This is a genomic window from Arcicella lustrica, from assembly GCF_034930985.1.
GTDB lineage: Bacteria > Bacteroidota > Bacteroidia > Cytophagales > Spirosomataceae > Arcicella > Arcicella lustrica.
In genome coordinates, this window is record NZ_JAYGIM010000002.1 from 57,672 (window position 1) to 103,836 (window position 46,165).

Here is a 46,165-nt window from a genome sequence, read left to right on the forward strand (position 1 = left end):
ATTGTTTTTAATTCATAAGGTTCATCAATATAATCACTAGGATCATATAATTCATTTGCTAATACTAAAAGAATGCAGGATTTTGAGAAAGAGTCCATAATATGCCAATCTTCGGGCTGAAGAATAATACATTGATTAGGTGAAAACAAGAAGTATTCTTGTTCGTGTTGTCCGTTATTTATATAAATTCTACAACTACCCGTCAAACAAGTAATTGCTTGCCACGTTTTTTTATGACGATGTCCACCCCTCACCTTTCCTTCTTCACAATGAATATAAAAAACTCTTTTTATACTTCCAGGAAGGTGTTTTTCAAAGACTGTTAGAGAACCTGATTCAGAATCAAAACATTGTAATTCAAGAAATTTACTCATTGAAAATTTTGTTTTTTCCATACGAAAGCCATGAAGCTTAAGTAGAATTAAGCTCAATAACATTGATGGTTTAATTAATAATACTCTGAATTGGATAAAAACGGAATGCTCATGAGCATCGTTTATTTAGATAAAGTAAACAGCTAAATCTGTCTAATTACTAAATAGTTTTTTAAGATTGTGCAAAGCTTAAATACTTTACACTTAAAAGTAGCTATTTCAAAGATAGGCTACATAATTCTATTTTCCAAAAGGTTTAGAAATTGGTATTTGATTTTACTCAAACCTAACACCTTTTAAACAAATAAGGCAGTAACTATTTTTAATAGAATACTGCCTAGCAATTGTAAGAGATATATTTAGAGATTAATATTCATTCGAGGGTATTTCCCAACAATTTTACGAATTGACGAGACTCTTATCATACTTTTTTTTCTTCTAGCAACAGGTGCAAATAAATTATTTTCAAGTACTATTTTACTTTCTTTACTAACATAATCCACTACATATTTAGGATTTATAATGTAAGATTTATGTACACGCAAAAAACCGTATTTTGCCAACTCTTCGTCAAAAGCATTAATACACCTTGCATACAAGCAACTATTTCCATCTTTTGTATGGATTAAAGTGTAGTTGCTTTCTGCTTCTAACATGATTATTTGTTCTATTATTAGTGATACACTTTTTTTTGAATCTACAATTAATTCAAAATTTGAACGAACTATCAATGATGACATATACTCAAAGTTTGTGGTTAGTGGTTATGCTAAAGCATCTGAAGTATTAGTCGTAAAATGAAAACTAAAGGGTAACAAAACTTTATCATTATTTTTAATTCTAAATACAGTTTTGCTTCAACCTTCGTTTAAAATGAATTAATCAAAAGATAAATACTAATTTTGTGTACCTGCGTAAAACATAAACACCTTTTGAGATTCTAATCACAATTGAAGTCAAGAGAAGGAAAATTCTTTAGAAATTAAATGAAAAATAAAAGCGTTCAGTTTATCATCATTTTTGTAGCAATACTGGGAGTAAATCTCTTGGCTAGTCGTTTATTTTTTAGACTAGATTTAACCCAAGAAAAACGTTATACAATCTCAGAAGCAAGTAAAAAGTTATTACAAAACCTTGATGATGAAGTATATGTAAAAGTATATCTCACAGGGAAAGGCATTCCTGCTGGTTTTAAACGTTTAGAAAATGCAGTGAAGGAAACACTTGATGAGTTCCAAATCTATGGTGGAACAAATATTAAATATACTTTTATCGACCTGAACGCTGAATATAAAGATGAAAAAACAAGAAATGAAAAAATAGCGAAAATCGCTCAGAAAGGCATCACTCCAACCAACGTCTATAATAATGAAGACGGCAAAAAAACGCAAAGTTTAATTTTACCCGGTGCCATTATTACCTATAAAGACAAAGAAATTGCCACTTTATTATTGAAAGGAAATAAATTATCGTCACCTCAAGAAATCCTAAATCAATCTTATGAAGGAGTAGAATACCAATTGGCTTCTGCCATTAAAAGAGTAACTGCTACAGAAAAAAAGAAGATTGGCTTTTTTATCAATTATACCAATTTGCCTGCTGTGAATCAATTGGATTTAATTGGAGCTTTAAAACCCAATTACGAACTTTATCCAGTTGATTTAAGAAATTCACCTACCTTAGATGGCTTAGATGCGATTTTTGTTTTGAAACCAGAACAAGTTTTTAATGATGAAGATAAGTACAAAATAGACCAATTTATCATGAATGGTGGCAAAGCAATTTTCTTTGTCGATGCTGTAAAAGTAGATTCTGTAGCTCGTGAAGGAAACATGGCGCAAGTTCAAAGTGTTGGGCTAGAAGATTTATTATTCAAATATGGTGTTCGCTTAAACCCAAATCTTATCAAGGATGCACAGATGAGTGCTGCGATTCCTTTAGACGTCGGAAATTTTGGAGATCGTTCTAACATTCAACTTACACAATGGCAATATTTTCCTTTGATAAATACTTTTGGAAAATCGCCAATTGTTAGAAATTTAGATGCTATTTATACAAAATATGTCGGTACTCTTGACACTGTACGTGCAAATGGAATCTCGAAAATTCCACTATTGATGACGTCGCAATATACGCAGATACTAAAGGCACCAGCAATTATGAGCTACAATTTTGCTAGTAAAGATTTAAACGCAAGCCAATATAATGCAGGAGTACAAACTGTAGGGCTGTTATTAGAGGGAAAATTTGAGTCTTTATACAAAAATAGAATTCTGCCAAGTGATTCACGTTTTGCTAGCTTTAAAGCTGATGGAAAGGCTTCCAAAATAATTGTTTGTTCAGACGGAGATATTCCTGCGAATGATTTTGACAAAAAAAACAATACTCCTCTCCCTCTTGGTTTTGATAAATATTCAGGTAATACATTTGCCAACAAGGATTTTGTACTGAACGCAATTGACTATTTATTGGATGATAACGGGGTAATTGTAGCCAGAAATAAAGAAATCAAATTAAGACCATTAGATAAAGCAGCTCTGCAAGATGATAGAACCTATTGGCAATCAATCAATTTAATTATTCCTGTAATTATTTTAGCGATTTTGGGAATAACTAGAAACTTCTGGAGACAAAGAAAATATACTCGCTGAGTATTTAATTCATTTTCTCATAATCGTTGAGTGAATAATATTAAGTTTCAAAAAAACTTTTTCTTACTGGCGAAATTTGCCTAAAAACAATTAAAAGTCAGGGCTTATTTGTACTTTTGTTGAACTTTTTAAAATACAGTGCTTTATATCAAAACTTAAATCGTTTTGGTAATTTAATAGTCATTCCCAACTAAAAATATTCTTTCAAGATAATGAAATTCGTCGTATCCTCATCAGTTTTATTGAAACAACTCTCGACAGTTAATGGCGTTATTGCCAACAACCCGATTGTACCTATTTTGGAAAATTTCTTGTTCCAAATTGATCAAACTCAACTGACAGTTACTGCCTCTGATTTACAGACTGTAATGATTACGACATTGGCAATAGAATCTTCAGACTCTGGAGCAATCGCTATTCCTGCTCGTTTATTATTGGATACTCTTAGAGGCTTGCCAGACCAACCAATTACTTTTAAAGTTGACAGAGATACTTTTGGGACTGAAATCATCACTGAAAATGGTCGTTATAAGCTTTCAGGTGAAAACCCAATTGATTTCCCTAAAGTACCACAAGTAACAAAAAGTTTATCAGTACAAATTTCTGCTGATATATTAGGGGCAGCAATTGCTAACACAATTTTTGCTGTTTCAAATGACGATTTACGTCCTGCGATGACAGGTGTTTATGTTCAATTGTCTCCTGAATATACCAATTTTGTCGCTACTGACGGACATAGATTGATTCGCTATAAAAGAAGTGATGTAAAATCAGAATATGATTCTACGATGATTATTCCTCGTAAAGCATTGAATTTATTGAAATCTTCATTGCCATCTGATGATACAACTGTTACTTCTGATTTCAGTTCTTCAAATGCGTTTTTCAGTTTCAATAACATCAGAATGATTTGCCGATTAATCGACGAACGTTTCCCTGATTACGAAAATGCTATTCCTCAAAACAATCCAAATGTTCTAACAATTAATCGTTCAGAATTTTTAGGTTCTTTGAAACGCATTTCTATTTATTCAAATAAAACGACTCATCAAATTCGTTTAAAATTATTGAAAAACGATTTAGTGATTTCAGCAGAAGATTTAGATTATTCTAACGAAGCGAATGAAAGATTAATGTGCGACTATGATGGAGATGAAATGGAAATTGGTTTCAATGCTAAATTCATGATTGAAATGTTGAGTAATCTTACATCAAACATGATTTCTTTAGAAATGTCTCAACCTAATCGTGCTGGTCTAATTATTCCTGCTGATAAAAAGGCTGACGAAGATATTTTAATGCTTGTAATGCCAGTAATGCTAAATACTTATGCGTAATTGACATTTAACATATCTATATTGGGGCGTAAGAGTATTTATTCTTACGCCTTTTTAATTTAAAGTGTTAATGATTGTTAATCTAAAACTTTAGTATTAGTTTAATCGTTTAAAATTTACTCGTCAATTAAACGTTTTGTATCAAACTTAATCAATCTTAGAAAATGTTAAAAACTAGAATTTTATCTGCTTTATTAATCCTTTTTACTATCAGTGTAAATGCTAAAACTGAACCTGCCAAAAATACAAACGCAACAGGCATTCAGTTTTTTAAAGGTACTTTTCAACAAGCTTTAGCAAAAGCTAAAAAAGAAAACAAAATGATAATGATGGATTGTTACACTACTTGGTGTGGTCCATGCAAAATCTTGAAAAATCAAGTATTCACAGATAAAGCCTTGGGAGATTACATGAACCAAAAATACGTTTGTGTAGCAATGGATTATGAAAACGGTGAAGGTCCTGCGGTAGCTCAAAAATATCCAGTAGATGCTTATCCATCAATTTACTTTATGGATAACAATGGTAAAGTAAAAACGATTATGGTTGGTGTTCCAAACCCTATTCCAAATGCGGCTAATGTTATTTTAGCACAAGCGAAAAAGTTTGTAAAGTAATTTTATTTTGTACAAAAAAGCCGTGAATTTGTTCAACACAAATTCACGGCTTTTTTACTTTCTATCAAACAAAAGCGAGTGCTTAAATCGCCTACTTCATAAATATTACTTAGCACTCTCTTGTTTAGTTCTCATTTTAATATTGAGTACTTCAACTAATAAAGAGAAGGCAATCGCAAAATATAAATAGCCTTTTGGTACTTCACCCACACCAGAACCAAAAAGAGAAACATGTGCGTCGTGTGCAGATTGTGCAATTAGCATAAAACCAATCATAATCAAGAATGCCATTCCTAGCATTTGAATAGAAGGGTGACGATTTACAAAATCGCCAACTGGTCCTGAAAAGCCCATCATAATCACAATCGACAATACAACTGAAATAATCATAATCGGTAAATTATGCGTTAAGCCAATCGCAGTAAGAATAGAATCAATCGAGAATACAATGTTAATCAACGCAATTTGAAGCACCACAGCCGTTAATTTATCAGCCGCTGAACCTTTAGGGACAGTAACTTCATGCTCGCCTCCAACCTCTAGTTTTTCATGAATTTCAGAGGTCGCTTTGTACAATAAGAATAAACCTCCGATAAATAAGATTAAACTCTGTCCAGAAATTCCCGCATTAAGCCATCCTAAATTAATATGAGTAAAAGGTTCTTGTAAAGAGATGATAAATGAAATACCAAACAGTAAAGTAATTCTAAAAACCATTGCTAATAGCAATCCTATGTTCCTTGCTTTTGCTTGATCTTTCTTGGCTAATTTATTGGCAGCAATTGAAATAAAAATGATGTTATCTATTCCAAGAACAATTTCTAAAAAGGTAAGAGTAAGTAAACTTATAATACCACCAGCTGTAAATAATTCTGACATTTTAATTTTGGTTTAAATATTTTGATTTCACAAATTTATCCAGTTTAACCAATAATCAAAACTTCAATTGTTATGAAAGGTTAAAAACATCTACAGTCATTCCAAAAATAGCATGAACGTTTTTGAAGTATTTTATCTTGAAATGCACCTTTCTTTTCATTCTTAATAATTATCAATACAGCGTGATAGATAGAATAAAAAACATCAAAAATTTATCACATTTTAACTTATTGATAATAAAACACTTATAATTTTATTTAAAAAAGATTCATTTTTTTCTTTGTTGATGTTTGGAGTGTAAGCAAATAAAGCGTAATTTTGCACCACCTTAAAAGAAAGGAATTTGGTTTCATAGCTCAGCTGGTTCAGAGCACCTGCCTTACAAGCAGGGGGTCCTAGGTTCGAATCCTAGTGGGACCACCAAATTACAACAACAATCTCGGTTTCATAGCTCAGCTGGTTCAGAGCACCTGCCTTACAAGCAGGGGGTCCTAGGTTCGAATCCTAGTGGGACCACCACCAAAGCCTTAACATTTCAAAATGTTAAGGCTTTTTTATTGGCTCTATATTCATATTAAATAAAAAGGGTTAAAAAGATAAAATCTTCTTAACCCTTTTTATTACTAAAGCTCAAAGCTCAGCGCTATTTACGCATCATATTTGCCATATTAGGCATTTTCATTTTACCGTCTTGAACATTGTTCATCATACGCATCATTTTACGCATTCCGTCGAACTGTTTCAATAGATTATTAATTTCTGTGACAGAAGTTCCCGAACCAGTTGCAATACGTTTCTTACGAGACATATCCAACAATTCAGGTTTTTGGCGTTCTTTCGGAGTCATCGACTGGATGATTGCTTCAATTGATTTGAAAGCATCGTCTGGAATATCTACATCTTTCACTGCTTGCGACATTCCCGGCACCATTCCCATCAAATCCTTCAAATTACCCATTTTCTTGATTTGCTGTAACTGCGAGTAGAAATCTTCAAAACTAAACTGGTTTTGGCGGATTTTCTTATTGATACGCTCTGATTCTTCTTCATCAAAAGCACTTTGTGCTCTTTCTACCAAAGAAAGTACGTCACCCATACCCAAAATACGGCTTGCCATACGGTCGGGATAGAATTGGTCAAGCGCATCCATTTTTTCGCCTGTTGAGATAAACTTAATTGGTTTATCTACAATATGACGAATAGAAAGTGCAGCACCACCACGAGCATCACCATCTAATTTAGTTAATACAACACCATCAAAATTCAAACGTTCGTTGAAAGTTTTAGCAGTATTTACAGCATCTTGTCCAGTCATCGAATCCACTACAAAAAGGATTTCTGAAGGTTTGATGGCATTTTTAACCGCTGCAATTTCGTTCATCATTGCCTCATCTACTGCCAAACGACCAGCAGTATCGACAATGATTACTCTTTTACCCATTTTACGACCGTAAGAAATCGCATTTTGTGCAATCTCAACAGCGTTTTTATTTTCAGGTTCAGCATAAACATCTACGCCTACTTGTTCACCCAAAACTTTCAATTGGTCGATAGCCGCAGGACGATAAATATCACAAGCAACCAACAACACATTTCTACCACTTTTTTTGAGGTATTGAGCTAATTTTCCAGAGAAAGTAGTTTTACCAGAACCTTGCAAACCTGCAATCAAAATAATTGCTGGGTCTGGTTTAAGGTTGATAGCTTGCACAGAAGAACCCATCAATTTTACAAGTTCTTCATGGACAATCTTCACCAACATTTGACCAGGGTCAACCGCAATAAGGATTTTTTGTCCCATCGCTTCTTCCTTGATGCGGTCAGTGATTTCTTTGGCAACTTTATAGTTAACATCGGCATCCATCAAAGCCTTACGGATTTCTTTGACAGTACTTGCTACATTGACATCCGTGATACGTCCTTTACCTTTCAGGGTACGCATTGCGGTGGTTATTTTACTGCTTAAATTCTCAAACATTTTTATCTATTGCTTCTAATTTTTCTTGTATAATTTTTAACGAAAATCAATTTTGCGAAGTTTAGCCATTATTGACTCTCTTGAACTTTTCTCAGTACGATTTATATTTTTCATCATCAAAACCAATCCAACATCAAAAGAAGTTTTTATTTCAGATTTATTATTGTGATAAGTCATTTCAGTACCTTTTTTCGTTTCAACACAAAGGTACAAAATTCTTAATAAACGTTTGTTGATGAGTTTGATATAATAAAATTTGAGTCAATGATCGTCTTCTTTATTTAAACCAAACGCCACAAGTATCTTAAATCCTTGTGGCGTTTGCATTGGGAATCTATCCAAATTATTTTCTAATCACTGCTCCGATTTCTTTTTCAAAAGCTGCCATTAGTTTTTCCATTGTTTTGTCGATTACTTTGTCCGTCAAGGTTTGTTCGTAATCTTGAAGAATGAAACTTACTGAATAAGACTTTTTATCTGCACCTAAGTTTTCACCTTGATACACATCAAAAACATTGATTTGACGCAACAAGTTTTTCTCGTAATTACGTGCCAATTTCTGAATTTGGTCGAAAGTAACGGTTTTGTCAATCACCAAAGAAAGGTCACGACGTACTTCTGGGAATTTCGGTAATTCTACAAAAGTAGCTTTGTCGTTATATTGTTTGAATAAGTAATCCCAATCAAAATCAGCAAAGAAAACGTGCTGTTTTACTTCTGCTTTTTTCGCCACATTTGGTTTTACTAAACCTACTTTGGCTACTTCTTTTTTGTTCAATACATAACTTATGCCATATTCAAAAGTTGCAGTTCCTTCTAAAGGTTTTGTATCAAGATTTTTGAAACCTAAACTTCCCAGTACTTTATTTACAGCACTTGCCAACGTATGGAAAGCTACTTTTTGTGATTTCAATTGCCACGTTTCATTTTCCGTATTTCCCGTCACATACAAAGCTAAATGGCGTTTTTCAACGTATTTATCATTGATTTTATGATATGTTTTACCAAAATCAAACATCTTCAAATCTTTCTGACGACGGTTGATATTGTGTGCCAATACTTCTAATCCAGAAAATACCATCGACTGACGCATTACGCCTAAATCTTCTGATAATTTATTTAAAATCTCAACGTCGTCGTTCGGCAAATCTGCTTTAATCAAAACGGAATAAGCTGGTTTTGTTAAAGAATTGGTAATAATTTCGTTGAAACCATTCGCCGCCAATACTTGTGAAATTTTTAATTGTAATTGTTCTCTGTCTTTCTGTGGGAAACCAGATAAAAATTCTGTTCCAAGGTTTTCAGACAATTCTACATTTTCAAAACCATAAATTCTAAGCACTTCTTCAATTACATCGGCTTCACGAGTAACGTCCACACGGTAAGGCGGCACGATTGCCGTAAAACCGTTTTCATCTTCGTTTTGAATCGTAATATCTAAAGATTCAAGAATTGATTTTACTAAAGCTTTATCCAAGGTTTTACCAATCAAACGATTGACGTTTTTGTATAAAACCGGAATGCTGAAATCTGAAATAGGATTCGGATAAAAATCTGATACTTCCGAAGCAATTACGCCACCTGCTAATTCTTGAATCAACAAAGCTGCATATTTCAAAGCGTATAATTTCGCATTTGGGTCTGTTCCACGCTCAAAACGGAAAGAAGCATCCGTTTTCAAGCCATGACGTTGAGCCGTTTTTCTTACAGAAGCAGGGTCGAAATAGGCTACTTCTAAATAGACACGAGTCGTTTCTGCTTTGATTCCCGATTTTGTTCCACCAAAAATCCCAGCGATTCCAATAGGTTCTTCGCCATTACAAACCATCAAATCTGTTTCGTCTAAAGTACGTTCTACTTCGTCGAGCGTAGTGAATTTCGTGCCTGCTGGCAAAGTTTTTACAATTACTTTCTGACCTGAAATGGCATTCCAGTCGTAAGCGTGCATTGGTTGCCCTAAACCGTGACAGATATAATTGGTAATATCAACAATGTTATTGATTGGACGCAAACCAATTGTTTCCAAAGATTTACGTAACCATTCTGGCGATTCTTTCACCGTTACGCCATCAACAGTTACGCCACAAAAACGTGGACAAGCTGTAGGATCTTCAACGATTAATTCAATCGGGAAATTATTATTATCAACTTTGAAAGCTTCAACCGAAGGCAAAGTAATAGCACGACCAGTTTTTGCTTTAACATCACGAGCTACTCCCCAATGCGAAGCAGCATCTGCACGGTTGGGTGTTAATCCGATTTCGATTAATAAATCTGCTTCTAAATTAAAGTACTGAGCCGCAGGGGTTCCGTTCGGCAAATCAGTATCCAACACCAAAATACCAGCGTGCGAAGTACCAAGACCGATTTCGTCTTCGGCACAAATCATTCCTTCCGAAAGATGTCCGTAAGTTTTTTTACTGGTGATTTTAAAAATCTCAACACCTTTTGCATGGTCGTAAAGCGTAGTTCCGACAGTAGCAACAATTACTTTTTGTCCGGCTTCAACGTTGGCAGCACCACAAACAATTTGTGAAGGCGTTTCTCCGCCCACATCAACAGTAGTTAAGCTCAACTGTTTTTCCTTGACCATAAATCGCTCACAAGTAAGTACTTCACCTACTACAAAACCTTGTAAACCGCCCAAAATTGCTTCGTGACGCTCGATGGATTCTACTTCTAAGCCCGTTCCAGTTAAGAGGTGGTCTAATGCTTGAGCCGACTCTGTTATTTCTACAAATTGTTTAAGCCAATTAAGGGAGATTTTCATTCTAAATGCAATGTAAGATTTCGTGATTGAGAAATTAATTCCTTTTAAAATTTCTCGGAAAGACAAAGTTAATCAAAAAATAGAAGACAAAAATAAACCCCACAAGATTGCTTGCATCTTGTAGGGTAAAGATTTTATTCTGTAAGCTTAAAACAACTTTACAATCTTACTTTTTAGGAAAATCATAAACGGTTAATTTCAATCGTTCTTTGGTTATTTTAGTATTTAATTGCTCTATTTCAGCACTAATTCTAGCTGATTGAGTTGTTGACTGTAGGACACCCGTTCTATAATACTCCAAGGCAGATTTCAGACAAGCTTCATTCTCATCTCCTAAATCTTTGGTAAAATCATCCGTCTGAACTTTATCTACAGAAAAACCTTCATAAAAATTACCTGTTCCTGCTGAATTAACATTTCTGAAAGCTACAGGAAAAGCATAGTAATCCATAGTTGGTATAGCATAATAACCTACTGGCTTACCATGAGTAGTACTTCCTATCAACTTTACGGTCATCACTGGTTTTAACGCATTGATTAATTCCTCACTTGCAGATGCTGTTCCTTTGTTTACAATGATTACGATTTTGCTTAATTTCAATCCATTAGTAGCAGTGGCAAAATAATCAGTGCTGTTGTATTGAGTATAAACAGTATTGTGTTCTGTCTTCGCAAATATCTTCCCAATAGCTGCTGTTGGAGCAATTAAATTGCCTAAATAATTAGCAACTAAGCCATAACCACCTCCATTATAACGTAAATCAAGGATTAATTCCGTTACATTTTTTGATTTGAAATCAGCAAATGTTTGGTCTAGTACATTCAGCGTTGTCTGAGCAGTTTTGCCATTAATGGCATCTCCCAAAAATGAATCAAAATTAAAATAACCTACATTTACTCCATTTACAGAAAATACTTTAGGGTTGATTACATAATCAGCTTTATAAGCCCCAGCAGTAAGAGTAAGTGTTTGTTGCGTACCATCGGGCTTAATAAACAAAATAGTCTGAGAAGTTTTTCCCAGTTCTGTATTTAGTTGATTGATATTTGCATTTGTGGCATCAACTCCATTAATTTTTAGTACTTGCCAACCACGTTTTACGCCCAATAATCCCGCTGGAGATTGTGAATAAACTAATTTCACTCTTAAATCTGTAGCACTTACAAAACCATATTGTACTCCCGCATCCGAACTGTTTCCACTTACATAATTATCCCAGACAGATTTTTCAATGGCAAAACTCCACCTATCCTGATATTTCCCATTTACAAAAGGGCTATAAGTTCTTACTTTTTTCATCACCGAGTCTGCTGTTGGATACCCTGTCGGTTTAAATAAAGTAGCCGTTGGTAAACTCGTATTCCAGAGATATAAGGATTGTGAAATAGCATAAACACTATCTCTTACGTCTTTTGTTGCATTACTGACAACATCATCCTCTGTTTTCTTGCAAGATGAAAACCAAGTAAGTGTAAAAAGCAATCCAACAATTGCCATGTATTTAGTTTTGTGAAGCATAATCATTTGTTTTGATTTTGAATAAATACTTAACGTTCACAAACTAAAATTATTGAGCGTCTAAAATTTGACATAAATTCCAAAAAACTCTCCCTCTTAAAGCTTCAAAACCACTTGTGTTCTATCTGCTTTGCTTACTTTTTTGTAATATTCGATGAGTTCAGCATAACTTTCTGGTGGAAATTTGCCTTGATTTCTCACTAATTTTCTGATATACAACAAACTTCCGTCTTTTACTTGAAACTCTGATTGATAAGTGCCGAAGCGGTTTTCAAACTTAATTCCTTCTGGCTTAAATTCTAAGGTAGCATTTTTAGGTAATTGATAAGTAACTGAATCTGTTTCGGTCAATGCCATTTTTAACACTACTTCTGTTTGACGAGGTTTATCCAACGCTGGCGGAACAGTATTAATCGCCGACATTAAATTGGGCGTTAAAAATAATCTCGTTCCACTTTTCGATGCACATTTCCTTACATTCAAATCTAATTTTACGGTAGCAGTCGGAATTCTTTTCTTTTCATCTTGAATAGAAAAATTGCTTACTTCAAAACTGGGAATATTGATTCTTTTGTAAAGATGTTTTTGCTGCTCCTCTCTGCTCGACAAGTTTTTAATATCAGAATAATCGTCTGATAAAAGTCCTGTATATTCTGTTACAGCTACGACTGTGGCATTTCCATCTTCTGCTAAAGCTACTTTAATATTCCTATTTTGCTGATTGTCTTTCGCTTTATAAACTGGCGTGCGGACTAACTTCCCTCCTTCTGGTGTTGATAAAAGTGCGTAACGGTCGCTCGTAAAATCAGACAAATAACCAAAGGCATTATCTTGCGAAGTACATTCCAACCAAATGGTATCACTTTTCATCGGCACGCACACAATTACGTGATTAAATTGTTGAGAAGGGAAATCTGGATGAATATCTCGTTCATTACTTCCTCCTCTAATCGAAGCATAAAATGATTCAATTCCAACACTCTTCAACAAAGCTTTTGTGTAATTCGACAATGCTTTACAATCGCCATAACCTTTTTCAGCCACATAACTGGCTTCAAAAGGTTGCCAACCACCAATGCCTAATTGAATAGAAATGTAACGGGTTTTAGCTTGTAAGTACTCATAGATTTTCTTTACTTTCAGGCTTGGATCTGAAATATTAGCCACCAATTGTTTTACTTCTTGTTGCACATTTTCGGGTAAAACGTCTCTCCCTTTTCCTAAAATATTATCAAATTCCCCTAAATCTTTCCACGTTTTCATGCTTCCTTTGAAGCCTTCTACTTCAAACTCATTCGGAGCAGTCAGTACTCCTTTTCCGTAGCGTGTCCATTTAGGGGAATAAAGTTCGTTTTCATACACCTGTAAATTCTTTACTTGCCAAGTATAACTTTTAGATTCTGCAATGTTTTCCAAGGTAGGTTCTGCTAATCCGTTAATTGATTTATAACGAAGTGGCAAATTAGCAGGCATTTGTATTTTTAAAGATGATTGTTCTACAGCTACGTTTTCTTCGTCTTCTTGTGGAAACCACATCGGATAAAAAAGTAAATTCTTATTCGTTGTTTCTGTCGTGAACTCTACGGTAAAAGGAAAAATCGCATATTTGAATTCCGCATATTTGTAACGGTTATCGCCAAAAAGTGTTCCGTTTCCAACGGCACTTCCATCATGAATATCGTCTTTTTTTACCTTTTTTACTTTCTCTCCATTACTGTCGTACAATACACCTTCAAAATTATTTACTTTTTCAAGCTTACTATAGAAAAGCGTCATAGAGGCATATTGTAAACCTTGTTCATCAAGAATTGTAATTACTTTATGATTTTTTTCAGTAGCTTCTCCTAGGTTTTTAACCGTAAAAATGGTTTCGCTTTTACGAATTACTGCATGGGCTTTTTCCTTTAATTCTGCTGGAATGCTAGCTACATTCCAAGTATTCTGAGCAAAACAATTACTTAAAATACCTGTAAATAGTAGTGAACTGATGATAAATGCTTTCATTATTTATTGGGCTTTCTTTAAAACTATTTGTTCTGCTTGTTTCTGAATAATTTGGTCGTAAAACTGTTTTAACAATTCATATTCTTCGGCAAAATACATGGTTTTCTTCAACGTAATTTTGCTAGAAATCGTAATTATATCTTCTGATTTTGCCACCATAAAAGCAAATCTACCTCCATCTTCAGGTAAATTTACTCGCATACTCTTAGGCATTTCTTCAACTACATAGCCTTTGGGTATGGTATAAGTAGCGATAAAACTATCTTCAATCAAAGTACCAAAATCAACTGGATATTTTCTTTCTAATGTTGTGAAAGGGTTTTTATTTTCTCCTTCACCAATCATCGGATTAAAATAAATTCTATCACCTGCTACTCCTACGCCTTCATTGATATTCAAATCCAATTTTACTTGTAATGGTCTTTCGATTTCGTTTTCATCTTCAAATTCAACTTTTTTTACTTCCCAACTACTGTGCGACTTTTTTAGATTATCTATGTATTTTGCTTTGGTATCTCTCTTGATTTCCATGCGTTCATCATGAGCGGCATAACTGATATGATTGATACTTAATTGTCCTTTTATTTGTCCTTCTGGAGCAATCTCAAAGTTAGCAATCAATGTTTTCGCTAGTTTTTCATTGGTTTTCAGTTCAACCCAATCGCCTGATTCTCCATGAATCCATCTTCCTTTTCCATTCAAACAACGAATTGGCAAAGTACCTAAGGGCATCGACGGTTCAGTAGCATCTATCAATAACCATTGTCCTTGTACATCTACCGCCGCAATTACATAATTGAATTTTCGTTCAAGTACATAATAATCCAATACTCGTCCATTATCTCTGGTACTCAACACAACTGGGTCGGCTTCAATATCCAATTCTCTAAGTAAAGCAATCAACATCAAATTCAAATCTGCTGAATTTCCCGTTTTAGCTTCAAAAGCTTTCTTTAAATTTCCACTCGCCAAGAAACTCCTTTGCTGATTCCAAGTCATATTCTTTGAAACATAATTATAGGCTGCTTGAATTTTAGACAAACTATCTTTGGCAGTCGCTTTGATAGTAGCGGCAACTTCTTTCAGAAAACCACCTTTGTTGAGTAACCTTCCGAAATTATCATAATTGGTCAAGGATTTTGAGAAATCATTCCAAGTAGAAGAAAAATGTTTGGGAATACCACCTGTTGGCACATAAGCAGAAATTTCAAACTCAACTTGCGAACGATAGTCTTCAATCGTAGTAATGTATGGTTCTACTTTTAGAGCAGGTACATCTTTCTGAACAAATCTATAATAAGTAGCAGCAATGTTTTCAAACCCAACCCCTAAATTCAGTGCTTCTTTGGTAATGCTAGAAACCACAAAAGGCTCGTAACCTTGCGTAATTAATTGGAATTGATAAAATTCAGGCACTTTTACTTGATATTCACTCCAAAGTGTTGGAATACTTCTTTGGAATTCCCAAAAACGAACTTCGGTATCAAAGTCTGATTCAATTCTGTATGAATATTCTATGACTGAGCCTTCTTGTACATTGGGCAATGTAATTTTTTGAATCATCAGATTCTCACTTTTCTTTTCCAGAAAGATTGAGCTTTTTTCTAATTTGGTCGTTACGATTTTTCCATCTACCAAATTATAAGTAGCTCCCTTGATATTAGAAGCATATTCTTTAGCTGTTCCTGTTCTGGAATTACTCAATCCAAAAGAATAAGTAGCCCATTCATAGCCAGATTTCTTAAGGATTTTGATTCTTCTGTGTCTTTCGTAAGCAACTTTTAAACCCTGTCCTTCACGATAGGTGTAATTGTGAGTTCCGAAGTCGCAAAGTACTATTGCTTCGGCAGCAGTATCTTTGGCATAGGCTTTCATTTGTAAATCAGCCATGTCCACTTTGCCATACTTGATAGGACTGTTTTGGGCATTGATTGAAAATGTTACTAGGAGTAATAAAAAGTAACTAAGACTACTTTTAAAAAAGGCATTTTTTTTCATTTGTATGTGTATTATTAATGTATGTAGTGAGTTTATAAGTATTAAATCAAACCTATAAGGATTTTATATTTAACTAATAATAAGAGCTTTAATCTCAAATCCTTATAGGTTTATATTCTCAATTAATTTATTTTCAGGAAGTGAACAGACTCCACTACAAAGCAAGATTTCTTAGTTGCAAAGCTTGCTACTTCTTCTTCAAAATAATCTGCTCTGCATGTTTTACAACAATTCTATTAAACAGTTCTCGTAATGCACCATACTCTTCACTGCTATAAAGTGCTTTCTTTAAACTTACTTTGCTGTCGATTTTAACTTCTCCATCTAATAATGTTACTCTGAAATCAAAACGACCGCCATTGTTAGGCAAAGTAACACTTTCTCCTTTAGGCATTTCTTCTACTATATAGTCAGCAGGAATTTTGTAAACAGCACTAAAGGTTTCCTCTTGCGGTATACCAAATTCAACGGGATAATTTCTAATTGGCGATTTGAATGGATTGGTTTCTTCTCCCAAATCTAGCATTGGTGTAAAATAGATGCGGTCGCCTGCAGTGGTATAGGCTTCATTATAAACAGTTTGTATTTTCATTTCTGGCATTTGCCCCAAGGAATCAACTGCTACTAAATCTACTTTGCTGATGTTTTGGTTAGGTTTGTTTTTCTTGAAATTACTGATATAATCCTCTTTCCCTTTACTTAATACCGCTGATCTAAAAAAGACAGCATCATGCCCAACATAAGAAACATTTACGTTCCCTTTCATCTGCTGGTCTGGCAAAATTTCCATGTTAATCAGACTTACTTTTCTACTGACTGGGCGAGCAGGAATCGGTATCCAACGACTATTTTTTCTGACAATCAATCTCCCTTTTTCATTCAAACAACGCAACGGAAGTAAATCCACTTGGGCATATTTACTAGTTGCATCCAGCAAAATATCTTTGCCATTCAAGGAAACATGAGCAATGGTAAAATCAAATCTATCTAACAAAACCAAATCAGTCGGCAAACCATTTTCACGAGTACTCAATATCATCGGATTGGCATCAAAACCACATTCACGAAGTAAACGCACCAGCATTAAATTGATTTCGGCTGAATTCCCCAGCCCCTTTTCTGCTACTTTATTCAAATTAGCACTTGAGGTAAATACTTCGTTTTCGCCATCCCATTGCATATTATTTTGAATATACTGATAGGCAGCCGTTAGCAAAGCCAAGGAATCTTTGGTTTGTGTTTTTAGGAGTTTAGCGATATTTTGAGCTTCATCATATTTCTTGATTTGCTTTCCGAAATTATCACTCATCAACAAGGTTTCATTGAGTGCCTCCCAAGTTTGCGAATAATCTATTTTACCTTGATTCGGCAAATAAGTTACTGCTAATTCAAAACTAAGTTTAGAACGATAGTTTTCAAGGGTTGTCAAAAAAGGTTCTTCTTTCAAAGCAGGAGTATCTTCTATGGCAAATCTATAAGCAAGATATGGGTCACGAATATCGCTACGCATAAAATTCTGACTCCCTTGTTTTGTTTCCTGAACCTTCAAAGGCAAAAGACTATTGAGTGTAATTTTAAAGTCAAAATAAGCTGGAATTTCTGCCCGCAATTCACTCCAAAGCGTAGGAATATTGGTTTGGAAATTCCAATTACGCAAACTATACCATAAGCCCGACTCTATCTCGTAAGAATATTCCAACACAGAGCCTTCTCTAACTTGTGGGAAAGTGAATTTCTTATAATAGACTGTATTTGTTCCTTTTTCCTCAAAAAATTCATCATCCGACATCGTATAACTTGCTGGACTTCCGTTTTCTACATTCCAAGTAATTGCTTGCAGATTACTTATTGTTTCTCCTTTATCGGGATTACTCGTTATATAAAATGGGATTTTCTGACTGGCATATCCAAAGCCAGATTTCTTTAGAATTTTGATACGAACATGGCGGCGATAAGTAACTTTAGGCAAATCTTTACCAAAGTAATAAGAGTATTCGCCATAGTCGCAAAGTACAACAGCTTCAGCAGCAGTGTCTTTGGGATAGCTTTTCATTTGAAGGTCTTTCAAATCGACTTTACCGAAAGTAATCGGAGCGGCGGGAGTTTGAGCTTGGGTATAAAAACCTAACAGCACACAAGTAATCAGTAGAATACACTTGTGAAAAGTACATCTAGGTGTCATTGATATTAAATTAGTTAATTATGGTTTAATAAATTATCGCATAATTACTCATAATATTAGAACTCTCAAAAAAATATTTAAAAACTTTATTTTATTAAAACACCAATAGCTTTACGGCTTGAACAAAAGCCACCAAAATAAAAGTCCAACCCATGATTTTATCGAACATTTTGGGTGATAAAGATTCAAAAACTAATCCTCTTTTACGATTAGCCACATAAGCACATAAATAGTTTAGGAAGAAAGCACCAATACTAGCTCCTAACACAAAAGCAATTTTGTCGAATCCATTTTCAATCTTCAAGAAGCTGTAATTCTGATAATTAATCAAGATGACCAACCAAAAAGGCAATAATTGCGGATTGAGAAATGATAGTAAAAATCCACTCAAAATATCACTCCCTAATGATAACACCTTTACTTCTGCTTGAACTTCTGTTGTTTTCAACAAGACTTCTTGTTTTTTCTTAGGTTTTAAATAATTCCAGCCGACCAATAATAAAATCGGCAAAACAGCCCATTGCATAATTTCAAAAATAAGCGGGTATCGTTCAAATATCTTTAAGCCTTCAACAGCCAAATAGCCATAAATTATTTCTGGAATTACTCCTCCAAAAGTCATCCAAAGTCCCGCAGAAAGATTCTTTTTAAGCGTTTTTTGAATCACCGACATATTCAAAGGTCCAGGATGAAACGAACCCGCAAAACTGATGAGGAAGGTGATGAGGAAGATGATAAAGCTTTTCATAAAATTATTTCTGAGGGTTTAGATTCCACAAATTACCATCAAACAAAACTACTATATTTCTTAGCTTCCTACTTGTCGGCTATATTACCAAACCATTATTTCATGTAAATTGCAATATTCTCGACCAAATCGAGCATTTAATTAGAATCTCTTTCATTTCTGTGCTTTTTACAGGAATTGTTAATCAAGCTAATGCAATCCTTAGAAATTAATCAAACAAGTTTATATACAGAAGAAATCACCCTTTTTGCCGATGTAATCGTACCTGTTGCTGTACCGAATACTTTTACGTATCGTGTGCCACGTGAGTACGCTGCCAGTATTACTGCTGGTTTAAGAGTGATTGTGCAATTCGGGAAAACGAAGGTGGTTACGGCTGTTATTGCCCGTATTCACAACAAACCGCCAGAAAAATATCAAGCCAAATATATTTTAGAAGTATTAGACGACGCTCCTTTAGTAAACGCTAAACAAATTGAGCTTTTCTATTGGATTGCCGATTATTATATGTGTACGGTCGGCGAAGTACTGAACATTGCTTTGCCTTCGGGTTTAAAGATTTCGAGTTTATCGAAAGTACAGTTTAATCCCGAATTCGACCAGCCTGCTTTATTGACAGAACGTGAAACAGAAATCATCGAAGAACTCAAAAAACATCAGTCTTTGAATTATGATGAACTCGCACGTTTTGCCGAAGTAAAGAATGTTTATCATATCATCAAGTCTTTAATTCAGAAAAAGGCAGTCATTGTTTTTGAAGAAGTACGTGAAAAATACACGCCAAAGATTCTTAAAAAAATCAGACTGAATCACTTCTATGAAGACCCAAGTTACTTAACGGCTTTGATTGGCGAATTAGAAAAATCGCCCAAACAATTGGACGTGATTTTGAATTATTTAAAGTTCGTTCCCGTCCTCCGCACACCCGAATTGAATAAAAAAGGTTTAGAAAAAAATGCTTTAACCAAAGCCAATGTTTCGGAAAGTTCGCTGAGTACTTTATTGAAAAATGGTATTCTTGAACAATTTGAAGTAATCGTTAGCCGCTTTGAAGAAGACCTTGACTTTGTGGAAGCTCCAACGCCCGTACTTTCTGAATCTCAAGAAAAAGCCTTCTCTGAAATCATGCAAAGTTTTCAGACAAAAGACACTACGCTTTTGCATGGTATTACGGGCAGCGGCAAAACCGAAGTATATATCAAACTGATTGAACAAGTACTGGAAAGTGGCTCGCAAGTATTGTATTTATTGCCAGAAATTGCCTTGACGACCCAAATTGTGGTGCGATTACGCAAAGTTTTTGGCGATAAAATGGGCATTTATCATTCTCGATTTTCGGATAATGAAAGGGTAGAAGTATGGAAAGGTGTGGTTTCGGGCAAATTTCAGTTTGTGGTGGGCGTGCGTTCTGCGGTGTTTTTGCCTTTTGATAATCTCGGACTCATCATTGTAGATGAAGAACACGAAACTTCTTATAAACAATTCGACCCTGCTCCTCGCTATCACGCCAGAGATGTGGCAGTGGTGATTGCACATCGACAAAAAGCCAAAGTATTGTTGGGTTCTGCTACGCCTTCTATCGAAAGTTTTTACAATGCGAAAACCGAAAGATATGGCTTTGTAGAAATGAAAGAACGTTTTGGTAATACGCAATTACCTGACATTGAACTTATCGACATCAAAGTAGCTCGTAAACAAAAACTAACCAAAGGTGATTTTTCAAACTTGATGTTAGACACGATGGGCTTGAATCTGGAGAAAAAACAGCAGACCATTTTATTTCAAAATCGTCGGGGTTATTCGCCATATATTCAGTGCGAAGATTGCGATACAATTGCGGCTTGTCCCAATTGTGATGTGAGTCTTACTTATCATTATAGCAATCAAGAATTGCGTTGTCATTATTGCGGACACCACGAACCGATGTCTAAAACTTGTCAGGCTTGTGGTTCTACCAAGTTGAAAACAAGAGGTTATGGCACAGAAAAATTGGAAGAAGAATTACAAATCTTTTTGCCAAATGCCAAAATTGCTCGAATGGATTTAGATACTACCAGAACCAAAACGGCTTTCCAAACCTTGATTAATGAAGTAGAAAGTGGTGCAGTAGATATTTTGGTGGGTACGCAAATGGTTTCTAAAGGATTGGACTTTGAAAAAGTGAGTCTTGTCTGCATTTTCGATGCGGATAGAATGATTCATTTCCCAGATTTTCGTTCTTCGGAAAGAGCTTTTCAAATGCTGACACAAGTAGCAGGACGAGCAGGACGAAGAGGAACGCAAGGCAAAGTATTGATTCAGACCAATAATCCGAAGCAAAAAATACTACAACAGATTATCGAAAATGATTATCTTGGTTTGTATCAAGATGAAATCAAAGAGCGAGAAGACTTTCAATATCCACCTTTTACCAGAATCATCAAGATTACGCTAAGGCATATCGACCAACCAAATGCCGAAAAAGCAGCCCAAGCATTAGCCCAAAAGCTCATCGAAAAACTGGGAACACCAAGAGTATTAGGTCCAGAAAAGCCATTGGTAGAAAGAGTACGCAATCAGTATTTATTTGAAATCATGATAAAACTCGAAAAAACCATCAACCTAAAAGGAGCAAAAGCCTTTATTGCCGAACAAGTACAAAATATAGAACTATCAAAAGACTTTAAAGGCGTTGGAATTGTGGTGGATGTGGATTGTGGGTAGTTTGAGTTTATTCCATTTTCATGGTTTGCTAGCTTATTTAGTCCGAGTAATGCTTTGCTTTACACTTAAACTAAGTGTAATTTATTTATTGGAATGGCAAAAAATATATTTGGATTCATCAGGGATAGTAAAGGTTTTTTTGCCTTTTCGACTTAAAAAGGCAAAAAAAATTTCAGCCTATAGGCTGAAATTTTATAAGACATATACTTCGTAATTATTATTAATATAACTTACCTTGCTTAATAATTTTTATACTAAAGTATTTCATTTTCTCTGGTTGTAATGTTGTTGGATAAGTAACATCTCCTCCTATAAAATAATCTGTGGAGTAACTGAAATCAAAAATTATTTCACTTGAGATATTTACTTGAAAATTAAAATTTAAAACAGGCTTATCATCTTTTGTAAAGAAAGAAGGTTTCTCTAAAAATACGGCAGGGCGCATGTAAGTTTCTTTTCCATCATATATCAGATGATACATAAATCCTCCTCCGTATTTCATAATATCATACTTAAAAGTGCCTTTTCTAACATCATCAGTTGCAGAATTTCCACCATTTGCTGCATCTGCATCGTAAGAATAATTACCTTCTCTGTTAAAATAGCCTCCTTCAGCAAAAACTTTAAATTTTGAGCGAGATTTGTGGCTTAAATATAATGTTGCCGTTGAACCATACTCAACATAACCTCCACTTATACCAGCACTTAATGCACTAAAACCTGCATTCAATAAAGGATTGAGCACAAAAGATACTCCTTTGTTGTTAAAAAATCCAGACTTAAAGCCCATGTGAAAAGTTGGAAGCGTAAAAGATTCTATATATGAATTATTTACATGATATTGACTTGCATTATTGCTATAAATAGGAAAATTTTCATAGCCCAAACCAGCTTGGAATTTCATGGCATACCATTTATAACTATAACTATCATTTAATAGAGCCATCATACCCCCAACACTTGTTGCTAAACCTGCATATTCTAAATTTTCTTTTTTATCTTTTTCTTGTTGTTTTGCAACTCTTACTTGTCGTTCAGCTGTTTTTTTAGCCTCAAAGGCTTGATTATATTTATTTTGTGCAAAAGTACTTTCATTAGAGTTTTGAGCATAGTTTTTAGCAAGGCTGTAATAACTCATTGCATTGTCATACTGTTTACTGTTCAATGCGTTATCACCGTTTTGAATAGCTCCATCAAATTGCGCTCTTTTTGCTTCCTGTGCTTTTCTAATACGTTCTTGTTCTTCTTGTTGTCTTTTTTGTAATTCGTTCTGTTTTCTCTGTTGTTCTTCTTGAGTTTTTGTTTTTCCTTCTGCTTGCTTATTCATTATACTTATCGCACTTTCTAATCTAGCAATCTCATTATTTAAACGTGCATGATCATTAATTGAATAATTAGATTGGTTTCCTGTGCATAGATCTACAAATGTTGGGTTTGCATTACCTGCATTCTTTATCAGATTATTAAACTCCTCACACAAGTTATTTTTTTTACTAATGAGTTCCATTATGTTGGTTTGAGAACTTGTCTGGTTTGCTTTTTGGCTATCGTTCGAAGGATTATTTTGATTGTTGACTTGTTGGGTTACTTCTTTTTCACAAACAGGTCTTCCAGTTGTAGTATAAACAATGTCTTTAGGTTGCCATTTTTTTATATAATCACCACTCATTTTATGAACAAAACGTGTTGTTTCTCCTGGATTAGTAGTGTGTTTATCTCCAAAATGCACTTTATCTTTACTATCCAATAAGTTAAAAGTATAAGAAACGGTCTTATTATTGTTATTTCGAACCTCAAACCACATATGTACTTGATAGTTTAAAGCAAAACCTCTTTCTACCAAATATCTGTATTCAATATTAAGATTACAATCTTGAGCAGTAAAGGGTCTCCAATCAGACCATTCAGGTTTTACAGTTGGAGTTTGATTATTATTAGGAGATTTTTGAGGGGGTAGTGGCTCAACACATCCTTGTGTATAAACAGATAGGCTGTTTTCAGTAGCATTTCTAAAAATAGCTTCTCTCTTTGCTGCTTCAATACATTGGGCTATTGTTCTATTACCTCCATAGGCAACACCACAAGCATTTGCTCCACTAGCTGTTCTTCCTCTTACAACGGCATAACACCCTGAACCTATACTATTACCATTTACAATTGGCCAAGGTGATTCCCCCCCCTTGTTAATACAATCCACTCTAGCTCTTTCATCTCTTTCAAAACCTTCATTAGTAACTCCTGTAGCAATACCAATAGCTCCTGTTTTCTCACAAAAATAAACAGATATTTGACCATAACTTTTATTCAGTACTAATACGTTAAAAATTATAATTAATAAAAATAATAAAAATCTTTTCATAGCATGTTGGGGTTAAGTATTAATACATTTAATACAAATTTCTGTTAATGCTTCGTAATAAAAAATAGCCATGACTAGCTATTTTTTATTACGAAAAAATCAAAATTATACGGGTGAAATCGAAGAGTTTGGGAATCTTCTCTGAATTAAATTATCTAGCTTAGCAATTTACACCCAACCTTCTTGAATCCCTTTACGCACAAGTTCTACAGGCGTTGTGACTTTAGCTTTTTTCAATATGTTTTTACGATGGGTGTTTACTGTATGTTGACTTATAAAAAGTGTACTAGCTATTTCTTTGCTGGTTTTATTCTCTACAATCATTTTTAAAATCACTCGTTCTCTTCTTGTAAAAAGGTCATGAGATAAAATAAGCGTATTAGTTTCTGTAATATTATAGTAAGATGGTTCTCCGTCAAGACCTATTATTGAAAAAGAAGGTTCCCCGTCTTTCTTTAGATGTGTGATATCAGTATCTAGATCTAGTGTTCTATAATAATTCGTTTCGTCAAAATCTATTTGTATTGCTTGGTGTAGTAGCCGTACATAACGATTGTCCTTTGTACGCATCCTAAAATCGTACTGCATTTTATATTTTGATACTTTCTCAAACGGCAATGTCTTGAAAAACTCTGTAATTCGCTGTTCAAATTGTAAAAAGTAAGGCTTGTCTTCTGGATGAATTATATCCAAGAATTTATGAATATTTACTTCTTCAGGTGAATAGCCAAGTACATTCGCAACCTCAGGGCTCACAAAATCAAAGTCTGCTTCAAATATGTTAAACACATAGTAATAATAAGTACCCGGCTGAAAGAGATTAAGAAGTTGTTTGTGTAACTCTAATTGTAATTTTAATTCGAGGGGATAACCGGGTTCGTCTTTTACCACTGTTTCCCATATTTTTTTTGCTCTGACGTAAAGTTGTGAATGCTCGTTAGACATAATCAAAATTGAAAATATAAATGATAAGCAAATTAAACTTTTCAATAAAAAAAGCCATACTTTAAGCTAAATATTTCTTCCTAAAAATAGCATTGCCTACAGCATCATTTTCAAGAGGACGATGTTGGGCAATCAATTTTACATATAATAGGTATTTTTGTTGTTTTACCAATGCCCATTAAAACGATATGAACTTCCTCTATTGTTTCCATTGTTAAGTAAAGTACAACTGGTTTATTTATATCCATTTTCTACCTGTAAGAAAAAACGTAAATTTGTCTATATTTAAAATTCAGCAGTCAAGCTAAACACAACAAATACTTTAGAAAAAGAAAATATGTCGATAACAAAAGAATCAGAATTAGTTGGAATGCAAAAAATTAGTGAAGCGGTTGCTTACACGTTGAAAGAAATGAGAAAATTTGCCCAACCAGGTATGACAACAAAGGAATTGGATAACTACGGCGGACAAATTCTTAATGACTTGGGAGCGAAATCTGCTCCGTATCTTACTTATGGTTTTCCAGGTTGGACTTGTATCAGTACTAATAATGAATTTTGTCACGGCATTCCTTCAAGCAGAAAAGTATTAAAAGAAGGAGATTTAATTAATATTGATGTTTCAGCAGAATTAGATGGTTTTTGGTCGGATAACGGTGCTTCATTTGTCATTGGAAATGATGTAAACAAACATCAACAATTGGTGGAAGCTTCAAAACAAATTTTACATAAAGCAATTCATAATATTAAAGGCGGGGTTCGCATTGCTGACATTGGACTTTTAATTGAGACCGAAGCAAAGAAAAGAGGTTACAAAGTGATTAAGAATCTGACAGGTCACGGAGTAGGAAGAAGCCTTCACGAAGAACCGAGTGAAATAGCCAATTTCAGAGATAAGTACAATACGACAAGATTTAAGAAAAACTCGGTCGTTGCGATTGAAACATTCATTTCAACAACATCAACTTACGCTGAAACATTGCATGACGGCTGGACGATGGTTGGAAACAAAGGCGGTTTTATGGCACAACACGAACATACAATTGTTGTTACCGACGGAAAACCAATTGTATTGACAGAAATGAATGACATTTGGAATTAAGAAAAAACATTGTTTTGGAAGAAGTTCGTGGAGACACGAGCTTCTTTTTTTGAATACGAAAGAGTTAATTCTAAATTCCACGAGTTGGAAACTAGTGCTACGGTTTTGGTTTTTGTTGTTTTAATTGAAAGACATTTCCTTCTGGGTCTTCTCCATCACATAAAAAGTAATCATAATTATCGAAAGTCTTTACTTCTCCTAATGTTACTTGTTGGGCTATTAGTTGCTCTCTCAGTGCATAAAGGTCTTCATCTACTTCAAAAACAATCTTGGTATTGTTATCAAATTTGAAAGCTTCTTGATTTTCTTCTAAATATTGTTCTCCTATTTTATGCAATCCGATTTGACATTCCCCTGCTTTTAAGAGTAACCAACCATTGCTTTCTTCCACGATTTCAAGGGCTAAAATGCCTACATAAAAGTCTTTCAATACTTCTATGCTTTGAACAAAAATGATGATGGATGTTAGTTTTAGTTTCATGAGGAAATGATTTATCCTATTTCTTAATCTTTATAGTTTTTGCTGACTATCTAGTATTTCACCAACAATGACGACACCTAGAATAAGCCATATTACACTTCCAATTGCAATGGATAATACATACTTCTTATATCGTTTATGCTTTTCTTCATCAAATTGATTATCGAAATAGACAAAATATTGTTGCAGTTTTTTCTTCTTTCTTCTATAGATAAAAAAAGATAATATTGTCTGGATTACTAGTATCATACCTATAGCAAGTCTTCTTTCTAAAAAGAACAAATCATTATCCCAATATTTTGACAAGCCAAATGTTGATGTACAGTAAAACATAACTGGCGAAAAATATAAAAAACCCGCCGTTAACAATACAAAAAAGGAATGAATCTTTGCATCAACCAAATCTTTATTATCTTTTGAGTAATATCTATATGTGAAATAAATAATGTAAATCAAAAATTCTTTAATTTTTCTCATTTGCTATAAATTCTTTCCTTGAATCAGTTTTTTCATTAATAAGAGTAGAATCAACTCATACCTTTTATTAAAATGATTGATAGAATTAACATTAGTCGGTTTGATATAAAAGTCTCTCAAATAATGACTTGGACTTTCACTTTGTCTTTTTTAATAGTTTCAACAATTATAATACTATATTCTTTTACGCTAAATGGACTATTGATGATGATTTTGATTCTATTAATAATTCTTCTTATAAATTATGCCAGTGCGAAAATGTGGAACATTTGGTATGAAGAAGGTTTTCTAATATTTCAAAATATCTATGGTACACGAAAAGTTCCGATTGCTCAATTTAAACAAATTGAGATGACAAGTGTATTCAATAATGCTTATACAATTTATATGAATAATGGAGAGAAATACACATTTAGAATCAAGATGACAGAAGATTTGAAATTGTTTTTTAAAAATGATTCTCAATTCTATGCTAAACAAATAACTAGCCAATTAAATGACATAAAGGCGAACATTTCCAAATGATTAGTTTCAATCTTCTGACCAGTCAAGTCCTCGAAAACATTCATCATAAATGCTATACTCCTCCAAATTGAATATCAATAACTTAGGTATTGAAAAACCTAGTTTCATGTATCACTTATCATTAATTTCGATGGCTTAATAAACCATTCACAATTTCACGAGTTGGAAACTCGTGCTACGGTTATGATGGTTTTTCCCTTGTTGAAAATAGCTCCTATAATCACGGGATAGACGACTGCATTGATAATATTAGCTCCTGCACTGACGGGATAGGCGACTGCACTCATACTATTTGCTCCTGCACTCACAGGATAAGCGACTGCATTTATACTATTAGCTCCTGCACTCACGGGATAGACGACTGCATTTATACTATTAGCTCCTGCACTGACGGGATAGGCGACTGCATTTATACTATTAGCTCCTGCACTGACGGGATGAGCGACTGCATTCATACTATTAGCTCCTGCACTGATGGGATAAGCGACTGCATTTATAAAATTGGCTATCGCAAGTATTCATTAAGTGATTTGTCTTTTAAAATAAGTAGTATATTTAAAATGAATGACGGTATCTTTTTCAATTTAAAACATTGCATATCAATATCTTAAATTCACAACTCATCACCGCATCGGCGGACCACTCACAATTCACAACTCTTATTTGCTTCACTCTATGTTACTTAAACAATAGCCAATTGCTTCTACGCTCTGTATCTCTCCTGTTAATCGGGAATGCTTATAAGTTTTTCTCGATAAAGTTGGTCATCATTGTGTAAAGATGGAAACGGGTGTTTCCTCCATAAATACCATGATTCTTGTTTGGGTAATAAAACGATTGAAATTGTTTATTTGCCCTAATCAATGCCTCTTCTAAAGCAATTGAATTCTGAAAATGAACGTTGTCGTCGCCTGTTCCGTGTACTAATAAGAAATTACCTTTTAAATTTTTGGCATAAGTAACGGGTGAGTTTTCATCATAGCCTTTTGCATTTTCTTGAGGCGTTCTCAAGAAGCGTTCTGTATAAATACTATCATAAAAACGCCAATTGGTTACGGGTGCAACGGCAATGGCAGTTTTGAAATAATCGGCTCCTTGAAATAAACAGTTGGATGACATATAGCCACCATAACTCCATCCTTGAATACCAATTCTTGTTTTATCTACGAATGGCAAATTACCCCAGTATTTGGCGGCTTCTATTTGGTCTTTTACTTCTAATTTTCCTAAATTCAAGTAGGTACATTTCTTAAAGTCTGCTCCTTTTCCACCAGTACCACGGTTATCTACACATGCCACGATGTATCCTTTTTGAACCAAATGTTGATACCAAAAAGTATTGAAACTATCGAATTCATTCAATACTTCTTGACTGCCCGGTCCACCGTATAAGAACATAAAGACTGGATATTTCTTTTTAGGATCAAAATCAGTTGGTTTAATCATCCATGCGTTTAGCTCAATGTTCTCTGAGGTTCTGATAGTCATGAATTCTTTCTTGGCAATATCGAAAGTTTCAAGGGTTTTTCTGAGTGCAGCATTATCTTCCAATACTTTTACTAATTGTCCAGATGGTGCTTTGTGTAAACTTACTTTCAGCGGACTATTGTAAGCCGAATGTTGAAGGATATAATATTTAAAATCATTGCTAAAGCTTGCGGTATTCATGCCATGCTCTTGCGAGAGTTGCTTTTTCAGTTTTCCTTCTAAAGAAATACTGAATAATTGACGTTCAGTGCTTGATAATTCGGTAGAAGTAAAATAAAGTGTCTTGGTATTCTCGTCGATACCATAAAAATTATCTACTTCCCACTTACCAGTCGTGATTTGGCGAATTAATTTACCTGTTATATCATAGTGATAAAGGTGTTTAAACCCATCTTTTTCAGAAGACATGATAAATGATTTTCCATCTGACAAATAAGTCAAATCATCTCCAAAGTTTTCAACATCTACATAAGTATTGCTTGTTTCTGTAAGCACAATATTGCCTATTCCAGTTTGGGCATCCGCATGAATAATGTCCAAACGGTTTTGTAAACGGTTTAATCTTTCTATAGAAAGTAAGTTAGCATCTTGTGTCCAGCGAATTCTTGGAATATAGATGTCAGTTTCAGAACCAATATCCATTTTAATGGTTTTTGCTTCTGATAAATGATGTACCGAAATGCTTACAGTAGAATTTGCTTCGCCAGCTTTTGGATATTTATAGCGATAATCTGTAGGATAAAGCTTGCCCCACATTTGCATATTGTATTCAGGAACGTTGCTTTCGTCGAAAGTATAGAAAGCAATCTTTTTACTATCTGGTGACCATTGAAAAGCACGAGCAAAAGAGAATTCTTCTTCATAAACCCAGTCGCAAGCACCGTTTATGATATAATTCCACTTACCATCATTGGTAATTTTTTGTTCTGTCATGGTTGCTAAATCAACCACAAATAAATTATTCTGACGAACAAAAGCGACTTTCGCACCATCAGGCGAAAAAGTAGCAAACATTTGTTTCCCACCGCTTGATAATTGTACTAATTTCTTGGTCTTTAAGTCATACACGAAGTTTTCTTCTTTAGAACTACGACGATAAATTGGTTCAGACTCAGTACTTATTAATAATTTTTGTTCATCAGCAGAAAGAGCGTAATCATCTACTGTGATTTTCTTCCCTAAGTTTTCAACACTTACAGCTTCGTTGAAAAGAGTAGCCACAGCAGCGCCATCTGTTACTTGATGTTTGATTACTTTGCCATTATCAAGGGCAGTATAAAATGCACCATCTTTCATCCAGTTGATGTTTTGTACTTGTTTTTGTACAAAAGTGTATTTAGACCAGATGTCTTCTAAAGTAATGGCTTTTTTGTTTTGTGCCAATGTGGAATAATTGCTGGCAGAGAAGATTACTAAGGCAAAAAAGAGTAGTTTTTTCACGAATATTATGGGTATTGGTTGTTGATTGATTACTTGATGAATAGCTTTTCGGTTTGGATGAAAAGTAATTGTAAAATATATCATCAAAGTTAAAAGAAATAGCGGAGAAAAGGCTGTTGCAAAGCTGGAATCGCCCAAAACAAAATTGGCATGACCGAAGCCATGCCAATTTTTTTAGAAGATATTAAGAATAACGTTATTTAAAAATCACAAACTCAGGAGTTTCTGTGGTATTACTTACGTTGAGGGCTCTATCCTTGATAGTTATGCCTAATTTAATTGTATCTTGTTTTCCTGTTATCTTAAAACCACTGTATAAATTATAATAAAAGTCTATAGAATAATCTATAACTCCTTCAATGGGACCTGGCTTTGTTCCTTCTTTTAGATGAAATTTAATATTTCCGCCAATAATATCATCTGGAACTATTTTTTCAAACTTACCATTTTTCTTGAAGTAAAAATCAACCATGTAATTTTGAAAACCATCGCCTTGCGTTTTAAAGACATTTTTTAATTCTTCTTCGGTATGACCTATGTCACCGTCACCATCCTGATAATTGATAGAAATAATTACTGAATCTTTTTTAGCAATACCTAACTGACCTGGCACTTGAGTTGTAATTATACGAACATTATTATAAGAAATGCTTGGAGTATTACTAAAATCTGGTAGCCCAGTACAAGAAACCATCAATGTTAAAAATCCAAATATGTATAAATTCTTCTTCATAGTATTAAAAAAACATTTTGACGATATAACGTTTTATCCTTCTTGCTTGTTGCTTTATTGTTCTGCATTTTAATGAATTACTTAATTTTGCAAAACGATTTAGATGGATTTGAAGCATAGACCCCAAAAATGATAACATCAGCACAACTAAAAGCAAGCGTTTTAACAGTAAATTCAGAGAATTTTGATGCTTTGGCTTTGGATATTTTCCGTTTTCAAGCACAAAATAATATTACTTACGCAAAATACTTAAAAAATCTTCAAGTTGATGTATCAACATTGCAGTCAATTCAAGACATTCCCTTTTTACCAATAGAATTTTTTAAGACTCAAAGCATTTTAACTGGCGATATTGAGCCTAAAGTTATCTTTGAAAGCAGCGGAACGACTGGACAAAATACTTCAAGACATTTAGTAGCCGACCCAGCTTTTTACTTACAGATTGCGGAACAAATCTTTGAAAAGTTTTATGGAAAGCTTTCGGATTTCACCATTTTGGCTTTACTTCCCTCCTATCTTGAACGTAACAATTCTTCTTTGGTTTATATGGTTCAGCATTTTATTCAACAAAGTAAATCGCCTGATTCTGGATTTTACTTGAATAATTATCAGGAATTAGGAGCAACCATGAAGCGCATTTCGACAGAAAATCCTGATAAAAAAATCCTTTTAATTGGTGTTACTTTTGGTTTGTTGGATTTTGCAGAAGCAGGTTTGGATTTATCTTTTTTACAAGATTTTAACAACTTGATTGTGATGGAAACTGGCGGGATGAAAGGAAGAAGAAAAGAATTATTGCGAGAAGAAGTACACGAAATCTTGACGAAAGCTTTTGCAGTCGATAATATTCATTCAGAATATGGCATGACAGAATTACTTTCACAAGGATATTCTTTTGGTGAAGGCATTTTTGATTTACCCGCTTCGATGAAGATTTTATTGCGAGATGTTAACGACCCTTTTAATGTAAAAAACCAACTCAGAGGAGGCATCAACGTGATTGATTTAGCCAATATAGATTCCTGTTCTTTTATAGAAACCAAAGATTTAGGTTCTTTTGTCACAGGAAATCAACAATTTAGAGTATTGGGTAGATTCGACAATTCGGATATTCGTGGTTGTAATTTGATGATTATGTGATTTGATTAAGGGTGGGCTTCCAACCATTCTTCTCCATTTTCATAAACTTCTCTTTTCCAGATAGGAACAACTTGCTTTAAAGTATCAATCAACCATTGACAAGCCTCAAAAGAAGCCACACGATGAGCAGTAGCAACGGCAATTACTACGGCAACATCCCCGATTTCTAATACTCCTTTTCGGTGAACCATCACGATTTTTTCAATCTCCCATTTTTCACGGGCTTGGTCGGCAAGTTCTTGCATTTTTTTGACAGCCATCGTATCATAGGTTTCAAAAATGAGCCTTACAACTTCTTTTTGTTTATTATGATTTCTGACTGTTCCGATAAATACATCCACAGCTCCCGCACGGTCAGACTGTGCGGCATCAATGCAGGCTTGAATATCAATGGCTTTGTCGGCTATTTGTATCATTTAAAATATTCGTTTAGTTTAAAATCGTTTAAGTAACTCTTTCCGTACACTTCTTACTTTTCTTGCCTTGATGCAAGAAAAGTAACCGCAGCGGCGGACCGCAAAAGAAAATCAAGAAATTCCGAATCGCATCGGCGAACCGACTCGCTCCGCTCAAACAGCGGAATTTCAATAAATGCTAACGCACGAAAACTTAAATCTTAATCTTCAAATCTGCACACCTTCAAATTTTCAAATCATTTTTCCAATTCCACAAAAGAATATTTGTATAAATGTTTTTCGTCTGTGGCGTGGTCAATTCGGTTTACTTCTTCCCAGATGTCTTTATCAATTGCAGGGAAAAAAGTATCACCTTCAAAGGTATTATGTACTTCTGTCAGGTAAATTTTATCTGCAAAAGGTAAAGACAAACGATAAATTTCTGCACCTCCAATAATAAAAGCCTCGTTTTCTTCAATTTCATTAGCGGCTTCGATGGCTTCTTCCAAAGAATGAACCGTAATACAACCTTCAATTTGAAATTCAGGATTTTTAGTAATGATAATAGAAGTACGGTTCGGTAAAGGCTTTCCGATAGATTCAAAAGTTTTACGACCCATAATAATCGGATGCCCCGAAGTAAGCCTTTTAAACATTTTTAAATCTTCTGGCAAATGCCAAATCAACTGATTATTATGTCCGATAACGCCATTTTCTGCAACGGCAACGATGATTGATAATTTCATTTTGAACTATGTGTTTGGAGTGCTGAGTCTTTTGAATGATGAATTGAGAGTGCTGAATGAGGAGTGATTATGTCATTGAATGAGTGATAAAAAAATCACTCCTCATTCACAACTCAAAACTCATCACTCAAAAATGATCGTCTTATTCCCATGAATAAACACTCTATCTTCAAAGACTAATTTTAGGGCTTTTGCCAACACGATTTTCTCTACGTCACGTCCAGCCTGAGCCATTTCTAAAGCATTTTTGGTATGATTGACACGAGTAATATCTTGGAAAATAATTGGACCTTCATCCAAATCATCTGTTACAAAATGTGCTGTTGCTCCAATGATTTTCACGCCTCTTAAATACGCCTGTTTATAAGGATTTGCTCCAATAAACGCTGGCAAGAACGAATGGTGAATATTGACAACTTTCTTTCTAAATTTCTCGGTAAACTCATGCGTAAGTATTCGCATAAATTTGGCTAAAATTAAATAATCTGGCGAATAACTTCTTACCAATTCTTCAATTTGCTTTTCATGTTCGGCACGAGTAATGCCTTCGGCTGGTATGTAATGAAAAGGAATATTAAACTTTTCAGTAAGCGGACGCAAGACTTCGTGATTTCCGATGACTGCTAAAATATTGAAAGGTAAATCTTTAAATTCATTACGAATCAATAAATCTGAAAGACAGTGATGTTCTTTTGTTACCAATACCACAACGTCTTTTACTTGTTTCGTCGAAAGGTCGATGTTAGCAGAAGTAGGTAAAATTCCTCTTAAACCATCTTCAATTCTTTCAGGTTCGCAATCTCCTGAAAAGGCTACACGCATGAAAAATAGATTGTTATCTACATCTACAAATTCGTCAGTACGTTCAATATTGAGATTGTTGAAAAAAAGTACTCCTGTAATTTTATGAACAAGCCCTTTTTCGTCAGGACAATCAATTCTTAATATATAATCAGTCATTTTTAATGAATATTAAATCTGGGTTTTCAGTGTTTTACTCATCTTCACAAACTCGATTCCATCTTTTGTCCAAGTTTCTGACACGATTTCAAAACCAAATTTTTGATAAAAAGGATAAGCACTTGTTCTGGCATTGCACCAAAGATTTTTAATCTGTTTTTTTTCACATTCGTGAATCAGGAAATTAAGTAAAGCCGAACCATGTCCTTTCCCTTGATGAGTTACTTGTGTGGCAAATTTTCTGAATTGTGCATTTTCATTTTCTATAAATAAGGATATTACTGAAAGCAATTCGGCATTTTCGAATACTCCATAATGTAAACCATTTTCATCTTCGGCTAATTGTACATAAGTAAGTGGTTTGTCGGGCCACATTACGCTTTGTCGGATTGACCAAGTATCACTAGGACTTATTTTTTTGATTTCCACAAATAAAATTGATTAAAATCATTTTTGGGTAAACACTTCATTTTTAGCATTATTCTCCTTCAAACAAAATACAAAGTAAGTAGATTAATTCTTATTATTTTCAAAGCATTTGTTACTATTTTGGTTAAAATGGCATTTTCAGTTAAAAATCAAATATTCGGTTCTTATCAAGCCTGATTTTCAATATTTTTATTTTTAGGTGCTAAAAATTGTATTTTTCTCAAGCACAAGTGAATCAATATAGAATTTAGATAAACAAAACACATTCCGTATTAATTCATTGATTACCTTTGCCCCAAAATAATTCTTTAATAAAAAGAAATTTGAATTAATTCAATCAATTAAAGTTCAAAATTCCCAATTAGCATATTTCACAATGGAAAAAATTAAAGTTGCGAACCCTGTCGTTGAATTAGATGGCGACGAAATGACTCGAATTATCTGGAAATTCATTAAGGATAAATTGATTACTCCTTACTTAGATGTAGATATTAAATACTACGATTTAGGAATGGAATACCGTGACGAAACTAACGACCAAGTAACGATTGATGCTGCAAATGCTATCAAACAATATGGCGTTGGTATCAAATGTGCTACAATCACGCCAGACGAACAACGTGTTGAAGAGTTCGGCTTGAAACAAATGTGGAAATCGCCAAACGGAACAATCCGTAACATCTTGGATGGTACTGTTTTCCGTGAGCCAATCGTTTGTTCTAATGTTCCAAGATTAGTACCAAACTGGACAGCTCCAATCATGATTGGTCGTCACGCTTTTGGTGACCAATATAGAGCTACTGACTTCTTAACAAAAGGAAAAGGTAAATTAACAGTTACTTTCACGCCTGAAGATGGTTCTGAACCACAAACTTTTGAAGTATTCAACTTCAAAAACGACGGTGTAGCGTTAACAATGTATAACACTGACGAGTCTATCCGTGGATTTGCTCACTCATGTTTCAACATGGCGTTAAGCAAAGGATGGCCTTTATATTTATCTACTAAAAACACCATCTTGAAAAAATACGATGGTCGTTTCAAAGATATTTTCGAAGAAATCTACCAAGCAGATTACAAAGCGAAATTCGTAGAAGCAGGTATTGTTTACGAACACCGTTTGATTGATGACATGGTAGCTTCAGCATTGAAATGGAATGGTAATTTCGTTTGGGCTTGTAAAAACTACGATGGAGACGTTCAGTCTGATACAGTTGCTCAAGGTTTCGGTTCATTAGGTTTGATGACTTCAGTATTGATTACTCCAGACGGACAAACAATGGAAGCTGAAGCAGCACATGGTACTGTTACTCGTCACTACCGTGATCACCAAAAAGGAAAACCAACTTCTACTAACCCAATCGCTTCTATCTTCGCTTGGACTCGTGGTTTGGAATTCCGTGGTAAATTAGATGACAACCAAGAGTTAATCAACTTCTGCCAAACTTTAGAAAAAGTTTGTGTTGAAACAGTTGAATCTGGTAAAATGACTAAAGACTTAGCTGTTTGTATTCACGGAAATAAAGTGAATCATGGCGAGCATTATTTATATACTGAAGAATTCTTGGCTGCATTAGATGAAAATCTTAAAGCTGCTTTGGCGAAATAATTTTCGTTTTCTTCAATATTACAAGAGGTCAAAATCATTATGGTTTTGACCTCTTTTGTTTTTTACCACTTCTTTCTTCTAAACAAAATCAATAGTAAATTCTGTTATGTTTTCCTCATTGGTTTGTAAAGAAAAATTAAAACCATGATTGTTTAAAATTTCTCTACAAAGCATTAGTCCAATGCCTTGTCCTTCTGGTTTATCACTAAAAAATGGCGTAAATAATTGCTGTTCAATCGCTTTTGGAATGGGCTTGCCATTGTTACTGATACGTATTTGCGTATTGGTCACGCTTACTTGTATGATTTTTTCAGCGTTTTCTTCACAAGCTTCAAGGGCATTTTTCAAAATATTCACCAAAACTTGTTCTATTTGTCCAACATCAACGGATACCTGTTTTGCACTTTCTTGATAGTCGGTTTGCAAAGAAATACCTTTTTGTTCCATCTGTAAACGCATCAATGCAACTGCATTGTTGACGATAGCACTCATACTTTTGAGTTCTTTATTAGGCAAAGGCAAACGTACAATATCAGCAAAACGTCGCATAAACAGGTTCAATCTATCATTTCGTTCAGTGGCTACGTTCAAGGCATTTTGTAAATCAGGTTCTTCGATATATTTTTTTGTAACATCTAAAATAGAATTCACTGCTCCAATCGAATTATTTACTTCATGTGCCATCATTCTAATTACTTTTCCATAGGCTTTCTTTTCTGTCGCCAGAATTTCTGTCGTGAGTTCTTCAATCAATAAAAAAGGACGAGCGAAACCTCTATCCATAAAAAATGAACGCTGAATTTTATAAGTCGCTAAACCATTTAATTGTATAGTCTGGGCTTCTTTGTTTTCTAATAAAAGTAAATGTGGAATAATTGGATGCTGAATTTGGCTCAATGGAAAAATCGTGGTAAAGTGTTCTGGCAAAGTAAAAAGCTCTTGTGCTTTAGGATTAGCTTTAGTAATATTTCCATCAAAATCTAAAATCATAATGGCAATAGGTGAAGCCTGAATCAGTTTTTCCAGAAAGAAATGCTGTTCCATTACTTGCAGGCGTTCGTTCCGAAGTTGGTCAATCATAGCATTATATACCGCAATCAATTCGTCCATTTCGTACTTGCCAACGGGTTTGAATTTCACAGCAAAATCTTGGTCTTTTATCGCCTCCACTCCCATTAATAAGAATTTTAAGGGCTGAATAAAATCTTGATACAATTGTATAGCAATCACAATTGAAGCCAAAACCAAGATTTCGGAAAGGATAAAATAGAGTTTGTTCTCATTCAAAAGCCGAAAAGTTAAAAAGATAATCACGGCATGAATGAGCGTAACGAAAAGGATATATTTGGATTTTAGAGACAAGTTTTATTGAGTGAATTAGTGATTAGTGATTTTAATTGAGTGATTGAGCGAATGAGTGAGTTAGTGATTTTATCAAATAGAAGATTAAATGATACTCCCCCAAAGAAAATACTTAAACACTTGGAATATAAACACCTTAAATTTGCAAAGATTTGTAAATTATTTTTTGAGTATAAAATCACTAACTCACTCAATCACTCAATAGAAAAATCTATATTAAACTTCTCCAACCGTCTATACAAAGCAAAGCGAGTGATGCCGAGGGAACGGGAGACTTTTGAAATTTTGTTTTGATGAAAAGCCATCGCTCTTTGAATCATCAATAATTCCATTTCATCCAAAGTCATCGCTCCTACTTCTGGCAAAGTATTTTTGTTGCTGGACGAAGCATTGATGGAGATATTTTTCTGAAAATCTTCAATCGTCAATTCATCTTTTGGCGTTAGTAAAATGGTTTTTTCTACTAAATTTTTCAGTTGCCTGATATTGCCCGGCAATGGCAAGGTTTTGAGCCAATTGATTGCTTTCGGACTAATGCTTAAATTTGGACGCTCGTAAATGGTTTTCAAATTGTTGGCAAAGTAAATTGCCAAGGCTGCAATATCTTCAGGTCTTTCACGCAAAGCGGGCAATTTTACTGAAATAAGATTGATTCTGTAAAACAAATCTTCCCGAAAAGTATTGTTCGCCACCATTTCTTCTAAATTACGATTGGTTGCACAAATTACTCTTACGTCCACAGTTTTACTTTTGCTACTTCCCAAAGGTTCAAAGGTTCTGTCTTGCAAAACTCTGAGTAATTTCACTTGACTCGACAAGTCTAAATCTCCAATTTCATCCAAAAAGATTGTGCCTTTATTTGCCAATTCAAAACGCCCAATTCTATCCGATTTAGCATCTGTAAAAGCTCCACGAGTATGCCCAAATAGTTCGCTTTCAAACAAAGTAGCCGAAACACCTCCTAAATTTACTTTGACAAAAGGCTTATGTCGTCGTTTGCTATTTTGATGAATAGCTTCGGCAATGAGTTCTTTTCCTGTACCACTTTCGCCTGTAATCAAAACAGGTGCATCGGTAATCGCTACTCTGCCAATTGTTTCAAGGATTTCCAAAAGCTTTGGGTCGTTGCCAACGATGTGTTCAAATTGGTATTGTTGGTCTAATTTTTTTCGATTAGGCGATTGTATTTTCTGTTGAGAAAGATTTAGAATTGTGTTAATAGATTGAATAATATATCCGTTCTGCCACGGTTTTGTCACAAAATCTTTTGCTCCTAATTTCATCCCTTCTACTGCCAAATTAATTGTTCCCCAACCCGTTAACAAAATCACAGCAATATTTGGAAAAGTATGACGAATGATTTTCAAGGCTTTCATCCCTTCATCTCCAGAAGTTTCAATCGAAAAATTGAGGTCAAGTATGATTAACTGTGGTTGAAATTCTTCGATAACATCCATCGCCAAAACAGGTGAAGAGCAAGTCTTCACCTGAAAGCCTTCTTGTCGAAGCATCAATGAAAGTGATGTTTGCACAGCAAAATCATCGTCTATGATTAATATTTTGTTCATGTTTTATAGGTTCTCGGCATTCGGACTTCGGCTATCGGATTTAATATAATACTATTTCAGAAACAAAGCCGAAAGCTGATTTCCGACATCCGAAATCCATAAAGCTACTGTTCATGCAAAGCCATTGCTGGTTGAATTTTGGCGGCTTGTCTGCTTGGATGATAAGCACAAAGCGTAACGATGCCATATAAAATTACGATAGAAAGCCCAATTGCCATCCAATAAATACTGGCTTCTAAATTAAATACATTCATCAATGGAAATTGAACGGCAAAGAGCACCCCAATAAGTATTCCAAAAGTAGCAATTACCCACATTTCTCCCACAAATTGAATTTTGATATTGCCTGCGGTTGCTCCCATCGCTCTACGAACACCAATTTCTTCACGACGCTTAGCAATGTTTAAATTCAAAATGCCAAATAAACCCATTGCTACATTGACCAATAAAAATACGGTAATAATCAAGAAAATAATCACAGGTACTAAAGCTAAATTATGCTGATTTTGGCGTTGATCAGTTAAATAACTTACTTCAGTTGTCCACTCTTTGGCAACAGCGGCAATATCTTTGGTTAGTTTTGCTTCAAAATTAGCATCAGTACCTTTTTTAACTTTAACCAGAACTTTATTATAATCATATTTATCGTCCGCAAGGTTAAAAATACAAGGATTGTTATTGCTAAATTCTCCTTTTGCTTTGAAGTTTTCTATTACTCCTACTATTTTTTGATTATCTCCAATAATTTTTCCAATAGGGTTCACTTCTCCAAACAAAGCTTCTTGAGCTTTTTTATTAATCACCACAGGTTTGAATTTCGCTACGACATCAGCCTTTTTAAACCAATTTCCAAGCATTGTTTTCATACCTAAAGTCTTTATAAAATCTTCATCTGCGGTATAATAATCCCCAAGAATAGACGTCTTTTTATAACTAATATTTCCATTACTGTGAGTAAATGAAAAAGGCGAATTACTGGACATCCTTGTAGCTACTTCTACTTCAGGATATGTTCTGATTTTCTGATAAATTGTATTTAGTTTTTCTATGATGGCTGTGGTATCTTGATTTTTATTCAAGTCTAAAGCCCAAACGTTTTCATATTCAAAACCGATGGGTTCTAAATAGTTTTTGAAGTTGTAACTAATCAGCGACATTACGCCAAAAAGTACTAAAAAGGAAATCCAAATTTCTACCATCAATAAAGTATGATGGCGTTTTTTGTTCCAGATGAGTTTAAATAAATGAGATAACATGGGCAGTTGTGATTTAGTGAATGAGTGAGTGCTTCAATTGTGAATTAGTGAGTGAGTGATTTAGTGATTATTTTTATTTGTACTAATCAAAAAAAACTCAAAGCTCATAGCTAAAAGCTAAAATGCCGAAATCCGATAGCCGAAGTCCGATAGCCTCTAAGAACTTTTCAGTGCATCAATTACTTTCATTTTTGACATCCTGATGGCGGGAACTACACCTGAAAGCAAACCGAAAATCAAACAAACCAATAAACTCACGCCAAATACACTAAAATTGATACTCAAATCGGCATGAAGAATGAGACCACTGTCATTGAAAATACTGATGATGATGAGGGTAAGGATTAAAGCAAACGAACCGCCAATCATCGTAATAAAAATATTTTCAATAATAAATTGCCAAGCTAAAGAACTGGAAGGTGCACCAAAAGCTTTGCGAATCCCAATTTCTGAAGCCCTTTCCATGATTCTACTCACATTCAAATTCACTAAATTGATAGCAGGCAAACCCATCAACATCAATACAATAAAGAAGATAGCGATGTATAGAAAAATCTCCTGTCCATCTCTGGTGAAACTATACAAAAAAGTATCCAAATAAGGTTGAGCTTTAACATCTATAATATCATACCTATTTCCCCAATTCATAATGGGTAAAGGTATTCTTCCGACAGAGGCATCAAATTCATCTTGAATTGCCTTGAAATCACTTTTGTTTTTTGCCAAAATAATTGCGGTAAAACTACCCTGCAAACCTTTGGATTGGTAATTACTTTTGGGTAAGTTATAAGGAAAAAACACATCCGAAAAAGTCATGATACGAGTAACAGGTGCAGACTTTACTACGCCAATTACTTTAAATTTCTCGTTATCTACTTCTATACTTTTGCCAATGGCAGAAGCTGTTTCATCTTCAAAATACTGTTTTTTCATGGCATCCGTAATCACTACTACGTGTTCGCCATTGGCAATATTTTGCTCGTTAAAAGGCTTTCCTTCTAAAAATTCATAGTCGGTTACTTCCCAAAAAGTAGCATCACAAAACTTCGTACTTACTTTGATTCTTTTACCATTCAAATACGAATTAGCCGAGTTAATCATCGTTGAAAAACCTACTTTTTCAGGTGTCTTCAAGGTTTTTAAATGTTCTTTAATAAAATTATAAGAAACGGGGCCACCATTCATAGAAGTTCTGGCTGAATCTCGCAAGGCAATATTCATGATATATAACGACCTATCTCTTTTGTATTCTGGATAGTGACTTCCCACTAAATGGTCGAGGAAAGAAGTAATCACCATCAGCACTGTGAGCGTCAGTGTAATGCCGAAGAGTGTAATAAAAGTATAGAATGGATGCCGTAGTAGGACTTTCCACGCTATTTTGATGTAATTGAATAACATGATTTATTTTGTTTAGAGCTTAAATTAAGATACTTGTGTGCCATCAAAAAGGCGAATCAAACGGTGTGTTTTCTTTGCCATGTTTTCATCGTGTGTTACCATCACGATGGTGCTTCCTGCGGCATTGAGTTGTAAAAGAATGTTCAAAATTTCGTTGCCCATTGCACTGTCCAAATTCCCTGTTGGTTCATCGGCTAAAATGATTTCTGGATTTCCCACAATGGCTCTGGCAATGGCAACACGCTGTTTTTGTCCACCCGAAAGTTGGTTTGGAAAATGTTTCATTCTATTACTTAATCCAACTTTCTCTAAAGCTTCTTTGGCAGCTTCTCTCCTACTTTTATTCGTTGAAGCACGATAAAGCAAGGGGATTTCAACATTATCTAAAATGGATAAATCATTAATCAAGTGGAAGCTTTGGAAAATAAAACCGATTTTCTGGTTTCTTAAATACGCCAAATCTTTATCGGTAAATTTTTCAACGGGCTTATTATCAATGGCAATTGTTCCAGTAGAAGGTTCATCCAACAGTCCCATAATGTTCAAAAGTGTACTTTTACCACAGCCAGAAGGACCCATGATGGATACAAATTCTCCTTTTTTGATGTCGATATTGATATTGTTCAATGCCAATGTTTCAATATTGCTGGTCTGATAGACCTTTTCGATGTTGCTTAATTTAATCATGATTATTTTCTAAGATTTAAAGATTCATTTTGTTCAAAATCGTATAAAGTATAATATCGTAAAGTATAATACGCTCGCCAATAATCTCTGAGGGCAACGATATAATCTCGTTTAGCTCGGTCTTTTTCTTGCAAAGCAATGCCCAAATCTGTAATACTCAAATCAGCTAAAATGTACCTGTCTTGTGCTATTTGATAACGTTTGGTAGCAATTTCATCAGTTTCTGCCGTGAGCTTTACTTGTTTTTGTAGCATTTCAAAAAGTGTTACTTGTGTATAAATCTGTTGTTCGAATGTCAGCTTGTCTTGTTCTACACTTTGCTGGGTAAGTTGTAAATTCGCTTTTGCTGTTTCTGTTCGAGCTTTCGACCTTCCCCAATCCATGATGGGCAAAGTAAATTGAATTTCTACAAATTCACGGTCTTGGGCATTTTTGTAAATATCCAAAGGTTTTGCTCCTCTATTCGACAAACCAAAAGCTACATTCAAATTGGCATTTAAACCATTTTCTGCTTTGGCTTTATTCAAATCTCTTTCGGCTTCAAGGATTCTCCTTCTAAAAGCAATCGCATCTGAACGACTGTTCAGCGCTGCCCGAATGGCTTTTTGTGCATCAATTTCAAAGTTTTTAATCTGAAAAGGAATCGCCAAATCAAACTTATTTTCTTCTCTGTAACCAATGTAGGCTTTCAATTGCAAAGTCGCTACTTCTGCTTGTTGTTTGGCAGAAGCTAAATCTTTTTGGGCATTTAGTACCGACAAACGCAATTGTAAAATATCATTTTCTGAAATTTTGCCCAATTCCAATCTTTTTGAAGCAATCTTATACAGCGTGTCGTTATTACTTCGGTTCTTTTCGGCAATCTGTAAATTCACCTGAGCAATCAATAAATCAAAGTAATAATCACTCACATTCAAAGACACTTTTTCTAAAGATTCCAGAAAAACTTGCTGACTTTCTGAATACTTTAAAGGCTCAATTTGCTTGTCCCACTTCATTTGATTGTATCGAAAAAGTGGTTGACTCAGTCCAAAAGCCACAGGCACGCCATTGTACAAAGTAGAGTTTCGTTCAAAATCATCAAAGCGTTGTAATTGCTTTTGTATGAAAATCGTTCCGCCTGTTTTGGCTATACTTTGGCTTAAAGCAAGCGTTAAAGTAGAGTTATTGTTGGATACCGATTGAAAAGCCACCGTTCCATCAGGTTGCAGTACTTGAATAAAGGAACGAGTGAAACTTGGCAAAGCACCGCTCAAACTCAACTGCGGTTTGAAATCCGCTTGGAAAGATTTGAACCGCCAAAAATCCGTTTCCTTTTGGGTAGAAGCCTGTTTGGAAGCAATAGATTTATCTTTTGCCATTTGTACGGCTTCGTCTAAACTTAATTGCGTTTGTTGTGCGAAGGATATATTGCCTATGAACAACAAGCCGAGTAAAATCTTTTTCATCGTTGTTCAATTTTAATTTCCTTCAAATGTTCGTATTGACTCAAATCCGAAATAATCACTTTTTCGCCTGCTTGAATGCCACTTTTGATTTCTACAAAATCAAAATTCGATAAACCGATTTCTACCTCTCTCCTTTTAGCAATACCCTTTTCCAAGACAAATACTGAGGTTTTTCTTTTACCATTGAAAGCAGGACCATTGGCAACACGCACGGCATTGGCGATGCGATTGGTGACGATAAAAACTTCTACTTTCATATTGGGGCGAAGTGAAGCATGTTTATTGTCGTCTAATGCAATCGAAAATTGTACAATGCCATTGGCTACCGAAGGTTTTATTTGTACCACCATGCCACGCAAACTGATTTCATTGACTTTTACGATAACAGGAATGCCCACTTTCAATTGGTCGGAATAGGTATCTGAACAAGAACCTTCAACCCGAAAACTGCCCAAATCAGCCAATTTTGCCAACATTTCACCTTCGTTGACGGCAGAACCAATTTTATCATTCACCCAAGTAAGCACACCAGCACGGTCGGCAACAATATCCGCCATCGTGATTTTATGCTGTAATTCTTTTAAATTCTTGCTTTCAATTTGGGCATTCAATTCCGACTCACGCACATTTGCCCCCACAGATTTGCGATGATAATTCAATTCATTTTCTAATTGAGCTTTTTCTAATTCGGCAATTTTCAGGATGTTTTCAGCTTTGGTGACATCTTCTTGTGTGCGTCCACCTACTTTTTGCAGGCGTTTGGTATCTTCCAAATCGGCTCTGAGACGATTGATAGTCAGCGATTTTATTTTGTCACTGATGTCGGAATCATAGATTTTTTTATCCAAATCCATCTTGAGTTTTCCGATGCTATTTTGTTTCAAAGCCAATTGGTCTTTGAGCTTTTCTAGTTCGATAAGCGTCAGCGATTTATCTAAATCCATAATCGGCTGACCCGCCTTTACAGCAGCACCCGTGCTAAAAAACACCTTTTTGATACTGGCTTTTATCGGACTGGTTATGCTTTGTTCAAAAGCAGGAATTACTTCACCAGAAGCCGTGAGCGTATTTTCGATACTGCCCATTTCAGCCACCGCCGTTCTGATTTTAGAAGCCTCCAAAGAAGATTGAAGTGAATTTCTAAAAAAGTACAACAACACAAGCAAGGCAAACACAAGCGACAAACCGATAAACCATTTTTTAGATTTCCGTTGATTAATAAGGTTTTGAGAGATTTCTTTGTCCATAATATGATTAGATTTGCTATTAGTATTCCAAAGACAATGCCAAACAATAACGAACTGAATATCAGAGAATTAAACAAAATAAGAAATACAATAAATGTGCGATTTAGCACAGTTTGTGCGAGAAAGAACAGGGAAGATTTAGGAAGAAAATTTGATGATAAATAGAGGAATATTGGAGCTTGCAGAACTAATCATTACATTTGAAGATAGAATTTCACAAGTTGAGTGAACACTCCGGAGGCTTTTAATTTTTTGCTGTGTAACAATAACTCATTGTAATACTACTTTACAATTTTTATTGTAATACTACTTTACAATTTTTACGTGTTATAATGAATCATTGTAACACGACTTTATAATTTTTACGTATTACAATAGCTCATTGTAATACTACTTTATAATTTTTACGTGTTACAATGAGTCATTGTAACACTATTTTATAATTTTTACGTGTTACAATAGGTCATTGTAATACTACTTTATAATTTTTACGTGTTACAATGAGTCATTGTAACACTACTTTATAGTTTTTACGTGTTACAATGGGTTATTGTAACACTATTTTATAATTTTTACGTGTTACAATAAGTCATTGGTAATACGAATT

35 protein-coding genes and 2 tRNA genes (1 of these 37 running past the window's edge) are annotated in these 46,165 nt (G+C 34.5%); 9 read left to right on the forward strand and 28 right to left on the reverse strand.

Features of this window, described 5'->3' with window-relative positions; all coding sequences use genetic code 11:
* Window positions 1-374, reverse strand: the 5' portion of a protein-coding gene (locus VB798_RS03240) for a sugar 3,4-ketoisomerase (RefSeq protein WP_323255925.1). 25 nt of this gene lie to the left of the window's left edge; 374 of the gene's 399 nt are visible here — the first part of the coding sequence; it begins with the start codon at window positions 372-374; its stop codon lies off the left edge, out of view.
* Between the two features lie 359 nt (window positions 375-733).
* A complete protein-coding gene (locus VB798_RS03245) occupies window positions 734-1,114 on the reverse strand; it encodes a LytR/AlgR family response regulator transcription factor (protein ID WP_323255927.1) in 381 nt (126 codons plus the stop codon).
* A gap of 246 nt (window positions 1,115-1,360) precedes the next feature.
* Between VB798_RS03245 and gldG the strand changes: the two genes are divergently transcribed.
* The 3 genes from gldG to VB798_RS03260 all read left to right on the forward strand — a co-directional run bounded on the left by gldG (window position 1,361) and on the right by VB798_RS03260 (window position 4,979).
* Window positions 1,361-3,025 (forward strand): gliding motility-associated ABC transporter substrate-binding protein GldG, encoded by a 1,665-nt coding sequence (gene gldG / locus VB798_RS03250; RefSeq protein WP_323255929.1) that lies wholly within the window; start codon window positions 1,361-1,363, stop codon window positions 3,023-3,025.
* Between the two features lie 212 nt (window positions 3,026-3,237).
* Complete coding sequence (gene dnaN, locus VB798_RS03255; RefSeq protein WP_323255931.1) at window positions 3,238-4,362, forward strand: DNA polymerase III subunit beta; 1,125 nt, start codon at window positions 3,238-3,240, stop codon at window positions 4,360-4,362.
* 164 nt (window positions 4,363-4,526) lie between these two features.
* On the forward strand, window positions 4,527-4,979 hold the full coding sequence (locus VB798_RS03260; protein WP_323255933.1) for a thioredoxin family protein: 453 nt from the start codon (window positions 4,527-4,529) through the stop codon (window positions 4,977-4,979).
* A gap of 105 nt (window positions 4,980-5,084) precedes the next feature.
* On the opposite strand, the gene VB798_RS03265 is transcribed toward VB798_RS03260, so the two are convergent.
* Window positions 5,085-5,858: a TerC family protein gene (locus VB798_RS03265; protein ID WP_323255935.1), complete on the reverse strand. Its 774-nt coding sequence runs from the start codon at window positions 5,856-5,858 to the stop codon at window positions 5,085-5,087.
* A 345-nt stretch (window positions 5,859-6,203) separates the two neighbouring features.
* On the opposite strand from VB798_RS03265, the gene VB798_RS03270 reads away from it, so the two are divergent.
* Window positions 6,204-6,281, forward strand: a tRNA-Val gene (locus VB798_RS03270).
* A gap of 18 nt (window positions 6,282-6,299) precedes the next feature.
* Window positions 6,300-6,377 (forward strand) — tRNA-Val (locus tag VB798_RS03275).
* 124 nt (window positions 6,378-6,501) lie between these two features.
* Here VB798_RS03275 and ffh read toward each other — a convergent pair.
* From ffh to VB798_RS03310, 7 genes are all read right to left on the reverse strand, one after another.
* The gene (gene ffh, locus VB798_RS03280; RefSeq protein ID WP_323255937.1) at window positions 6,502-7,836 is read right to left on the reverse strand and encodes a signal recognition particle protein; all 1,335 of its coding nucleotides are present in this window, start codon (window positions 7,834-7,836) and stop codon (window positions 6,502-6,504) included.
* Window positions 7,837-8,179: 343 nt separating this feature from the next.
* Window positions 8,180-10,606, reverse strand: a complete 2,427-nt coding sequence (gene pheT, locus VB798_RS03285) for a phenylalanine--tRNA ligase subunit beta (protein ID WP_323255939.1) — start codon at window positions 10,604-10,606, stop codon at window positions 8,180-8,182.
* A gap of 166 nt (window positions 10,607-10,772) precedes the next feature.
* On the reverse strand, window positions 10,773-12,125 hold the full coding sequence (locus tag VB798_RS03290) for a S41 family peptidase (RefSeq protein WP_323255941.1): 1,353 nt from the start codon (window positions 12,123-12,125) through the stop codon (window positions 10,773-10,775).
* Window positions 12,126-12,221: 96 nt separating this feature from the next.
* Window positions 12,222-14,129, reverse strand: coding sequence for a DUF3857 domain-containing protein (locus VB798_RS03295; RefSeq protein ID WP_323255943.1), 1,908 nt, complete (start codon window positions 14,127-14,129; stop codon window positions 12,222-12,224).
* 3 nt (window positions 14,130-14,132) lie between these two features.
* Window positions 14,133-16,127 (reverse strand): DUF3857 and transglutaminase domain-containing protein, encoded by a 1,995-nt coding sequence (locus VB798_RS03300; protein ID WP_323255945.1) that lies wholly within the window; start codon window positions 16,125-16,127, stop codon window positions 14,133-14,135.
* Window positions 16,128-16,314: 187 nt separating this feature from the next.
* On the reverse strand, window positions 16,315-18,309 hold the full coding sequence (locus VB798_RS03305) for a DUF3857 domain-containing protein (RefSeq protein ID WP_323255947.1): 1,995 nt from the start codon (window positions 18,307-18,309) through the stop codon (window positions 16,315-16,317).
* A 94-nt stretch (window positions 18,310-18,403) separates the two neighbouring features.
* Complete coding sequence (locus VB798_RS03310; RefSeq protein WP_323255949.1) at window positions 18,404-19,057, reverse strand: LysE family translocator; 654 nt, start codon at window positions 19,055-19,057, stop codon at window positions 18,404-18,406.
* Window positions 19,058-19,249: 192 nt separating this feature from the next.
* Here VB798_RS03310 and priA point away from each other — a divergent pair, with 192 nt between their 5' ends.
* Entirely contained in the window at window positions 19,250-21,760 is a 2,511-nt protein-coding gene (gene priA / locus VB798_RS03315) for a replication restart helicase PriA (RefSeq protein ID WP_323255951.1), read from the forward strand.
* 220 nt (window positions 21,761-21,980) lie between these two features.
* On the opposite strand, the gene VB798_RS03320 is transcribed toward priA, so the two are convergent.
* Both VB798_RS03320 and VB798_RS03325 read right to left on the reverse strand, forming a co-directional pair.
* A complete protein-coding gene (locus VB798_RS03320; protein WP_323255953.1) occupies window positions 21,981-24,119 on the reverse strand; it encodes a hypothetical protein in 2,139 nt (712 codons plus the stop codon).
* Between the two features lie 168 nt (window positions 24,120-24,287).
* Window positions 24,288-25,064, reverse strand: a complete 777-nt coding sequence (locus VB798_RS03325) for a LuxR C-terminal-related transcriptional regulator (RefSeq protein WP_323255955.1) — start codon at window positions 25,062-25,064, stop codon at window positions 24,288-24,290.
* Window positions 25,065-25,401: 337 nt separating this feature from the next.
* Between VB798_RS03325 and map the strand changes: the two genes are divergently transcribed.
* Entirely contained in the window at window positions 25,402-26,166 is a 765-nt protein-coding gene (map, locus tag VB798_RS03330) for a type I methionyl aminopeptidase (RefSeq protein WP_323255957.1), read from the forward strand.
* Between the two features lie 97 nt (window positions 26,167-26,263).
* Here map and VB798_RS03335 read toward each other — a convergent pair whose 3' ends face one another.
* The 5 genes from VB798_RS03335 to VB798_RS03355 all read right to left on the reverse strand — a co-directional run bounded on the left by VB798_RS03335 (window position 26,264) and on the right by VB798_RS03355 (window position 31,310).
* Window positions 26,264-26,647, reverse strand: coding sequence for a VOC family protein (locus VB798_RS03335; protein ID WP_323255959.1), 384 nt, complete (start codon window positions 26,645-26,647; stop codon window positions 26,264-26,266).
* A 30-nt stretch (window positions 26,648-26,677) separates the two neighbouring features.
* Entirely contained in the window at window positions 26,678-27,124 is a 447-nt protein-coding gene (locus VB798_RS03340; protein ID WP_323255961.1) for a hypothetical protein, read from the reverse strand.
* A gap of 680 nt (window positions 27,125-27,804) precedes the next feature.
* Entirely contained in the window at window positions 27,805-28,104 is a 300-nt protein-coding gene (locus VB798_RS03345) for a hypothetical protein (RefSeq protein WP_323255963.1), read from the reverse strand.
* A gap of 283 nt (window positions 28,105-28,387) precedes the next feature.
* A complete protein-coding gene (locus VB798_RS03350) occupies window positions 28,388-30,661 on the reverse strand; it encodes a S9 family peptidase (protein ID WP_323255965.1) in 2,274 nt (757 codons plus the stop codon).
* 112 nt (window positions 30,662-30,773) lie between these two features.
* Window positions 30,774-31,310: a hypothetical protein gene (locus VB798_RS03355; RefSeq protein WP_323255967.1), complete on the reverse strand. Its 537-nt coding sequence runs from the start codon at window positions 31,308-31,310 to the stop codon at window positions 30,774-30,776.
* 129 nt (window positions 31,311-31,439) lie between these two features.
* Here VB798_RS03355 and VB798_RS03360 point away from each other — a divergent pair, with 129 nt between their 5' ends.
* Window positions 31,440-32,450 (forward strand): LuxE/PaaK family acyltransferase, encoded by a 1,011-nt coding sequence (locus VB798_RS03360; RefSeq protein ID WP_323255969.1) that lies wholly within the window; start codon window positions 31,440-31,442, stop codon window positions 32,448-32,450.
* A gap of 5 nt (window positions 32,451-32,455) precedes the next feature.
* On the opposite strand, the gene VB798_RS03365 is transcribed toward VB798_RS03360, so the two are convergent.
* From VB798_RS03365 to VB798_RS03380, 4 genes are all read right to left on the reverse strand, one after another.
* Window positions 32,456-32,866: a molybdenum cofactor biosynthesis protein MoaE gene (locus tag VB798_RS03365; RefSeq protein WP_323255971.1), complete on the reverse strand. Its 411-nt coding sequence runs from the start codon at window positions 32,864-32,866 to the stop codon at window positions 32,456-32,458.
* A gap of 236 nt (window positions 32,867-33,102) precedes the next feature.
* Window positions 33,103-33,591 (reverse strand): dihydrofolate reductase, encoded by a 489-nt coding sequence (locus VB798_RS03370; protein ID WP_323255973.1) that lies wholly within the window; start codon window positions 33,589-33,591, stop codon window positions 33,103-33,105.
* A 123-nt stretch (window positions 33,592-33,714) separates the two neighbouring features.
* On the reverse strand, window positions 33,715-34,551 hold the full coding sequence (gene purU / locus VB798_RS03375) for a formyltetrahydrofolate deformylase (RefSeq protein WP_323255976.1): 837 nt from the start codon (window positions 34,549-34,551) through the stop codon (window positions 33,715-33,717).
* 12 nt (window positions 34,552-34,563) lie between these two features.
* On the reverse strand, window positions 34,564-34,980 hold the full coding sequence (locus VB798_RS03380) for a GNAT family N-acetyltransferase (protein ID WP_323255978.1): 417 nt from the start codon (window positions 34,978-34,980) through the stop codon (window positions 34,564-34,566).
* 376 nt (window positions 34,981-35,356) lie between these two features.
* On the opposite strand from VB798_RS03380, the gene VB798_RS03385 reads away from it, so the two are divergent.
* Window positions 35,357-36,589, forward strand: coding sequence for an isocitrate dehydrogenase (NADP(+)) (locus tag VB798_RS03385; RefSeq protein ID WP_323255980.1), 1,233 nt, complete (start codon window positions 35,357-35,359; stop codon window positions 36,587-36,589).
* Between the two features lie 78 nt (window positions 36,590-36,667).
* Here the strand turns inward: VB798_RS03385 and VB798_RS03390 are convergent, their stop codons facing one another.
* The 7 genes from VB798_RS03390 to VB798_RS03420 all read right to left on the reverse strand — a co-directional run bounded on the left by VB798_RS03390 (window position 36,668) and on the right by VB798_RS03420 (window position 45,558).
* Window positions 36,668-37,876 carry a sensor histidine kinase gene (locus tag VB798_RS03390; RefSeq protein WP_323255982.1) on the reverse strand — a complete coding sequence of 403 codons (1,209 nt, stop codon included), beginning with the start codon at window positions 37,874-37,876 and terminating at the stop codon, window positions 36,668-36,670.
* 269 nt (window positions 37,877-38,145) lie between these two features.
* On the reverse strand, window positions 38,146-39,519 hold the full coding sequence (locus VB798_RS03395; RefSeq protein ID WP_323255984.1) for a sigma-54-dependent transcriptional regulator: 1,374 nt from the start codon (window positions 39,517-39,519) through the stop codon (window positions 38,146-38,148).
* Window positions 39,520-39,623: 104 nt separating this feature from the next.
* Window positions 39,624-40,775 (reverse strand): ABC transporter permease, encoded by a 1,152-nt coding sequence (locus tag VB798_RS03400; RefSeq protein ID WP_323255986.1) that lies wholly within the window; start codon window positions 40,773-40,775, stop codon window positions 39,624-39,626.
* Between the two features lie 156 nt (window positions 40,776-40,931).
* Window positions 40,932-42,176, reverse strand: coding sequence for an ABC transporter permease (locus VB798_RS03405; RefSeq protein ID WP_323255988.1), 1,245 nt, complete (start codon window positions 42,174-42,176; stop codon window positions 40,932-40,934).
* Between the two features lie 24 nt (window positions 42,177-42,200).
* Complete coding sequence (locus VB798_RS03410; RefSeq protein WP_323255990.1) at window positions 42,201-42,863, reverse strand: ABC transporter ATP-binding protein; 663 nt, start codon at window positions 42,861-42,863, stop codon at window positions 42,201-42,203.
* Between the two features lie 2 nt (window positions 42,864-42,865).
* A complete protein-coding gene (locus VB798_RS03415) occupies window positions 42,866-44,311 on the reverse strand; it encodes a TolC family protein (protein WP_323255992.1) in 1,446 nt (481 codons plus the stop codon).
* Window positions 44,308-45,558, reverse strand: coding sequence for an efflux RND transporter periplasmic adaptor subunit (locus VB798_RS03420; RefSeq protein ID WP_323255994.1), 1,251 nt, complete (start codon window positions 45,556-45,558; stop codon window positions 44,308-44,310). The genes VB798_RS03415 and VB798_RS03420 overlap by 4 nt, the downstream gene beginning before the upstream one ends.
* Window positions 45,559-46,165 lie beyond the last annotated feature (607 nt).

What these genes read in the sequence shown, in the direction of transcription:
- VB798_RS03245 (WP_323255927.1), bottom strand. Translation starts at nt 1,114, where the DNA reads ATGTCATCATTGATAGTTCGTTCAAATTTTGAATTAATTGTAGATTCA.
- gldG (WP_323255929.1), top strand. Translation starts at nt 1,361, where the DNA reads ATGAAAAATAAAAGCGTTCAGTTTATCATCATTTTTGTAGCAATACTG.
- dnaN (WP_323255931.1), top strand. Translation starts at nt 3,238, where the DNA reads ATGAAATTCGTCGTATCCTCATCAGTTTTATTGAAACAACTCTCGACA.
- VB798_RS03260 (WP_323255933.1), top strand. Translation starts at nt 4,527, where the DNA reads ATGTTAAAAACTAGAATTTTATCTGCTTTATTAATCCTTTTTACTATC.
- VB798_RS03265 (WP_323255935.1), bottom strand. Translation starts at nt 5,858, where the DNA reads ATGTCAGAATTATTTACAGCTGGTGGTATTATAAGTTTACTTACTCTT.
- ffh (WP_323255937.1), bottom strand. Translation starts at nt 7,836, where the DNA reads ATGTTTGAGAATTTAAGCAGTAAAATAACCACCGCAATGCGTACCCTG.
- pheT (WP_323255939.1), bottom strand. Translation starts at nt 10,606, where the DNA reads ATGAAAATCTCCCTTAATTGGCTTAAACAATTTGTAGAAATAACAGAG.
- VB798_RS03290 (WP_323255941.1), bottom strand. Translation starts at nt 12,125, where the DNA reads ATGCTTCACAAAACTAAATACATGGCAATTGTTGGATTGCTTTTTACA.
- VB798_RS03295 (WP_323255943.1), bottom strand. Translation starts at nt 14,129, where the DNA reads ATGAAAGCATTTATCATCAGTTCACTACTATTTACAGGTATTTTAAGT.
- VB798_RS03300 (WP_323255945.1), bottom strand. Translation starts at nt 16,127, where the DNA reads ATGAAAAAAAATGCCTTTTTTAAAAGTAGTCTTAGTTACTTTTTATTA.
- VB798_RS03305 (WP_323255947.1), bottom strand. Translation starts at nt 18,309, where the DNA reads ATGACACCTAGATGTACTTTTCACAAGTGTATTCTACTGATTACTTGT.
- VB798_RS03310 (WP_323255949.1), bottom strand. Translation starts at nt 19,057, where the DNA reads ATGAAAAGCTTTATCATCTTCCTCATCACCTTCCTCATCAGTTTTGCG.
- priA (WP_323255951.1), top strand. Translation starts at nt 19,250, where the DNA reads ATGCAATCCTTAGAAATTAATCAAACAAGTTTATATACAGAAGAAATC.
- VB798_RS03320 (WP_323255953.1), bottom strand. Translation starts at nt 24,119, where the DNA reads ATGAAAAGATTTTTATTATTTTTATTAATTATAATTTTTAACGTATTA.
- VB798_RS03325 (WP_323255955.1), bottom strand. Translation starts at nt 25,064, where the DNA reads ATGTCTAACGAGCATTCACAACTTTACGTCAGAGCAAAAAAAATATGG.
- map (WP_323255957.1), top strand. Translation starts at nt 25,402, where the DNA reads ATGTCGATAACAAAAGAATCAGAATTAGTTGGAATGCAAAAAATTAGT.
- VB798_RS03335 (WP_323255959.1), bottom strand. Translation starts at nt 26,647, where the DNA reads ATGAAACTAAAACTAACATCCATCATCATTTTTGTTCAAAGCATAGAA.
- VB798_RS03340 (WP_323255961.1), bottom strand. Translation starts at nt 27,124, where the DNA reads ATGAGAAAAATTAAAGAATTTTTGATTTACATTATTTATTTCACATAT.
- VB798_RS03345 (WP_323255963.1), bottom strand. Translation starts at nt 28,104, where the DNA reads ATGAATGCAGTCGCTCATCCCGTCAGTGCAGGAGCTAATAGTATAAAT.
- VB798_RS03350 (WP_323255965.1), bottom strand. Translation starts at nt 30,661, where the DNA reads ATGATATATTTTACAATTACTTTTCATCCAAACCGAAAAGCTATTCAT.
- VB798_RS03355 (WP_323255967.1), bottom strand. Translation starts at nt 31,310, where the DNA reads ATGAAGAAGAATTTATACATATTTGGATTTTTAACATTGATGGTTTCT.
- VB798_RS03360 (WP_323255969.1), top strand. Translation starts at nt 31,440, where the DNA reads ATGATAACATCAGCACAACTAAAAGCAAGCGTTTTAACAGTAAATTCA.
- VB798_RS03365 (WP_323255971.1), bottom strand. Translation starts at nt 32,866, where the DNA reads ATGATACAAATAGCCGACAAAGCCATTGATATTCAAGCCTGCATTGAT.
- VB798_RS03370 (WP_323255973.1), bottom strand. Translation starts at nt 33,591, where the DNA reads ATGAAATTATCAATCATCGTTGCCGTTGCAGAAAATGGCGTTATCGGA.
- purU (WP_323255976.1), bottom strand. Translation starts at nt 34,551, where the DNA reads ATGACTGATTATATATTAAGAATTGATTGTCCTGACGAAAAAGGGCTT.
- VB798_RS03385 (WP_323255980.1), top strand. Translation starts at nt 35,357, where the DNA reads ATGGAAAAAATTAAAGTTGCGAACCCTGTCGTTGAATTAGATGGCGAC.
- VB798_RS03395 (WP_323255984.1), bottom strand. Translation starts at nt 39,519, where the DNA reads ATGAACAAAATATTAATCATAGACGATGATTTTGCTGTGCAAACATCA.
- VB798_RS03400 (WP_323255986.1), bottom strand. Translation starts at nt 40,775, where the DNA reads ATGTTATCTCATTTATTTAAACTCATCTGGAACAAAAAACGCCATCAT.
- VB798_RS03405 (WP_323255988.1), bottom strand. Translation starts at nt 42,176, where the DNA reads ATGTTATTCAATTACATCAAAATAGCGTGGAAAGTCCTACTACGGCAT.
- VB798_RS03410 (WP_323255990.1), bottom strand. Translation starts at nt 42,863, where the DNA reads ATGATTAAATTAAGCAACATCGAAAAGGTCTATCAGACCAGCAATATT.
- VB798_RS03415 (WP_323255992.1), bottom strand. Translation starts at nt 44,311, where the DNA reads ATGAAAAAGATTTTACTCGGCTTGTTGTTCATAGGCAATATATCCTTC.
- VB798_RS03420 (WP_323255994.1), bottom strand. Translation starts at nt 45,558, where the DNA reads ATGGACAAAGAAATCTCTCAAAACCTTATTAATCAACGGAAATCTAAA.